This is a genomic window from Paenibacillus sp. SEL1 (assembly GCF_054602535.1).
In genome coordinates this window covers 4,102,501-4,160,171 of the sequence record NZ_CM137723.1, presented here as the reverse complement: position 1 = coordinate 4,160,171, position 57,671 = coordinate 4,102,501, and the positions used below count along the sequence as shown (strand labels likewise).

The following is a 57,671-nucleotide window of genomic DNA, read 5'->3' as shown; positions in this document are numbered from 1 at the left end:
TGCAAAAATAGCATAGAGCCAGCGTCCTTTTTCAGCAAGCACTTGCTTCACATTTCCCACAAATTCTCGAAACATAATCGGTTGGTTCTTACGCTTGGGCACATGAATCAGCCAAAGTACTAAAATGAGCGAAATCAGACAGAGGCCCGGAATCACCGCCAATGGCAAAAACCATAGAACAGCTCCCAACGCAGCACCGAGTATCGGACTTAGCACTTTACCAAATGTGTTGTAGGTCTCAACTACCCCTAGGTTTTTGCTGGCCTCATCCTCATTTTCGTACAGATCGCCCACAAGCGGAATGACTATAGGAAAAGCCCCTGCCGCTCCCGCACCTTGGAGTAGACGGCCTGCAATAATGGTCCAGTAAGCTGCCAAGTCGTGAAGCAGCCATGCCCCCACCGCAGAAATCCCCCCTCCAATCACAGTCAGAATCAGACAGGGAACAATCACCGCCTTACGGCCAAATCGGTCGGAGAGATAGCCCGCAATCGGTATCAGTAAAATGGCCACCACCGCATATACTGTAATCAACATGCTAATCTGAAAAGAGCTTACATGTAGCTTACGTCCGATTTCCGGTAAAACTGGAATCAGCATGGAATTACCCAGCGTCATCATCAGCGGGATGGAACCTAACGCAAGCAGATTCCCTTTATTTTGTTGCATCCCGTTACCACCTTTGCAAAAGTAATAACACAGCTGTTCTGATTCGTTCAACAGATGTTATTGTGTTTACATTGGTGGGAATTTATGCGGCTACACTTTAAATCCACCGACCCTTGCATTCAGAAGTTGCGACATATCCGCCAGTGTATGAATGGAAGACGCAATTTCCTCCATGGAAGCCAGTTGCTCTTCAGCCGCCGCACTGACACTCTGGGTTCCCCCTGCCGACTGCTCTGCTACTTCACGAATACGTTCTACTGCTTCCACCATTCGCTCGGATCCGCCGGACATTTGTTCTACGGACCGATTTACACTGTGAATCTGTTCGCTGACCTGTTGAATGGAACTCCCAATCTGACGAAATGCGGTTTCTGCGGATTGCATGACCTTTACGCCAGACTGTACTTCAACCGTACCTGTCTGCATACTGGAAGCGACATTTCCAACATGCTCCTGAATATTTTGCACAAATTGTGTAATTTCTGCTGCTGAAACTGATACCTGCTCGGCCAATCTTCTTACCTCAGAGGCTACAACAGCAAATCCTTTCCCCTGCTCTCCGGCTCTTGCCGCTTCAATCGACGCGTTGAGCGCTAGCATTCCTGTCTGTTTGGCTATTCCGGTAATGACAGCTCCAATCATGCCAATCTGTTCGGCCTGTTCACTAAGTGAACGCACAGCACGTGCAGAGCTGTCTACACTTTCGCTTACCTTTTCCATCTGACGCATAGCCTGACCTATAGATTGTTCTCCTGCATCTGCATCTTTAGCGGCTGTATCAGATAACTCGTACACCTGCTGGCTCGTAGCTGCAATATGCTCCAGTTCGTAGGCTAGCTCTTTCACGGTATCTGTAGTTTGTGTAATATCATCGACCTGATGCTCCATACCAGCTGCTAGCTCTTCCATTACACCGGAAGTATGACGATTGGCCTGATTCATTTCCTCTGTACTTACGCTAACCCGCTCTGCGGTTACGGTTAATGTACGCGCCGTATCCTGCGCATCCACTATAATACTGCGGAATCCCTCAATAAGCTTGTTGTAGGAGCTTGCAATCATACCGATTTCGTCTTTGGACGTAATATCCAGTCGGCTACGCAAATCTCCCCCACCTTCAGACATTTCCAACAGCTGCTCATTCATATGGTGTAATGGACGAATGGAACGAATCAGCACGATGGATTGAAAAATACTGTAAATGATAACTAGAAGTCCTACAACACTCGTAATCAAGGATGTATTCGTCATCGTTTGGTGCGCTTGCTGTACTTTCACCGTCACCATATCTTCTTGAGCTTTGACAAAGGCTACTACCTTAGTATCAAGTTGCTTGCGCAACATCCGTTCGTTTTCAAAATCATCGAGCAAATCAGAAAATGGCGGGAAAGCATCATCTCTTGTACTCTGATACCCCGCTGTAGTCAGTAAACGATGAACTTGATTCATATAGGTATTAATTCCCGTCTTGAGATCAGTCATCTTTTTCTTAGAATCCTCATTACCTGCACTAAGCAGAGCTTCTGTCTCCTGTAGCAACTTTGCAACTTCACTCTGCTTGTTTCCGATCTCTCGCCCGTACTGTTCGTCACGAGTTAGCAAATATGCCCGCTCATCATTAGATATACCGTTTAACAAAAATTGAAGAGACTTCGAGTTATACGCAATAGCCTCTTCACGATTCATAATATCCTTGTACTCATTCTCACTATGTACGCTTAAAATGTAATTGGTCAGCAGCATGGCTGCAATCACACTCGGGATCAGTATCGCGCTAAGAATCATTTTGGCCTTAATGGTTAAATTCATGAATCGGTCCCCCAGTTATTTCTGAATAAAATGTCCAACTTACTATATATCGTTTTATTCGACTGTTTTTTTGAATGAAACAGAAAAAGTGTATAGATTTTTAAATATATTTATGTCTATTCAGTGAACATATATATCTTTTTTAATATCAAAGAACAAAAAAATTCAAAATTAGGTAAATGAACTCTTTTCAGTTTGTACCCTTCGAATTTCAGACTATTAAAATGATATACTATGTATTGGTATGCCATAAGCCTCAAGGAGGATCTGCATGAAAAGTCTGGAACTGAAACCACTTATTCACGTGCTTAACGAGTTGGAAACTCGCAGCTGCCTTATTGAGCTGCAGGGTAATATGATCATGAATTATTATCGTGAACCTCAAATTGCTAACGAACTCTATAAAATAAATTCCTGTACCAAAAGCGTGATTTCTGCATTAGTTTGTATCGCTATGGACCAGCAACGAGGACCGAAACCGGAGACGCTAATCCTCGAATTCTTTCCCCAGTTGGCCACAGATAGTGATTCTCGAAAGCGTGATATTACGATTGAACATCTGCTGACGATGTCTGCAGGCTTTAACTGGACGGAATTTGGCGGGCAAAATTCTTTTCCTACCATGAGCAAAACGTCAGACTGGGTGCAATTTGTGCTTTCACAGCCATTATCGGATGCGCCAGGGACGCGAATGGAATACAGTTCTGGCTGTTCTCAACTTTTGGCCACCATACTACGTAATGTTTCTGGACAAACAGTTGCTGAATTTGCCGAGCAGCAATTATTCCAACCGCTCGGTATCGAAAGCTACCGTTGGGAGACCGATCCTCAGGGCACGCATACAGGTGGATTCGGACTGCATCTCAGGCCGATGGACATGCTCAAATTCGGGCGGCTTTATCTGAACGAAGGAGGCTGGGAAGGACGGCAGATCATCCAAACAGAGACAGTCCGATATTCAACCCGTCCGTTTCTTCCTGCTGCCAAACCACAAAAAGCATTTTACGGCTGGCACTGGTGGACTTCTTCCTTTTCAGATGAAACAGAGACAGGAACTGAAAGGGACTATTTTTACGCTCTCGGCTTCGGTGGGCAATACATTGTTGTCGTCCCGTCGTATGACATGGTTGTTGTCGTTACCGCTGATAAATTCAAAAAGAAACGGGCTCCTGTGGATATTTTCCGGCAGTATATTGTACCGCTGCTACTCCAGCAGAATAGATAGGAATAGATACCGAAGCTAAAAGTTGCAACTGGTCTCTAGCAAAAATCTGCATCAAAAAGGGCTTGCCTGTTGGATCAGGCAAGCCCTTTTTTTGCATATAATCGCTACATTATGACATACTTCATCCACTATCTAGAGCCTTACTTAGTCCAAGTGAATCGTAAGCTCTTGCTGTCCGCTGGAAGCTGGTGTAATGATTACACCCTGTTCTCCCGACTGGCTGCTGCCTTCCTCCACTTGAACAGCCTCATGGATACCGCGCAGGACTATCGACCATGGTTTAACAGCACCTTCAGCCTTCACCGTAATAACAGAATCCTTGCGGCTGGCAGTAACCGTTAGCTCTTCTTCACCTGACGTATTCACGATTACCGTTCGAGCTTGTTGCCCCTCTCCAAGCTCAAACAAATGAAGCGCCACTTGATCTGCATAATCATAGTCCGGACGACTGTCCTCATGACCAATTGCCAACAGTGTGTTCGGCTTCACGAGCACAGGCAAGGTTGTAAAATCATGATACTCGTTGACCCAACGACCACCAGACATGCTCTTGTTTGTTAACAAATTCGTCCACTGACCCTCTGGTACATAATACTGTACACTGCCTTCTTTATTAAAGATCGGGGCTACCAAAATGGAATCTCCTAGCATGTATTGTCGATCGAGCGTTGCACAGGTTGGGTCCTGCGGGAATTCCAACACCATAGCCCGCATCATCGGCAGTCCCTTCACCGAGGATTCCACAGCAGAAGCATACAGGTGTGGCATCAGCGAGCATTTGAGTTTGGTAAAGCTGCGTACCACGTCGACTGACTCTTCGTCAAACAGCCAAGGAACACGGTACGACACGTTTCCGTGTAGTCGGCTATGGGAGGATAAAAGTCCAAACTGCACCCACCGTTTGTATAAGTCCGGCGCAGCCGTTAGTTCAAAGCCGCTAATATCATGGCTCCAAAAGCCAAACCCACTCAAGCCAAGTGATAATCCGCCCCGCAATGATTCTGCCATCGACTCATACGTCGACGAGCAGTCTCCGCCCCAGTGAACCGGGAACTGTTGCCCCCCAGCCGTAGCAGAACGTGCAAATAACGCTGCTTCATTTTTACCCAGCTTTTCCTCCAGCACTTCAAACACTGCCTTGTTATACAAATGCGTATAATAATTATGCATTTTCATTGGGTCAGAGCCATCATGATAAACTACATGTGTTGGAATACGCTCACCAAAGTCGGTTTTGAAACAGTCCACGCCCTGATCGATCAGCACCTTCAGCTTATCCTGATACCATGCGACAGCAGCCGGATTCGTGAAGTCAACCAGCCCCATTCCTGCCTGCCACAGGTCCCATTGCCAAACGCTGCCATCAGCTGTTTTGACCAGGTAGCCATTCTCCATGCCTTCATCGAACAAAATGGACTTTTCTGCAATATACGGGTTGATCCATGCGCAGATTTTGAGGCCCTTAGCCTTCAATCTCCGCAGCATGCCTTCTGGATCTGGGAACATATCTTGATCCCACTGGAAATCACACCATTGGTATTCCTTCATCCAGAAGCAGTCAAAATGGAATACCGAGAGTGGTAGATCCCGCTCAGCCATCCCGTCCACAAAATGGTTCACGGTCGCTTCATCATAATCTGTTGTGAACGAAGTGGTCAGCCACAAACCAAAGGTCCAGGCTGGTGGTAATGCAGGCTTACCCGTCAGCTTGGTGTAATTGTCCAGTACCTCTTTAGGGTTAGCTCCACCAATAATAAAATACTCTAACGATTCGCCGGAGACGCTAAACTGAACCTTTGATACATTTTCCGATGCAATCTCATAGGATACCTTTTCCGGATGGTTGACGAACACACCATACCCTTTATTCGATAGATAAAATGGAATGTTTTTATAGGCCTGCTCACTGCTAGTCCCGCCATCTTCATTCCAGATATCGACCACTTGGCCATTTTTTACGAACGGGGTGAAACGCTCTCCGAGTCCATATACGTACTCACCGATGCCCAGCTCCAGCTGTTCTCGGAAAAAAGGCTGATCCTGCGGGTCTGTAATATAGCCTGGTCCCCGATGTCCGCTGCCTGTGACTTTACGATCCTCGACATAAAAGCCTACATCCCAGCTCTTCCCACGACCGACTCGCACACTCAGATCGCCGCTTTTCAGTACCGCTGCGTCCTCATCCACTGTTATATCTACCTCTGTTGGCAAGGTGTGAATCTCAAAATTCGGCCCCTGATGCACCCGTCCCTTATGGTGGTTCAGACGCACCTGAATGACATTCGGCATAGGCGAGCTGTAGGTCGCTTTCAGCAACGCTCCGTTCAGTGTATCTCCTTTGTGCTCGATCCGGTGGGTCGCTGCATATACCGTCATGGAAGCATCGTCCGTCACAATATCACGGATATCAGCAGGATTTTGTATTTCATAGCCCTTGCGAACCATCCAATAGCCATCAGTAAATTTCATCTGTTACTTCCTCCGCTTCAATCTTTATTTCTTGATCCCAAATCGCTTGTTGGATTTTTGCGAAATCCTTACTATAATAATATTGATTTATGTAAGGGTTTACTTCGTTTATTTTGACGTATTGTATCAATATTTTGATGTTTTCTATATAAATCAGTTTGCAGAAGAGGAGTCGTTGAAATGCAAAGGGAAATGTTGCGGGAAAACCGCATTCACGGCAATCCCATGTACCCAGTCAGCGTATATCCGAGCGTAGAGCAGTTGAACGGAAATAGTATACTGGAATCTCATTGGCATGAAGAGATGGAGTTTATCGTAGTGGAGCAGGGAAGCGCCATTTTTCAGACGGATATGGTCTATACGGAGGTTAACAAAGGTGAAGCCCTTTTTGTCAACAGCGGCGAGCTTCACGCCGGTTATTTACAAAAAAGCCCTCGCTGCATATTTTCTGCGGTGGTGTTTCATCCAGACATGCTGTACAGCCGCACGCAGGATACGGTGCAGACGCAGTTTATTGACCCATTTATCAGTAAAAAGCTTGTCCCTCCCCCTCACATTCGAGGCGTGCAGCCCTGGGAGCAAGAGGTGCTGGCTGCATTGCGACACATTATCACCAGCCATGAGCAGAATACGCCTGCCCGTGAATTGGCGACCAAGGCGCAGCTCTATAGCATGATTGCCTGCCTGTATCCACACATGACCCCTGCTAACGGAGAGGATGTGATTATGGCGGGGCAACGCAACAAAGTTGAACGGATCAAAAAAGCGCTGGCGTATATCAACAGTCATGCTCATGAACCTATACGTTTACGGGAGATCGCAGATGAGATTGGAATGAGTGAGGGGCATTTTTGCCGTTTTTTTAAGCAGATGGTTCAGAAAAGCCCGGTAGAATATATCAACTATCATCGGATTCAGAAGGCTTGCAGGTTGCTGGAGCAAAGTGATCGCAAAGTGGTTGATATTGCGCTGGATGTTGGTTTTGACAATTTAAGCTATTTTATTGCGACCTTTAAAAAATGGAACGGCCTGACCCCTTCGCAGTACCGTAAGCAGCACGAAGCAGATCAGGCGCTTGCTGTCCCTTATATAACAGACTAATATGCCATAGGATAAATCATTTATTTTTTTTGGGCTTCATAAGTACTAAAATTATTTTTCTTCCTCTTAACTTAGTAAATATGTAGCCAGCTACACCTCCTAAAACAGAGGGAATTAACCACCCTAACCCTACATTATATAATGGAAGAAGATGATTGAAAAAGTCATTAATTACATTAATTTTTATTCCAGCAGCATTCAAGCCATCAAATAAACTAACGATAAAGGTTAATATCAAACTGCCTTGATATACTTCTGACTTTCCTTTAAATACGGGATGTAAAAAAGTTAAAAATATAAGAGAAATAGCAATAGGATATATTGCCATTAATACTGGCGTTGAAACCTTAATAAGCTGTGTTAAACCTATGTTGGCTACAAGAGCACTAAATATAGATAGCATGAGAGCAACTCTTTTGTATGAGACTTTCGGAAATAATCCATGAAAAAAAGAAGAGCAGGAAGTAATAAGCCCTACACTTGTCGTTAAACACGCTACTGTAATCATTAAGCCTAATAGAATAGAACCATAAGATCCAAAATAATAGGAGGAAACCTTAGCTAGCACCTCAGCGCCATTTCCCAAAACACCCAATTTTTCAACGCTAGAAGCTCCCATGTATGAAAGAGACGTATAGATAAAAGCTAAGAGTATAACCGCAATGGCTATCGCTTTGGCACAAATGATCATCAACTCTTTTTTTGTAGTAACCCCTCTATCCTTAATTGCATTCACAATGATAATTCCAAAAATAAAGGCTACAAGAGCGTCTAATGTTAAATAACCCTCTTGAAAGCCTTTGAAAAAGACATTCGATGTATAACCTTCCGCAGGTTCTTGGAATTTTCCTATGGGGTGAATAATAGCTACAATCACAAGTAATCCAATGAATGTCAATTTAATGGGTGTTAGGAACTTTCCGATAACATCAATAATTTTTGTAGGATTAAGTGATAACAAGCATGCAACTGCAAAAAAAAGAATAGTAAATACAACAAGTGCGACAGGATGATCTGCATTGTTAGAAAAAAAAGGCTTTACTCCAATTTCAAATGACACACTACCGGTTCTAGGAATTGCATATAAAGGTCCGATGGCTAGATAAAGGATTGTTGTAAAGACAAGGCCGAATACAGGATGTACACGACTCGCTAAAGTTTGCAAATTGCTTTTGCCCGAAAAAACAAAGGCTGTGACGGCTAGTAATGGTAAGCCAACTCCGGTAACCAAGAAACCCGCATTGGCTACCCATACATTCTTTCCAGCCATTTGCCCAAGCATAGGTGGAAAGATTAGATTCCCTGCACCAAAAAATAAGGCAAATAGCATTGAGCCTATAATGATAATAAAGGACGAAGAAACACTTTTCGACATAATAAATCCTCCAACTACGAACTCACAACATTTTGTTTTATTCGTTTTCTTTTTAATTTATAAAATATATGTTAATAGAGCCTAGTGATAACCCGTGCCTTTAGGATGAGCGGGTTTCGTCTTAACTCATCGTTACACAATACTCTATATACGATCAGTATTTCAAGTAACTTTGTACTTGCAGAATGAACTTAGTGAGCTTAATGAACTATAAGAGAATTTTACACTTAGGACTTATTTCTTACAAGATGTAGATATAGTACTATTCTTCTTCAACATATTTAAAATAGTTTGAGCCCCCATTTAATCCATATCAGGATCTGCTGTTTTATTCAAATCCTCAACTGATTGAAATAAGCACAGGAAATCTTGGGAAAATGCCCTATGGAAGCGAGTGAATAATCCTTACAATTAATAGTACAGACAATACATATTGACGTTGGCAACACATTGAGCGGCTACAATTTGAAGGGGTGCTTAAACATGATGAATTTGGCAAAACGCAACTATTGGTCTCTGAGTATTTTTAACTTCGCTTATCTGTTTACATGGTCTGCCGCCATGTCTTTTTTTGTCATTTGGCTGGGACAAAGCCTGGGAATTTCAGAAACCTACACGGGATTTCTATATGCGGCTAACTCAATCGTGGCCTTGATTATGCAACCCCTGTTCGGTTACTTATCCGACAAGCTGGGTCTGAGAAAACATCTGCTGTACATACTCTTTACAATTCTTTTACTCGTCGGACCCTTTTTTATCTATGTGTACGGTCCATTACTTCAAACGCAGTTCGTCATTGGTGCCATTGTTGGTGCGCTATTTATCGGCCTGGTATTTAATGCAGGTAATGGTGTCGTCGATTCGTATATGGACAAAGTTTCGCGTAAATACGGCTTTGAATACGGACGGGTTCGTATGTGGGGTTCACTTGGGTGGGCGGCGGCTACTTTTGTTGCAGGACGGGTCATCAATATCAATGTAAACCTGACCTTCTGGATTGCCTCGGTATCTGCCGTTGTTGCCATGATCTGCATCTTTCTGACCAAAGTCGAAATTTCCGGACAGGAGCAGCAGAAAACAGAATCGTTGAAGCTACTCGATGTGCTGCATCTCGTGCGTACCAAAAAGTTCTGGTTTCTTATGCTATTCATGGTTGGCGTGACCCAAATCTATGAGGTATATGACCAGCAGTTTGCCACATACTTCGTATCGCAGTTCAGTTCCAAAGCGGAAGGAAATCAATTCCTCGGTGATTTAAGCGCTGTGCAGGTTTTCCTGGAATTTGTGTTCCTTTTCGTTACCCCTTGGTTTGTGAACAAAACGACCGCCAAATGGGCATTAATTATTGCCGGGTTGATTATGTCTCTGCGTATTATCGGCTCTTCGTTGCCATTCGGTTCCATATGGGTAGCTGCAATGAAGATGATTCACTCCCTGGAGAAACCGCTTATTCTGGTAGCCATCTTCAAATACATTACCGTTAACTTTGACCAGCGCTTGTCCTCCACCATGTACCTGCTGTATTTGTTTATGGGCTCCCTGGTGGTTTCCATTTTCTCGCCCATTGTGGGGCATATGTATGAAGTATTAAATTTCCCGATAACTTATGTAATTCTGGGTTGCATTGCAGGCCTGTTCACCATCATATCCTGCTTTACACTGACGGCAGACAAGAAGAATGGGGAGCGGTATCTGGAGGAACGTCGTAAACAGGATCTGAAAAGAGCAGCCAAAAAAGCTGAAGCCGTTCATTCGTAATCTAATGGTTTGAGCTTAACAAAACAGCGGCAGTCTAAGACTTTTTTTTCTCGTCCAAGGCTGCCGCTCTTAACTCCACTTGATTTGAAGCTTATTTTAAATCTTGAATACCGACACCGTTTGATTCATCTCTTCCGCTCTCTTGGCAAGCATGTTAGCACCTGCTGACACTTCCTGCATGGATGCGGTAGTTTCCTCAACTACGCTTGCGACTGTTTGAGTAGAATCTGCAGTACGTTCGGAGATTTCAGCAATTTTCTTCATCGATTCAACCATAGAAACGGTTCCTTCATTTACGGATCTTGCTTCTAAAGCCGCCGTGTCCACCTCACTACCCACTTCTTCAACGGCACCCACAATCTCAGAAAAAACGTTACCTACACCTTCGACAAGCATCATGCCTTCATTCAGAGATTGAACACCTTCATTCATTGAAACCACAACTTCATCTGTTCTTAATGTGATTTCGTTGACCAGCGAAGAAATCTTGCCCGTTGCTTCACTTGCTTGTGCCGATAAATTGCGTACTTCATAAGCGACAACCGCAAATCCTTTTCCCTGCTCTCCCGCTCTTGCAGCTTCTATACTCGCATTTAGTGAAAGCAAATTGGTTCGGGCTGCTATATCACTGATCATAGCTGTGATCTGTTTAATCTCCGCCGACTTTTCGCCTAGAATATTTACCACTTCAGCGGATTGAGTTACCTTGGTATGCACATCTCTTATTTGGAAGACAGTCGAAGACATTTGGGTTTTCCCGTTGTTTGCTTTTTCTTGTGCTTGGGTTGTGAGATTAGCCACATGAACAAAGCGATTGGTTATGTTGTCTACACTTTTAGAAACGTCTACCGTGTAATTCAGCGTTTCAGCTATATCTGCAAGCTGTGTCTGAGATCCCTCTGCGACTTGAGTGGCACTTATAGCTATCTGCTCGGTAGCGATGCTCGTCTGTTCCGCACTGGCCGTTAACTGTTCAGCCGTAGAGGCAACCAGTAAGGAATTATCCACAACTTCCTTTAAAAGGTTGCGCAGTGAATCGCACATTTCATTAAAATCGGATGCCAGTTCCCCGACCTCATCTTTTGACCGGACTCTAAGGGGCTCCACTTGCAGGTCCCCCCTCGTTACCAGCTTTATCTGTTCCGCAATCTTTAATATGGGCTTAGTGAACGATTGAGCCAGTAAAAAAGAACCGATAATTCCTAGGATCGTACATATGATAGTCAGAGAAATCATCAAAATTCTACCTGAATGGTAAGATTGACTCGATTGATTAGCGGCATCAGTAGCGTACTGCTCATTAAGTAACTTCAGTTTATTTACATTGTCTAATGCTGCCTTATAAATAGAAGAATTTCCATGAATGATCATGTAGGCCATCACTTTGTCGTTTTCTTCCATGGCAGCGGAAACCACCTTTAGATGGCGAAGATACATTGCCCACTGACCATAAAAATTGGTGAACAGTTCTTTTTCCTCTGCCGTAGAGGCTAAACTTTGATATTCATTTACACTCTTATCCATTGAAGCTGTAGCTTTGGTTAATTCTTCTTGATAAGTGCTGCGAACAGCCGCATCCTCTTCAAGTATCAATCGAACGGTGAGTCTATCGATTTCTGTAATCTGCTTATCCATACCCTGAAGAAGAATAACCGCAGGCAAAGACCTGTTATTTACCTTATCAGAAGCCTCACCCATTTCCGACATCTTAATGACGCCTATAACACTTGAAAGGGACAGTACGATAACCAGTATGAGCGCTGCACTAATTATTTTTTTCTTTAACGTTAATTTAAACATCTTTATCTTCCTCCCGTAACTGGTCTCGTATCATCACTGCTGAGCTTTCCAGTATATGCGTATTTGGCGCAACAGCTCAGCCTTATCTATCTTTCCACTAATGTAGCTTTGGATAGATGCTCCTGTGATGGCCCCGTGATCAGGTGGAAGTGTTGCCATAAACGGCAGCGTCTTTCCGTTCGACATATATGACTTGATCGATCGTCCCAAAGGATCGGCAGGCTCTAAATTAATATTTTTAAACGCGGGTATCGTATTAGCCTTGTTTACCAGAAATTCTTGTCCGGACTTGTCGTATACCAGCCAGTTCAGAAACTTCTTTGCTTCCTCTTGCTCCTGAGGTGTTGTAGTTGTAGAATCAATGAAAATATACTTTGTTACACCGACTGTGATTTTAGCATTGTTAGGGTCATCTGCATTATCGCTTAACGGAAGAGGCAAAAAACCGTATTCCTCATTTGCTGTATCATTGCTCTTAATCCCAGCCCAAGCCCAGTTGCCCATAAACCAAAGCCCCACTTTTCCCTCTCCTAATGCTTTGACTCCATCGTCATACGTGCTGTCCAAAGGTGAATTCTTATTGATGCTGTTATTCTTGAGCAGATCTAAAGTTTGTACCCATCCAGACATTACATTATTTTGGGACATGTCTATGGAGTTATCCTGCATACCCTTAACAAACTCTGGAAAACCCACAGGTTGAACAGAATAAGACAGAGCTAAAAGATGAGAGCCGAGAGACCAGTCCATTGGTGAAAGCATGACCGGTGCTACTCCCGTCTTCTGAATCTTAGCCATTAATGAGTTCAGGTTGCTTCTACTTTTCACCGAAGAAGGATCAAAAGAACCCCCTGTTGCCTTGTCCAATACTTTCTTGTTATAGATTAATCCGTAGCCTTCTACTGCAAATGGGAATCCCAGCACAGCATCGTTTTTCTTAACTGTATCAAGTCCATTTTCTATCGTATCGGCTACCCACTTCTCTTTACTTAAATCAACGGCTTTATCCAGGAATGTCTGCGTGTCGCCCGGGTCAAGCATCGACATCGTTGCTGGACTTCCTGAGCCGTACATCGACATCAGCTTTTGATATGCAGACGTCCCCTCAGGAGCGGTTATAATCTCCAAAGATACTTCAGGGTGCTCTTGATTGTATTGTTTTGCTACTTCTTCTAATTGGGTTTTTATTTCAGATTTGGAATTCAAAAGTGTAATCTTGGTCATCTGCTGTGATACTGGTGAAGCTGAACAACCTATAAACATCATTAAACATACTAGAGAAATCGCAACTTTTAGCTGTTTTCTCATTAACTTTCCCCCTAAGGATTTACTTTGATAAATTTTATGAATAATATTCAATGTTATCGACATAATTCTCCAGGAAGATTAGCAATTTTTAGTTGGTAAATATCGGAAGGTAATTAAATAGTACAAACTGGTTGTTACGTTAAGTTAACGGACAGGACAGCGCAACGTTTTTTTATCCAGTTGCGTCTTCATATGGGGGAAGTTACTGCGCAACAAATTTAACCGAAAAAGGAGCCATCATTTATGAAAAAAACATTCTTTGCGGCTTTTCTTGCAATTTTTTTATTTATTTCATCGTCCACTACTTATGCAGCACAAAATCAGATCAAAGTTGACGGTGTGGCTATTACATCCGATGTGAAACCCGAAATGAAGAATAAACGCGCTATGGTACCTCTACGTGTTATAAGCGAAAGTTTGGGGGCTAGTGTCGAATGGTCCAATTCTGAGGTTATTCTCGCTAAAAGCAAAATGAAAGTGAAATTAGCAATAAACAGAAGCACAGCGGAGAAAAATGGTGAACAGATACTGCTCGATGTAAAACCATACACGAAAAATAATCGCATATATGTTCCACTTCGTTTTATTGCAGAGGCGTTTGGCTGCAATGTCAATTACAGCAACTTTGCAGTGACTGTTGATACTAAACCATTGTTCATAAACGGTGTACAAGTAAAAGCACTTCAACAGGAATACCATATGTTTATGGGCGGCGTAGTTCAGCAAGTTCATGGCAATGCATATAATGAAACCATTTATAATATTTTCGCAAAAAACATAGGTAAAAAGGTTGAAGCACCTGCAAACTACTCTTGGAGCTTCACTATTGACACACCTGGATCTTATTATAAAAATGCACAATATGATTTTTTAGGCCAAAAAGGGAAAAGCTTAGCTCGTTTTGATATTTATTCTTTAATTAGTCCTGTTCCATCTGAACTTTCAACAGAATATCCAGAGATTTTGATTCATGACGTATCGAAAAATGAGTGGTATTTGTTTAACGATACCGCAAGAAAATTCATAAATCAGTTAATGGATACCGCTGGGAAGAACGGTTTTTTGATGATTATAAGTAACACAGTTGTATAATGTGATTTTTTCTTATTACACTTTTTCGTCTCCAAAAGATAAAAGGCGAATTCCCAGCTGAACATAAGCAGCACAGGAATTCGCCTTTTTTAACCGTATATAAGATGAACTCTTCATTTTACATAGAAAGCGGAATGACGGTTATTTTTCCATCTGTAACATTTCTGACTCATAGGACTGAAATGCATTTTCCATACCCATCACTACATCTTTAATCTTCATGTATCCTTTGGTATACGGCTCCGAATCGCGAATTTCTTCCCACATATAGTGATATTGCTTCATGTCCTCCGTTTCGCATACGACGAAATCAGTGTAGTCCTTTCCAGGCAGTGCTTCTGCATCAAAAAAACGAACCTGAACATGTTCGCTATATTTTTGAATGGTAGCCTGCAAGGCCCCCGCATATTTTCGACGTTCCTCCCGAGGTAGAGCCAACCAGGAAGGGTAGAACTCCAATAATACAATCATCATATAACGCATATGCCTTATCTCCTTTTTTGGTGAAGCTTGAATGATGTATCGTTATTGTACGCTGATTGTCTACAACGTCGCATTAACATAGGTTAATGCGGATCACTACGCAGCAAACGACTAAGTGATACAGGGGAGACGCCTATGTACGAAGCTATATGATATTGGGCAACTCGTTTGTCCAATCCGGGATATTTGTGAAGAAAAGCATGATAACGCTCCTTAGCGGAAAGATACAATAATTCGCGCTCCCGTTCCTCTTTTCGAATATAAAGTCTTTCTACACTTTTACGGACGAATCTTTCCCACATATGGCTTGTATCCATAAGCTCCTTCAATACGTGATATGGAATTTCAATGACAACCGAATCTTCCATGGCCTCAATCGAAAAAGTGGATAGTTCTCCTTGGATCATAGCCCCATAAGAGGTTACGTAATCATCTTCTGGCGAAAAACCAACATTATATTCTCTGCCATCTGCTAATGTATAAAATAAACGAAATAATCCCTCTGAACAAAAATAGGCATGTTTCACAGGCTCACCCGTTTCAATGAGAACCGTTCCCTGCTGAATATGCTTCACACAGGTTTGCTCTACAAACCTGTTCCAATCCTGCTCTATAATCGAGGCATGATGAGCCATTTTTTCTAATGAACGATAATAGGAATGCATCTGCCCACCGCTCCTTGATTTTTATAAAGGAATCGAAGATATTTTTTTGACTTCGTGTATGAAAAACAGGGGTTATCCCTCAGGTCTGGGCAGACCTGTAGGACAACCCCTAGCGACGTGTTCTATCAGACTTCCGCAGCATCCTCTTCCACAAAAAGAGATACCTTGCGAATGCCATCCGCTCCGATCACGACAAGCCCCTGATCCGACAGACGGATTTCAGGGATAACGACCAGTGCGAGCAGTGACAGTGTCATCAGCGCGTTGTTCAGCATGCAGCCGGACTGCTGAAGCGCCCGACTGATACTTTCGGACTGCGCAGCTACCTCTGCAAACGGAGCTGGGGACATCAGCCCGGCGATAGGTAGCGGGAAGCGCGTCTCACCCGAGGCGGATACGACCACCACGCCGCCACGCAGGGCAACAGCCTGCTTCGCCGCCTGGGTCATGAGCTCGTCATCATTACCAATGACGAGCAGGTTGTGGCTATCATGCGCGACGGTCATGGCAATCGCAGCCGGCTCGGTGAAGCCGACACCTGTCACAAGTGCAACCGCGTGACTGCCACTGGCATGATGGCGCTCGAAAACGGCTATTTTGCACAAATCCTGTGCAGGATCTGCCGTGATTTCTCCATTACGGATCGGAACGATCATTCGCACTTCCTTCGTGTCCACGTGGTTTTCCGTAACACGAATCACCCGTACAGGTACATTCCCCTCCTGTACTGGAGCCGCAATGCGAAAATCTGCAGCACTCAGTTCTCGTCCCAGATGGACCGTGTCCATCACTTCCGCAGGATAAACGAAGCCGTCCCAATCGGCGACCATTTGACCGTGCTCGGCCACCAGCTGGCCCGCTGCGATGGTAGCCGTCACATTCACTTCGGCCAATCGGCCATCAAGCAAAATTATGTCGGCAATCGCACCCGGAATGATCGATCCGATGTCCCGTGCCACGCCGAAGCGCTCTGCCGTATTCAGCGTGGCCATCTGAAACGCGGTTACGGGCTTGACGCCCTGTGCAATGGCATGACGCACGACGAAATCCATCTGCCCTTCATGGAGCAAGGATTCAGCGCTGCGGTCATCCGTTACCAGCATCATGCGGCGCGTGTCGAGACCCATTTCCGTGCTGGCTCGGATCGTCTCGGCTACATCATGCCATGCGGAGCCTTGCCGCATCTTGGCATACATGCCGAGCCGGATACGCTCGGCTACATCCTCGGGCGTGACACACTCGTGGTCGCCCGTAATTCCCGCGGCTGCATAGACCGGCAGCCGCCAATCATCGGAGGCCCATGTAAAATGGCCATCCGCCACCTTGCCCGCGCGCAGCGTGGCCTGAATTTCACCGATCATCACATCGTCTCCATAGACGACACCAGGGAAATTCATGACTTCGCCCAGCCCGATCATATCCGGGCCCCAGCTTAACGCCTCTGCGACTTCCGCCGGGCCGAAGGAGGTACCCGTCGTTTCCAGCTCCGGACCTGTGGACGGGACGCAAGAAGCCACCTGCATGTAAGCAGCCAGCGGTGTCGTACGTGCTTCGTCCAGCATTAGACGAAGCCCTTTTAGACCCAGTACATTGGAAATTTCATGCGGGTCAAAAAAACCACCCGTCACTCCCAGTGGCAGTACAGCCTTAGCGAACTCCGTTACGGTCAGCTGCGTGCTTTCGATGTGACAATGTCCGTCCAGTAACCCCGGTGCCATATAGCGGCCTTCCGCTTCAATGATTATGGTGTCTTCTCCAATCGTATGACTGACGTCCCTACCGACGTAAGCGATACGAGCACCTTGCACAGCAATAGACATGCCCGGCAGCAACTCGCCCGATACCACATTGACCAGTGTTCCTCCGCGGATCACCAGCGATGCCTTGCGCTCTCCTCTAGCTGTAGCTACCAACTCGGGTACACAGTCCGCTAGCGGCGGGCGTTGAAATACACTCTTCATGTCCATTACGTTTGTAACCTCCGTTTATGCTTCTTACCTGTTTTGCTTATTTGCTTATGTTACTGGAATACGCTCCATAATGCCAGCCAACTCTACATCTATTCAGGCATCGCAAGGGTTTCTAAGGCATTTGTCCCCGGCTGATTGCCAATGTCCTCTCTATAGAACACGATCACTTTCTTCCACTTTGAGGGTATACGTATCCGAATCCCGTAAACTCACGAATGGCGTAATCTCCCCTATGCTATAAATATGCAGCAGATGCATCGCTCGCGTACAGGCGGTGTAGAACAGCTTACGCTCACTCTCACGCTGGTATTGTTTCGCTGATCCGTCATAAATCAGAACCGCATCGAATTCCACGCCTTTTGCCAGGTAGGCCGGAATGATATGAATCCCCTTTTCAAAAGCAGGAGTTGTTTTCTTAATTAGTTTTGGCTTCACTGACAGCTGTCCTTCCAGCGCTTCGTAGGCTGCCGCGCTTTCGTCAGCATTTTTACAGATCACCGCGATGGATTCATAGCCTTCTGCCAACAATTCTGTGACATTCCCAACTATCAATTGATGCAACTTTTCAAGCGAACGCACCTCAGTAACAAGAGGCTTCTCACCTTTACGGTTAAACGGTACAATGTGCTCTCCCCCAGCGACCATCCCCCGGGTAAATTCCACAATCTCCTGTGTTGAGCGATAGCTGCGTGTCAGGGAAATCATCTCGGTCTGATCTGCACCATACAAGTCATACAATGGTTCTGCATCCTGAAGCACCGAGGCATGGGCATAGATCGCCTGATTAAAATCACCCAGTGCCGTCATTTTAGCCTGTGGAAATAAACGCTTGAAGAACGCCAGCTGGAATGGGGAATAGTCCTGTGCCTCATCAATAAACACGTGACGGATGTTGCTATTGGAACGAAAGCCCAGCATCAGCTCACGCAAATATAAAAAGGGTGTCACATCCTCATACGCTAACTCCCCAGCCCGAATTCGTTCCAGAGTTTGTCGACTAATTTCACCCCAGCTGACGGGCAGCTCTGCATGATTCGCCAGTTGGCTCAACAATGCCTCATTCATAAACAGCTCGCTGTAGAGCCGGGTCGTATCTACGAAGCGAAGCGCCTTAATCCATTTGCGCAGGGGCTTTAAGCGGCCACTGACCACCATACGTGCCAATATTTCTCTTTCACGCGTAAAATCGTCGAAGGTATCGCCCTTATTCTTGGATTTACGGCGCATGCGGTTATAGGCACGCTGATAATCCTCCGGCTCCATCAGATCCATCTGTTGATCCACCCATGGGGCGGAGCATTCTTCCTTACCAAAGCGGGCCAGCTCTTTGAGCATCCAATCCCGTAGCAGTTCCAATCGATTCGCCAGCCGAACCGTAGAGTCGAATTCATAAAACTTGCGTGCCATTTGCTCTACTGAAACCACCTCACGTCCCTGAAAACGGATGGGTTTAAAACGCATTCCCTCCTGTTCCAAATACGTCTTGTAGCTTGTAATCACATGTAAGAACGTCTTGGACGGCTTAAAGCGGATACCCTCCATCCTAGCTTCATACCCAGGCTGTAACGATGCTGAAAGCACATATTCCAGCTGTTCAAATGGATCTTCTAACTGAAACTCCCGGCCCAAACGCCGCTCCAAATATTCCTGAAACGTGGCCTGAAGCATATTTTCCTCACCTAATTCAGGCAATACTGTCGATACATAACTGTTAAACATCGGGTTAGGCGAAAATAACACGACCTGATCCGCTCGTAAGCGATCCCGATACTTATACAGCAAATACGCTACTCTCTGAAGCGCAGCAGAGGTTTTGCCGCTTCCTGCCGCCCCCTGAACAATGAGCATCCGGCTTCGATCATCACGGATGATGCGATTTTGCTCCCTTTGGATAGTAGCGACTATACTTTTCATTTGAGCATCCGAGCTGCGGCTCAATACTGCTTGAAGAAGTTCGTCTCCAATCGTCACTCCTGTATCGAACATAAACCGGATCTGTCCATCACGGATCGAGAATTGGCGCTTAAGCGTGAGTTCCCCTTTCATCTCCCCGGCCGGGGTCTTATATGAGGCGGGCCCCGGCATGTTATCGTAATAAAGATTGGAAATAGGCGCACGCCAGTCGTAGATCAAAAATTCCTCATCTTGATTATCCAGCAGGGAGGCAATCCCCAGATAAACACGTTCCGCAGTCTGCCCTTCCTCAGCAAAATCAATGCGTGCAAAATACGGTGAATCAAGCAACTTTTTCAAACGACCTAACGCCTCTGTGGAATGCTTGTGTCTTCGTTCCCGCTCAGACAAAATCTCAGACTGCTGACGCAAACTGGTGGACGTCTCGCCCACATCGTCCGCCTCACTGAAATTGATCGTTACCTCATCCCAGAAGTCTTTACGCATATCGACGACATCTCCGCGCACAGAACCAACCTCTGTCTCTAGCTTCCGAATACGCCCGCTAATCACTGCGGTCACATCTTCTACTCTTCGTTGTTCTTCATTCCATTGCTGTTCAGTAGTCACTGGCATCGCTCCTGTTCCGTTTCCTCCTGCTCCATGCAGGGCTCCCTTGCGTACAAACTATGCTCTATTATGGACCCGGGCATACTCGCGGCATCCCCCTGATCCGGGAAAATTGACTAATTCTTTGAAGCATGCTATAATGTAACAAGAAGTGTAGTTCACAACTTACGCTTATGGTTTCACCATAAAACAGAGCATCCTCTATTGTAGCAAGTTCAGTCCCTGTTCGCAACCAGCGGGCTTTTTTTGTGTGTTCTGGCAACCATCTATTAACCTGTTCTTACATACTTGAATTCATTACATAAAAAAGCGACCGTCCATCTGATTGATGAATGCGGTCGCTTTTCTTTAGGAAATTCGCCTATCTGCTCTCTTCTACAGGATGAATATGATCGGCCAGTCTGCTCAACCTCTCCAGCTGATGACCATAATCGTACATCGCCGCAGCCACAATGGACAGCCGCAGCATTCCTTCCTGACAATGGTCAAAACGTGTAATCGCATGCTTCATAAATTCGCCGTTGGCTTGCTGAAACAATTCACTTTCGTCCTCATTCGGCTTTAGCTTATCTTCGAATTTCAGTAGAGCATGCTCGTGAAAACGAATCAGCAGCTCCAGATGACTGTCAAAAAAAGCATCCGTTCCCTTTGGCCGTAAAGACTGGAAGTAGTGTCTTTCCACCGCATCCAGTACCTCATATCCTTTGTGCAAACTTCCGAGCATTTGTTTGTATACTACCATTTGTCTCGTTTGACTAAACTTGGAGCGCTTGAGCTTCTTCTGCTCTTCCTCGAACAAATGATATTTGTCCGACAGCGATTTAATGGCTCCCTCCAGATTTCCTTTTTCCTCTTTGAAGACAGACTCCTTAATCTCATCGGAAATGGCAGTACGCAGCAGCAAGGACATGCTGTTAAATACATTTTGAATCTGATTAATAAACTGCCTTTTCGGTTTCGGGGGAAAAACACTAACATTGATGACAAAAGCAGACACAATCCCAATCAAAGTGAGCGCAAAGCGGGTCACCGCAAATTTCCAGTCCCCTGAGGCTTCCATTACAGAAACAACGGTCACGAGTGTCAATCCAACCGTATCAGCCATATTTATTTTCAGACATATCATAAGTACCAATACACATACCAGTCCAACTGCAATCGGCTCATTCGAAAATACCATTCCGCCCAGCAACGCCATGATTGCACCGAGTGTGCTTGTTTGGAGTTGATCCAGAAAATAACGCCACGACCTATATATCGACGGTTGCATGGCAAAAATAGCGGCTATCGCTGCCCCCACAGGCGAATGGGTGTTCAAAAGCGTGCTCAGAAAAAGGGCGAGCGTCACTGCGATTCCCGTTTTTAACACCCGTGCTCCAAAAGCCAAAGCCATCCCTCCTGCTTACCTTTCAAATTTATTCATACCGAATTACTATAATGAAAATTCAATGTAAAGTCCATGCTTTATTATTACCCAAAACAATCGGAGATCAGGAATATTTATGAAATGTACAGTTCCTGATAGAATACATATCAACAGTATTAACTTATTTGCAACAACGTCACAGGAGGAACTCATCGTGTCATGGATTAGCAAAATGTTAGAAGAGCCCCGAAAGTGGCCGCGTAATATCCGATTGTTTTTTATGGCCAATCTGCTGTACCAGATGGGTACAGGAATGTTTTCTGTACTGTATAACCTGTATATCCAAGGGCTTGGCTTTGATGATGATATGAACGGCCGGGTGGTCAGCATGCAGGCGCTAGCGACGGCGTTGCTGTTCATTCCGGTCGGATTTTTGGGGGATCGGACGAGCCGCAAAAATATGCTGGTCATCGGCGCGTTATTCAGCGGCCTGGCCTTTCTCGCCCGTACCCTTACAGATACCAGCGGAAGCATGTTGGTATTTGCCGTAATCTCAGGTGTATTCGCCGCCTTTATTCAGGTGCTGGCTGTGCCTTTTTTAGCGGAAAGCATTAGTAAATCCCAGCGCTTAAAAATATTCAGCTATTACTCAGCTCTTGTACTGGCAGCTCAAGTCCTGGGCAGCTTCGGGGGTGGCGTACTCGCAGATGGGCTACAGACGTGGGGAATCACACCGCTATCCAGTCTGCGGGTTGCTCTGTTCCTTGGAGGAATGGCAACATTGACTGCTTTTATTCCTCTATTGTTCATCACAAAAACTACGGCAACCTTAGAAGCACCAGCTCCTGCCGAATCTTCACCTCATACAGAAACAGAACAAGTACATACACCGCACAGTACATCCGATATCCCTGCCTTGGAGACGCCTGCTGCTGCTTCTGATCGCCGGGTTATTGGACAATTTGTTCTTGCCCAGTTTTTTCTTGGGTTAGGTTCAGGTCTGGTCATCCCGTATCTTAATTTGTATTTTACGAACCGCTTCTCCGTATCGCTCAGCGCAATGAGTTTACTGATTGCACTCGGCCAGCTTATGACCATCCTCTCCATGTTGATCGGGCCTACCCTCGGCAGCCGGATTGGACTGGTCAGAGCTGTAGTTGGCTTCCAACTGCTTTCGCTACCCTTCCTTCTCATTACAGGCTTTACGAATGTGCTATGGATCGCTTCCATCAGCTTTCTATTCAGGCAAGCGCTAATGAATGCAGCCAATCCGCTGCAAACCGCCATTCTCGTCGAACGTGTGTCAGATAAAAATCGCGGCATTGCCAACTCCATTCTCCAGACGACCTGGATGCTAGGCACCGCAGGTATGGGACCTGTACAAGCCTATTTGGTTACAACATATGGCAACTACTGGGGCTATGCCATCACATTTAGCATGACAGGTGTTTTCTATATTTTGTCCTCCCTCGTCTATTACAGAATGTTCCGAGAAAAGCGCCCGTCCGCGGGCCAGCTTTTACAAAACCCGGCAAGCCCGTAAACAAAATCATGACACAATAAAAGCCGGAGCCTCCAAGCGGACTCCCCTGGAACGTCATAGGATAAATGAGAATGGCGGAGGAGGAATGAAGGCATGCTTCGAGTTGCATTATTTACGGACACGTATACGCCTGACGTGAATGGCGCTGCTCTGACCCTGGAACGATGGATTGGCTATCTGGAGACACATGGAGTATCTACGCTCGTCTTCGCACCGGAGGCAGACCATCATCTGCCTTCTGGGCCGGGTGTAGAGCGATTTCGGAGTATTCCCTTTTTGTTGTACCGGGAATGCAGACTTGCGATCCCCAACGCCAAACAGATCAACGAGCGTCTGTCAGCCTTTTCCCCGCATCTGATTCATGTCGCTACTCCATTTAACCTTGGCCTGTATGGAACAAGCTACGCAGCCAAACACCATATTCCACTCGTCGCCTCATATCACACCCATTTTGATAAATACCTCGAATATTACAAGCTTCGCTGGCTTGAACCTGCGTTATGGAAATACATGCTCTGGTTTCACAGACATTGCGAAAGGGTATATGTCCCTTCTCAATCAACCATGGAATTGTTGCGCCATAAAGGAATGGGACAACTGGATATCTGGAGTAGAGGCATTGATACTGACCGATTCCAACCAAAGGTGGACCGTAATGCAGTTTGGAAGAAATGGGGCGTTCATGCAGATGCATTTGTTATTTTGTATGTAGGCAGGCTTGCACCGGAAAAGGGGATAGACACATTACTGGATTCCTATCTCCAGTTACCCGATGACGTCCGCGCAGCCTCTGTGCTGGTCATTGCAGGAGATGGTCCATTGTATAAGGTCAAAACTGCAGCGGATCTAGGGGTGCCGGAGCATGCAGTCCACTGGCTTGGTTTTGTGAAAGGGCCGGAATTAGCTGAACTCTACGCCGCAGCCGACGTATTTCTCTTCCCTTCCACCACGGAAACCTTCGGCAATGTTGTACTGGAGGCTATGGCGAGCGGTACACCTGTGGTCGGTGCCAATGAAGGCGGGGTAAAAGATAATCTAATCCATGGAAATACAGGGCTATTGTGTCCTGCTGGGGACGCCGCTGCCTTTGCCAAAGCTGTACACCTGTTGTACGAGGATGCCTCACTTCGTGATGCTATGTCCAGAGCTGGTAGAGCCTACAGCCTGGACCAGACATGGGACCGTATTTTTGAACGGTTACTGGACAGCTACATGGACGCAGCAACCCTACACCTCGACAGCCGTCCCATGACGCGAATGTAGCCTTCAAAAACAGGCAATTTCAGATAGCATGATAGTGGCGGGTTAAATAAATTCTGCTAATACCTTAATTGCTTCAGCAGCTTGTTATGTACCCCACTCAACAAAATCACTGCGGTCAAGGCGCCGATGAACGCAAGAAGCATATCCCATTGGGTATCCCATACATCTCCCTGTGTGCCCAAAAAGGCTTCTGCTGCCGTTCCGGTTGCCTTGGCTACAGCAAACTCAATCAGCTCGTACACAGCGCTGATCGCAAGACACACACTAACCGTGAGGAAAGTGAGCCAGCTCCCGCTTCCCAAGGCCGTTTTACGCAACAGCACTTCCCTGGTAATGAGTGCAGGTACAAAACCTTGTACAAAATGCCCAAGTCGATCATAATAATTGCGCTCCAGTCCGAACGTATCCCGAATCCAGTTGAACAGTGGCATTTCGGCATAGGTATAATGTCCACCGACAATCAAGATCAATGCGTGCAGCCAGATTAGGGTGTATACCAGATTGGTAAAGCGAAATCTACGGTACAAAGCCGCCAGCAGCACAGCTCCCAAAACTGCCGGGAGAACTTCCAGTACCCATGTAAAGTAATCCGCCGGGCGAATTAAAGACCAAATGAGGGCAAGCGCCAGCAATACAAGTAAAACAAGCGGGTATCGATCATTTTTAGACCATGCCGTTGCCTGATTCATCTTCATTCCTCCTCACCCAAAGCTCTATCCTTCGTTCGTTACGATATGTTTGACACGCCCAACCTGTCCGTCTGCCAAACGCACTTTGATTCCATGCGGATGACGCGGGGAATTGGTCAAAATATCTTTCACCGTTCCTCGCGTCAACTTACCAGTAGACTGATCCTTTTTAAGCACAATATCCACCTGAAGACCAGCGCGGATATCGGATCGATTCTGTCCGTTCATTGTAGCTACTCCTCCTTTGATTTTACATTTTTTGATGATATTCAGCCACTCAGCTGCAATCAAATCACCAGCGACGCCATTCGTCCTGGCGGTTGTTCCCCATCCAGACTACGCACATCGTGGATACATAGCTGACGAGCAAAATGACGAATAGCATCCCACTAAACTCCACAAAATGAGTACGTTGCAAGGAGTCTGCCCATATGGAAGATACCTGTGCATACAGTTGAGAGGGCGCAGAAACAATATCCCATGTGTTCCCTCGAAAGAAACGTCCAATGTAAATACCCAGGCTGCTCAACAAGAGTACCGCCAGCATAAACAGCCAACTAACAAGCCCACCACGTGCACGTTGTACCAACTGTCGTACGGATTCGAGCGATACAAAACCCATTGTCAGGCCAAGTACGGCTACCAGCAGCATTCCCAGTACATGATTCCAAAAGTACGGATTGCCCCAGAAACGTTGCTCCCCGAGAAATGGATATCTGGCGAATACATGCAGCAAATCTGTGATCAAATAGGGTGTATTGGGATAAAAGAAAAGCCATGCCGCCCCCGTAACCCAGAGTAAAAATGTCCTCGTTCCCCGCCTCCACGAGCTGTACATTACATCAAGCAGTAACGTCAACAGCATAGGAATCCAGGCCAACATCATATTCCACCAAATAAAAAGATAAGGGCGGCCCCCTGAGGGCAGTCGCACGTTAATGATCCACAATGTACTGATTACGGAGCATAAGGCCAGTGCTAAAAAAACATAGAGTTTTAGTGGATAATTTAACGATCTTAAACGGGCATACATATGTGTCTTTCCCTCCTTGTAACCGTCCTGCCTTCCTGACGTTCCAATTTACACCTGTTCTGGACAGTGTACACCACAATGGCTTCAAGCTCAATGGAAGCGCTCTACCTCTGCATCAATGAACACAAAAAAACATCCGTTCTCCGGGAATGGACTTCATCCCCGAAAAATAGATGCTTACTGTGTTTTAGACTTCACTCACAGGTAAAGGCGTAGCTCCGGTAGTTTTAATATTCGGGCAGTATGAATTAGCGCAATATCGCTAACGGCATTATAAATTTCGTCACTAACCCCGTCCATTCGCCATCCGGCGTCCGGGATGCACAATTACCGCTTTTGCCCATAATGATGCGCATATTCCACAGATTGCACCAGTAGCTCTATTACACGTTGTCGCTTGCTTTCATCGTCAAACCCGAGCAGAACGGAATTCGTGCCGTAATCCGGATCTGGTGTATGAGGAAATGTATTGTGCACACTCGATATGCCATTGTTCCCCGCTCAATCATAGGTTCAATCGTCGTTAGCATTTCCCGGGTAATGTTATAGTTCAGCTCCACCCTGCTAAAGCCCAACTGACGGATTTCCTCTACAAGTTCTCGGCCGACCGTATGCTTTTTTTATATTCCAACAGTTAGAGGCTAAATAAATAGATTTCTTACAAATGATCTGTTATCACTTAACTCCCAAGTTCTCTTTTGTTATGTATATTAACATTATGAAGACGCTCTACATATCATAAAACAAATTTATATTATAAAAGAAGCTTATCCATCATCTACTTAAAGACGGATAAGCTTTTACTGTTGTCTAACCTTGTATCCAATTGACCAACGAATGTACTGTCAATGTACCCGGCGCAGCTGTCACAAATGCTGATGAACCGTTGCGCATGACCAAGAATTCCACTGTCTTCGGAATACCAGGAGCTAGATCCAGATGGTTGTCGCTGAAAATACCTTCCTGCTCTGCCGATAGCCACACGTGCCTAGCAAGTACATCCGAACACAGCATGAATCTGCTGCCCCCGCTTCCCTGAATCTCTGTCACTTCAATTTTTGCCTGCGGTAAATCCATCTCTTTCGTGTCTGCAAAATAAATTTCACCAGAGGCCATCTGTTCACCATTCTGCGTTAGACGCGCGACCAGCATATGCTCCGCACGGTTCAGGCCACTCAGCCATTTGTCGATAGGCAGTATATGTACAATTCCTGCACCGCCTGCTGGTTGCTTTACCTTAACGTTCTCTTCATGAATTGCCTGGCTGCTACGGATATGCAAAAGAGTCAGCCGCAGCGTACCTGATATCGGCTCTAGTGTATCGTTGACTAGATGCAGGGCCTTATTCCCCTGTTCTGTATCGGTTGCACTCAACAGCACATCAGCAAAGCTGCGCTTAGCCGTATATTGGAGCGCCTTCCAACGACCAAAATAGTCCATACTCGACCAGGAGGCAACGGGCCAGCAGTCATTCATTTGCCAGTATAATGTTCCCATGCAATAGGGCTTGTGACGACGATGCGCCTCTATAGCTGCTTTCATTGCTTCTGCCTGTAAAATTTGGCTCATGTGAAGAAAACATGTAAAATCCTTTGGCTCTCGCATGTATCGCTCCATATATTCTTTAATCAGACGATTGCCCGCATCGTTCTTCTGATGTGCCAGCATCACATCAGATTCCAGCTCCAAATCCTTCTCTTCCGCATAAGTACGAACAGACTTGTATTCAGGAAAGGACTGAAAACCATATTCACTCATAAAACGACCCACATGTACATGATAATTCTCAAACGGCTCAGACGCGTGCCATACACCCCAATAATGAATATCACCTGCAGTTGAAGACCGATGGGCATGCTGGTTCCGATCTCTGGTCAGGTCAATCAGCGGGGAGGAGGGCCAATAGGCTGTCTGCGCAGACCAGGTGTGTACCGCCTCCGGTAGAATCCGATGAAAGAGTGTTTCATAATCATTCCATAGGCGTTCCCGTTGCTCAGGTGTGTAGTCCTTTTTCCAGCCCCAGCCTCCATTCTCTTCATAATGCGCCCATGCAGAATCGATCTCATTGTTGCCGCACCATAAGGCAATGCAGGGATGATGACGCAGCCGCTTAATATTGTCCTCGGCTTCCTGTGCCACATTGTCCATAAAATCCTCATCCCCCGGGTACATACTGCAGGCGAACATAAAATCTTGCCACACGAGCAAACCGTATTCATCACAAAGCTCATAAAATATGTCTTGTTCATAAATACCGCCACCCCACACCCGCAGCATATTCATATTCGAGGCGGCTGCACTGGCAATTTCATACCGATATCGTTCCATCGTAACTTCAGTGACAAAGCTGTCATTCGGAATATGGTTAGCCCCTTTTGCAAACACAGGAATTCCGTTCAGCTCAAAATAAAAGCTCTCTCCTGCTGCATCCCGTTCACGTACAAGACGGATGGAACGCAGTCCCGTTTTTACTGATTTTTCCGCGATTACAGTTCCTTGTCCTTGCTCCACCAATTCGGCCACAAACGTATATAAATGCGGCTCCCCCAGTCCACGGCACCACCACAGCTTCGGCTTCTTCATCTCCAGCTCCAGCTCGACCGTCTGCTTCCCCTTCAGCAGCCGTACCGGCTTGGACCACACCTTCCCGTCAGCGGAAATACGCAACTCGGCATCTCTAATCTCATCTGCATTTTCGATCTCTACCACTGCCATGAGTTTAGCCCCTACCGAATTCACCTCGTCCTGTCGAATAAACAAGTCTCTCACGATTAGACCGGACCACGCCTCGATCCGGACCTCTCTCCAGATACCGCTCGTCACAAGCCTCGGTCCCCAGTCCCAACCATAGTGGTAGGGAGCCTTACGTGCGAAAACGCTTACCTTTTTGTCGGACAAACCACCGATCTCGGACTGATCATTGGGGGCAGGGAGTCCATAACCTAAGTTTTCCAGCTTGGGTACATCTTCAGCAATCGGAGAACGAAAACTGATTTCCAGCCGATTTTCCCCTTGCTGAACAATTGCCTTCACATCCTGTCTCCATACCCGAAACATATTATTGGCTGACAAGACATATTGGCCATTCACTTTTACATTCGCGTATGTGTCCAGACCTTCCAACACCAACTCTACACATTGACATTGAAGCTGATCTGCATTTATCTCAAAATGGGCTTCATATATCCAATCCTGCTTATCAATCCACTGTACCTCCATCTCGTTCATACCAATAAACGGATCAGGAATTTTGCCATGTCGTAAAAGATCAGTATGCACACAACCCGGCACTTTCGCGCTGAGCCACTCATCACTTTGTGCTTCCCTAAACCTCCAGCCATCCAACCCTATCACATTAACCATCGTTACAAGCCTCCTATAAGCACGATTGGGAACATCTGGATTCGTCAGTAACATAACAAAAATAACATTAAGCTAACAAAATAGTCAATTGTTTTTTAGAACAAATGACAAAATACAAAATAAAAGTCGCCCTCTGCCCCTAAACAGGCTAAAAGCGACCTCCTTCGTCTTAACGGTGTATGGTGTCATAACACGTATCTGGACATTAACTATATGTGATTGTGCTGATGGGACGCTCACGGTCATCATTTTCCCGACTGATCCGGGGTGCATGAACCTCCCGTACGAATAGCTCAGCATGTAGCAACTTTTTCTCGACAGGCGAGTTCGGGTTCGTTATGCGCCATAACAACTGGTCCACTGCACGCATTCCCAGCAATTCCTTATCCACTCTCACCGTGGCATAAATCGGCATTTGTTCATTCGTATCGTCAAACCCGGTCACTCCGCAACGCCTCGGAACGTCAATCCCCTTTTCTTTCAGCACATCCACGACTTGCGCAGCAGTCACATCATTAGCACATACAAAAACCTCAGGCAGTTCGTCCTCGGACAACTTTTCCATTTCCTCAGCAAGCGCTTGCGCTCCCCTGTGAAGAAGAGCTTTAATCTGCCGCAATTCTACTCCGCTCATTTCCAGTGTGGAACGACATGCTTCCCAGCGTTCGTAGAAACTGTGAGCGTCATCAATATGACCCACAAACTGAAAGCGGGTATAGCCCCTACACAGCAAGTCCTTCATTAATTCACTCATGCATGTGCGATTATCTGTAAACACCGTATCACTTAAAAATGCAGAATCCCAATGATCTACCATGACGACCGGAATACCCATCCGATAAATGTTCAGCAACAATGAAGTTGAAATCGTCCCTACCGTGATAATTCCTTTAATCGACTCTGGATTCAGTAAAGAAAACATGTCTTCAGTCGAGGGCTCCGTTAACGTGATCATATCCATACCCTTACGGTTCAGACGCTCGGAAATCCCTTCAAATACAGGCCCCCAGTATCTGGATTCCCTGTTCTGGTACCTAATATTCGGAAATAACACTAGCACGGTACCCGACCATTCTCTGGTATCTGTGTCCCGAGGCTCTACCCCTGTGATTTTGGGATGACTGCGAAAATAGCCCATCTGGGCGGCAAGCTTGACCAGAACCGCCCTTGTCTCTTCACTTACACCGGGTTTGCCTGACAGTGCACGCGAAACAGCGAACTTTGAAACGCCCGCCGCATCCGCAATTTCTTGCAACGTTACTTTTCCACGCATCTTCTCACCCAACCCTATTCGGAATCTTTTTCTACCTTAATCTTTCTAATACACGGGTGTACCTATAAACTGGTACCATCGTAGCATACTTTGTTTTAGATCATCAAATGATTGATTTGTACAAATCCACACCCTGCACCAAAATATGTTTGCTTAATAAAAAAACAAACCGCATAACAAGCAATTATAAATTACTTGACGTGAGGTTCTTTATTTCCTACAATTTACTATTGAAAGCACTTACATTGTGTAAATCATACTTATTAAGGGGGATTTGCAAATGTTCATGAACAGGTCGGTACGACAGAGCTCCATTCTACTCCTGTCTTTGCTGCTGCTCGTTACAACGGGCTGCGCGAATGGAACAGGCGGTAAGGCAGAAAAGGAAGATCCTAATGACACCAGTCCCATTACATTTACTTTCTTTGGCGGTGATTCCAGCTCTAACTGGAACAACATGAAGGATGCTGTCGGGCAGGAAATTATCAAGAAAACGGGTGTTACGCTAAATGCCGAACATGCTGTCAATGGCCGAGGCGAGGAAAAGTTTGCTTTAATGGCAGCGAGCGGAGAGTATCCAGATCTCGTGTACCCCAAATCAGACATTGGCAAGTTGGTCGATGCCGGAGCACTCATTGACTTAACAGATCTCATTGATAAATACGGCCCTAACATTAAGAAAGTGTATGGAGACTATTTTAATCGTATTAAATATAGTAGTGAAGATCCAGCCATTTACACGATCCCGACCAATTTGGGTGTGGATCACATCGCGTTTGATGCACAAGCCGGCTTCGAAATTCAGCATCAGGCACTTAAGAAGCTCGGATACCCTAAAATCCGCACCGTTCAAGATTTTGAAAAAGCACTTAAAGATTATGTCGCCAAATACCCTACCACCAATGGCCAGCGAACCATCCCCCTATCACTTGATGCCGAAGACTGGAAAATTCAAATTACAGTGACAAACCCGGCTGTTACTGCTACAGGTGGACCCGACGATGGCGAATATTATATTGATCCTAAAACACATAAAGCCATTCTTCACTACAAGCGCCCAGAAGAACGCGAATATTTCCGTTGGTTGAACCATATGTACAATGAAGGACTGTTGGATAAGGATACTTTTGTGCAAAAAAGTGATCAGTACAAGTCCAAAATCGCCGCAGGCCGTGTCATCGGACTCATTGATCAGGAATGGAACTACCAAGATGCCGAAAATGCGCTCAAGGCAGCAGGTAAGGATGAATTCACTTACGCCCATTTTCCAGTCACTTTAAATGAAAAATACGAGGACCATTCCCTCCAGCCCATTGGCTTCGATACTGCATCCGGGATCGGAATTACAACCTCATGCGAAAATCCGGTGCGAGCTATCAAGTTTCTGGATTTTCTGGCCTCCGACGAAGGACAAATTTTACGCAATTGGGGAATTGAAGGCCAGCATTACAACGTAGAGAACGGCAAACGAGTCATTCCGGCGGATGTGCAACAACGTAAAAACACCGATAACGCTTCTTTTAGCAGAGAGTCAGGAATCGGTTTGTACTGGATATGGGGGCCACATTATGGCGATAGCGTGAAGGACCCTTCTGGCAACTATTACACAACCAATTATCCGGAGATGATTACCGAAAATTATAGTCAAGCCGAAAAAGAGTCCCTTCAGGCATACAAAGCCCAGACGTGGAAAGACCTGTTTCCGAACGAAAAGGATTTTCCGGTAAAAGAGTGGGGTGCTGCCTACAACATGCCTGTTCCGACCGATACGAATTACAATGTTATTTATCAAAAGTCGCAGGACATTGTACGCAAACGGATTCCTGAGGCTGTACTCGCCAAGCCAGATCAGTTCGACGCTGTGTATGACCGCATGCTCCAAGAGCTGGATCAGGCAGGTGTGCCAAAGGCTGAAGAAATCTATACTGGCCTAATCCAAAATCGGCTGAAACTGTGGTACGGCGAAAAATAAGGTTTGCTTGCTTTTTAATGAAATAATAGGGCTGACAGACCATGTTGTTCAGCCCTTCTACATTAACTTTTACATTAAATATTCTGTTTGGTTTCTTTTTCTTTCCAAGAATTACTTTTCCCTGAAACACGATGGACGTAAAACAATAAAATGATTGGAATCAACGCAATCCCGCCACACACCACCCAAGATATTTGAATAGGTGTTTGATCGGAAGACAAATCCGTAAAATTTCGACTGATGATCCCTGTCACGATTAAACCTACGCACATGCCTAATTGTGAAATCGCAGAATCCAGAGATAGTAGTGTAGAACGATACTCATTAGAGATTCTTTTGTTCAGAAAAATTTGTTTGGCAACCGGGTACATGCCGCGCCCAATCTCATAGATTAAAAAGGTAAGCAGTACAGGATAAAATGTGTTGAACGCACCAGCTAAAATGAGCCAGACCCCTATCATGCCGCAAGCATACACGAGTATATGTACATCACTGTATAGTGCGCCTAGCTTTCGAACTAGATAACTTCCCAAAGTCATACATAGTGAATAGCCTGCCTTGATAAACCCCATAATCCAAATCCCTTGTTCGGAAAGGCCAACCAGACGTGGCTGTTGAAATGTATTCCCCGCCGAGTTCGAAAAGCTGATAAATAAACCAATCATAAACACAATCCAGATGGACTTATTTTCAAAACCGATACGGACGCTTTCTCCGATAATCGTTTTAATGCGAGTAGTAGACGTCTTTCGATGAGCAACATTCTCCTCATCCATATAAAAGGAACATAGAAAAATGCATACAATAATAGATAAAATACTGACTGCCCATGGAAGTGAATAGTTATAGGTTGCGAGAAAGGCCCCCAACAGACCACAAATAAATCCCGAAATGTACTGTATACTGTTAGAGGTTGTAAAAAGAACTTCCATGGGCTTATCACTGTTTTCCACAACCCAGGATTCTAACGAACCTGATTGTAAACATATAGCCAGCCCCCCAAAGACTTGCGCAAACACAAGTACCCCGATATGATCTGTCCAAACGAACAACACACTGTAGACTAGAAAACAACAAAGTCCCAAAATAACGGAGATTTTTCTTCCATACTTATCTGCAATCGCCCCTGTGGGTATCTCAAACAAAAAAATACTTACAAAAAATACAACCAGTAAGAAGTTCGCACTTTGCAGAGAAAGTCCTTTAGCTAATAGAAATAGGATGAGCGTAGTCCCCGTGATTTCACTCATAAAAAATTGAAGAGAGCTGACGGAGTAAAATAGCTTATGAGGTTGCACTTTCAGGATTCCGTCGCTTGCTCTGCAGCCTCATATTCACTTCGCAAAATCCCCATCTGAATAATGTCATAGTATTGCCCTTCCCTGAATAGCTTTTCCCGCAGCCGACCTTCTTCCTTGAAGCCGCAGGCCAGATAGCAACGGTGTGCACGTTCATTGAACGCATAGACCTCCAACTCCAGCCGATGCAGGTTCAGTGTATGAAATGCGAATTTTTGTAATAGCCGGATCGCTTCCCGTCCGTATCCTTTGCCCAGATCACCGTCACGCCCGATCACAACACCAAGGGTGGCGTGCCGATTCACCCAGTTGATTTTGAATAAGTCCAGTTGTCCGATATAGTCCAGTGTGTCTTTATGCGCAATGACAAAACCTTTGATCTCGGAGTTGCCGTCAATCATCATCTGTACAAAGGATTCGCTATTCACCTGTGAATGCGGGTAGATAAACACGTCGCTTAAACCACGTGTGATTTCCGGGTCATTGACCCATTTTCGGATATCTGGTATATCTTCTTGACGGTATTCTCTCAATACAATTCGTTTTCCAATGATATGCGGCATCGTAATCTTCCCTCCAAATTATGTATTTGTTTTGGCAATACTAACTCCCCGCCAACACCTTTACGCTTCCATTACTCTTACAAACTCCAGAAAACGTGTACCTTTATAATGAAGCTCCCCACGATCTCCGATCACAATCATACCAAAGTCCGTATCCTTCACCTCCAGCTCCACACGTTCACCCCCATCAAACTCAAAGGTGATATAATAATATGTCGAAGCTGAAAAATCGCCTGATCCCCCACGCACTCTCGTCCGTTTATCCACAACCTTACATGAACGTTGTACCTGTTCGGCTGCTTGATTGGACAGGCCCGCTCCTATCGTTTTGACAATTCCCATAATCATTACAAAAGCTATGAGTCCAAATACGATAAAAAAGATCATATTAAACGATTGAAATTCCATAAAATCACTTCCCATTCGCTTCATCCTTTCTACAGTAAAATGTAAATTTTCCATTCTATTGCCCATTGACAAATCGTACATCTTCACCCTCAAAAACTCCAATACTTTTTTAACATACTTACGAAAAAAAAGTTCTTTCGCTCTTTTCCGCACCCCGCTTGGACTTATACCCGATCTGGGTCCTCTGATCCCCTCTAGACCGATTGACAAAACTATATATAGATATAAAATAGAGAATGTACTCTAAATATAGTGTAAAAAACGTATTTATGCCCGATATCTTGAAGATACAGGTATGAAAATACATGTAAATATAGAGTCAAAATCTTAAATGGCGCAGCCAGCAAGGGATTCCATCTATAATAGATCCCAGGCAATGCGTTTTCTTTTTTCGTTAATTGTTTAAGGAGGTTGCATACCATGCTGATTGCATATGATTCGAAGACCGGCAATGTAAAAAGATTTATAAACAAGCTCAAGCTTCCAGCGGTTCAGATTGAGGAGCAAATGACTATAGAAGAACCTTACGTACTTATTACATATACAACTGGGTTTGGGCAGATACCTGAGAGGGTGTCTTCCTTTTTGAAAAAGAATGCTCAAAACCTTGTTGGTGTAGCTGCAAGCGGCAACCGTAACTGGGGTGAGAAATTTGCCAAAAGTGCGGATTTGATTGCCGATCATTATAATGTCCCCGTGATTAGTAAATTTGAATTATCTGGAACGTTCGGAGATGTAGAGCGTTTTAAACAGGAGGTGAGCCGAGTTGCGGCATATTGAATTGAACAACATGTTGATGAAACGCGATACAGACGGCTTTTTCCAATTGGAAAAAGACCAAGAGGCTGTAGCAGAGTTTATGAAGGAAGTTCAGGAACGGAGTTTGAAGTTTGCTGACACAGCCGCTCAAGTGCTGTATATGATTGAGAATGATTATTACGAAAATTTCTATAACAGCTACACGGCTGACGAAATTAATGATATTTTCCATATCACTCATAGCTATAATTTTAAATTTCCTTCCTATATGGCAGCATCCAAGTTTTATACCGACTATGCAATGAAGAGTAACGACCGGAAAGTCTATCTGGAACATTACCCTGACCGGGTTGCTGCTGTCGCGCTGCATTTAGGACGCGGTAATGCCGATACGGCACGCCTGTTGTCCCGCTCGATGATGGAGCAACGCCTCCAGCCAGCAACACCAACCTTCCTGAATGCAGGCAAAAGTCGCCGTGGGGAATTGGTATCCTGCTTCCTGCTCGAAATGGACGACTCCCTGAACTCAATTAACTATGTGCTGAACACCTGCATGCAGTTGTCCAAAATCGGGGGCGGTGTTGCGGTCAACCTGTCGAAACTGCGGGCACGCGGCGAAGCGATTAAAGGCGTAGAAGGCGCAGCAAAAGGCATTATGCCTGTGCTGAAGCTGATGGAAGACGGTTTCTCCTATGCGGATCAAATGGGGCAACGTAAAGGCTCTGGGGCAGCCTATTACAACATTTTCGGATGGGACGTGCTTGAGTTCCTGGATAGCAAAAAGATCAATGCTGACGAAAGAGTACGTCTCAAGACACTTTCTATTGGATTGCTGGTGCCAAACCGCTTTTACAAGCTGGCTCAAGATAATGAACCGCTGCATGTATTTGCTCCTTACAGTGTGTTCAAAGCCTATGGAACGCATCTGGACGACATGGATTTGGATGAAATGTACGACACGCTGCTCGCTGACGATCGGGTGAAGAAAAAAATAGCGATGAGCGCACGTGACATGCTGACGAAAATTGCCATGATTCAGTTGGAGTCTGGTTATCCATATATCATGAACAAAAGTAACGCGAACCAGGCACATGCTCTTAAAAACGTGGGTCAAGTCAAGATGTCGAACCTATGCACGGAAATCTTCCAGTTGCAGGAAACTTCCGAAATTACAGATTACGGACAACAGGATACTATCCGCCGGGACGTGAGCTGTAATCTGGCTTCCCTGAACATTGTAAATGTGATGGAACATGGTAAAATTCGCGAATCCGTTCATGAGGGTATGATCGCGCTTACCTCAGTCAGCGATATGACCCAAGTAGCTAATGCACCAGGTGTTGCAAAAGCGAACCGTGAAATGCACTCCGTCGGTCTGGGTGTTATGAATCTGCACGGCTACTTTGCCAAAAACAAAATTGCGTATGAAAGCAATGAAGCGAGGGACTTTGTCCGTACCTTCTTCATGACGATGAACTATCATTCCATCGAAAAAAGTATGGAAATCGCGAAAGCAGCTGGACAAAGCTTTTATGGATTTGAGGAATCGGATTATGCGACAGGCGTATATTTTGACCGATACCTGAACACAGATTATCGTCCAACAACTGCACGTGTACAAGAGTTGTTCAAAGACATCTATGTTCCGACTTCAGCGGACTGGGACAAATTAAAAGCAGATGTGATGAAAAATGGTCTGTACCACGCCTATCGTATGGCGATTGCGCCGACTGCTAGCATTTCGTACATTCAAAATGCAACATCCAGCGTCATGCCAATTGTTGAGCAGATTGAAACCCGTACCTATGCCAATTCGACGACCTACTATCCAATGCCTTATTTGCAAAAGGATAACGTGTTCTTCTATAAATCTGCTTATCAAATGGACCAGTTCAAAGTGCTTGATCTGATTGCAGAAATCCAGCCGCACGTGGACCAAGGAATTTCGACCGTGCTTCATGTGAACAGTGACGTGACTACGCGTCAGTTAGCACGTTGCTATCTGTACGCTGCACACAAAGGACTTAAATCGTTATACTACACTCGCACCAAAAAGCTGTCTGTGGAAGAGTGCCTCACCTGCTCCATCTAAAGTATAAGGTAACAAGCTGTAGTATAAAAATTAGATTTTGAATAGATATAGATGCTTTGCATTAGAAGCTGTATCCAGCGTGTGGTTCAGACCTTTACGGGACTGGACAGACCCTCGCGGATACAGCTTCCGTATGTCAAGCATACGATGATTCGCCTGCACTATTTCAATGTGTGTTTCCAGGGAATCTCGCAAGCTGAAGGGAGAATGCTAACAATGACAGGTATACAAGCTGTAAACTGGAATCGCTCGGACGATGATTTCACACTGATGTTCTGGAACCAGAACATTATGCAATTTTGGACGGATGATGAAATCCCGTTGTCTGACGATAAAATGTCCTGGGTAACCCTCAGTGATATCGAAAAAGAAGCCTACATGAAGGTGCTAGGCGGCTTGACGCTACTGGATACCATTCAAGGCGGCGTGGGTATGCCGCAAATTATGGAGCATGTGGACGGACTACAGCGCAAAGCTGTACTAAGCTTTATGGCGATGATGGAACAAATTCATGCCAAGTCGTACAGTAGCATCTTTACAACGCTAGCTTCCACGGAAGAAATTGACGGCGTATTCCGCTGGGTGGAAGAAAATCCACATCTCCAAACCAAGGCAGAAACCATTCGTCAGTATTATATGAATATCCACACACCGAAAGACCTGTATCTCGCGATGGCAGCGTCGGTGCTGTTAGAAAGCTATTTATTTTATAGCGGCTTCTTCTACCCTCTTTATCTGGCGGGCCAGGGCAAGTTGACATGCAGTGGAGAAATTATCGATTTGATCCTACGGGACGAAAGTATTCACGGTGTGTACGTAGGTGTACTGGCACAGGAGATTTATGCAGAATTGGATGAGGAAGAACAACGTGATCTTTACCAGACACTGGTAGGCTTGTTGCGCTACTTGCACAATAACGAGGAACAATACACCGAGCAAATTTACACTCCTATTGGACTCGTAGACGATGTGAAAGTCTTTTTGCGCTACAACGCCAACAAGGCCATGATGAACTTGGGCTTTGATCCACTGTTTGAAGAAGAGGAAGTTAATCCCATTGTATTCAACGGCATCAGCACTCATACTAAGCAGCATGATTTCTTTTCTAAAAAAGGAAACGGCTATGTGCGGGCGATGAATGTAGAGCCGCTGACAGATGATGATTTTAATTTTGGCGTCTAAGTACAAATACGTGAAATTAATTTAGCAAGGTGATACTATGAAGAGCCGTCCGCATGCGGATGGCTCAGACTGTAAACAAAGTAGATAGTTTATATATTTTAGGATTTTGCAAAATTCGATTCCAGTCGCTCCGAAGTGCAAGATATAGACGAACTAAACCATTTCGATCTATATCTTGTTCATTGGAAGTCGCTTATGGGATTTTTGCAAAATCCTCATTTACTTGCGTTCGCTTATATAAAACTGGTATTGCCGCTGCTATAAGGATTATACCCATAAAAGCGGGTGCGGCATGACCAAGTGATACATAGATTTGACCTCCAATGATAGGCCCCATCATTCTTGCTAAAGCCTGAATAGATTGACTACCTCCTTGAATCCTTCCTTGTTCACTAGAATCAACAGACTTGGAGAGCATCCCATTGAATGAAGGCCCAAAGACTGAATCACCAAAACCAAATATAAACATTCCAGCGATAAAAAGAGGATAGAATGAGAACAAAGCAGATAGCGCAATAAGACTATAGCCTATAATCTCCGAAACCATTCCAAGAATGGCTATCTGTTTATCACTAAGTTTTCTCAAAAGCTTTGGCATGATGAAACCTTGTGAGATAATGTCTTGGACACCCATAATTGAGAACATAAGTCCGATTAGTGCAGGCTTCCAACTAAAAGTATCCATTGTAAATTGTGAAAAAACGGCCTGTAAAGATCCGTTGGGTATCCAAAGTAAGAACGCCGAGATAAGTAGCCTGTTTAAGTTTTTCATGGAAAGCAGGTTTGCAAGCTGTATGAATGGATTAAGTCTTACAAAAGTAATTTCTTTCAGTCTATGTTTCTTGTCAAGGCTCTCAGGCATAAAAAAGAATCCATATATAACATTCACTAAGGTTATAATTGCTCCAAAATACATGGGTACAGAATAACCAAACTTGGCAAGTAATCCGCCTACAGTTGGGCCAATGATGGTACCTACACCTACAACCGCACTCACCCATCCAAAGTATTTGGTTCTCTGTTTTGTAGGAATGATGTCTGCAAAATAGACGAAGATCGTGCTTATGCTCCCACCTGTTATACCCTCTATTATGCGTCCCGCAAATAGTACCCATAGAGCTCCTCCTATGCCAAAAACCAAGTACCCGATTGCGGAACCCAAAAGGCATACTAAGAGCAATGGACGACGGCCATATTTGTCACTCAGAGCTCCAAGCACGGGGGCCGCAAAAAACACGCAGAAGGCATAAACAGAAGTCAGCAGCGTGACAACGATAGCTTGTTCTCCCGGATTGCTTATATAAGGCTGTACTAAGAAAGGGACGACAGGTGCTATGATACTGAAGCCTATTCCGCAAAGAAACACAGAGATAAGACCGAATATTAAAGCGTGTTTATCTACGGTTTGTTCTGTGTTCTGTTCATTGTGTGATCTAAATTTGAACATTAAATTCTCCCCTCAAAAGCTATGTTTTTATTTCCTTGGAAGCAAAAACATCGTATCACAATTTTGCTTCCTCGGCAACAAAATAATAGCAAAAAAAGGCAGCCTGTTCTCAATAGAGCCCGGCTGCCTGTGATTTGATTTTCATTATTCAGATTTATTCCGACTTAATATCTATACCCTGTTTCTTTATTTCCGCATCCAAATGCCTATTATACTTCTCCACGAAGCTAAGCATACTATCAAATTGTTCCTCGGTTACCTGTTCAAACACGGCTTTATCTCGCTCTTGAAACTCTTTATGCAGGTCCTCATGGATTTTATAGATTACTTTCCCTTGCTCCGTAAGCCGAAAATAGATTTCTTTCTTGTTATCCGGCTTCTGGTAGCTTTCGATAATGCCTTTTTTTATGAGCTTCTTAGTTATTTTACTTATGGCACCGCTAGTCATATAAAGGGACTCCGCAAGTTTTGTCACGTTGGAATCTATATTTCTTTCAATGTATTCGATGCAATGGACTTCAGAAGACTTATAACCCTTAAGACTGTCTTCCATCTTATCCTTATTAAGCCAAACCATCTTGTTATATAAGTCCCTGAAACCCATTATGACCTGTTCTTCTTTGCTCATGGCCTGTCCTCCCACCCGTTGGTGCATTAACAACATAATATAATATATTTTTGTTTCTATTTCAACAAGTGTCTAAGCAATTCAGTAAATAAACCTAATCTACTAAACGGCAAGCAGGGTAAAAAAGATATCACTCCCCATGCTGTATGTATATTTACTCTTCAGACGAGGACATACACGCAAAAAAACGGCCAGATCGCTAAAGTAGCGGAATCGAGCCGTTTTCCATTTCTTAAGACCGAGCCTCTGTGAACATTTGAAAGGTGACACCAAACTTGTCTGTTACATTCCCATAAGCTGGACTAAAATGGGTTTCCTGTAAAGACATTCCCACCTGTCCTCCTTGCTGTAGAGCATCAAACATTTTTTGAGCTTGCTCCACACTATCGGTTGTAATACAGATGCTCACCTGATTCCCACTGCTAAACGGTGATCCGGGAAAGGTATCAGAAAACATGAGCTCTGTCTCACCCACTTTAAGGGTAGCATGTTCCACACGTTCCTTGACCTCTGCGGGAATGGGAAAATCGGGGTTTTCCGGCATTTCTCCAAAGGTTTGAATAAAAAGCAGTTGAGCATCCAATGCCTCTTTATAAAATTCGATTGCTTCTTTTGCATTTCCATCCATCGTGATGTAAGGAATCAAACGTTTGGACATCTTCAACACAGCTCCTTTAATTCGAGGTGATTAACCCAGCATTTCTCCTGTATTATATACAAAACTTGTCAAGAAAAACAAATCTGTATTCTTAGCTTTCATGCACTTGAACGCCAAGCTGCTTTAGCTCCTTTATCGCTTCCGTAACGTTACGCTGTGGATGAAGCGCAGAGATCATCTGGGCAGTGATCGGAACGCCGTTGAAAATCTGGCTTACCACCCCTAGAGAAATCGGCAACTCATAGTAACTTTCAGCCCAATCCTGATATTCCTCCGCTGTAACTATAATTTTCCCCAGCAAAAAAGATGAGCCATCGTCATATCCCTCAGGAAAGTTCGCGTTGCCCATACGCCACTCCTCATCTCCCGCTTCCCTCCACATACAAAAGGTAACGTCCTCTTTCTCCAACGCTTCATCTTCCAAAAGCTCCATCATATCATCAGGCACACCGTCGTACATGCCCGGCCAGACCTCATATTCGTCTCTCGCATGAGGACTTACAGGGGATTCGTGGTCAAAACCCTTCAATAGCACACCTCCACGCGTCCATAGCATATGAATCGTATCTCCAGCGCCGTTGTTCACCTCACCCAGACACACATCACCAGACCATTCAGACTGCATACGATACGTGCGTAACCAATCTTCTGGAGACAATATAATATCCAGCGCTGACAGCAGCATCATTCTCTCTTTTAAACCATTCGGCGTTACCTGTGCATCAAGCATCATATTCTTCATCATACCTCCACCTTGTCCATGCGTACTAAAATTCCATTTGTCTCTGCTTTTGTCCAAGCTTTGCTTGTTCAACTATCTGCCGAATGAAAGGTCCTTTTGCTTCGGTATACGCTGCACGGTCATGTTTGAATTGATGCGCCAAATCTTTTTTTAAAGTATCATACGCTCGCAGGCTATCAGGATGCGCTTTCAAGTAATCTCTGAACAATAAATGGTTTTTCCAATGTTCTCCTTTATACTTGTAAATATGCAAATGATGGGTCCCAGCTCCCCATTCTCCACGGCGAAAGAAAGCTCGCTCTGGAAAATCAAGCTTATGTACATATTCATATTCAATACCTAGTAAACGCTGTCGCTGTTCGGATTGAATAATAGCCAAATCTTCTACTCCAACCATAATATCGATAATAGCCTTGGCTCCCAGACCAGGAACGGATGTACTGCCAATATGCTCTACGCCGACACATACGTCTCCGAGGGCCTCTATCATTTTTTCTCGTTCTCGTGTATACTCAACTACCCACTGCGAATTATATTCGGATATCACTACCTGCTTGGACATGGACGCACCTCCATTCGTTTTCTAAAAGAATGCCTTCCCAGTGCGCTTGGCACACCTCAGAAGGCATTCTCTTGTTCAAATTAAAAATCATTTAGTTGCTTCATCCCTATGATTTGGCTTCTCAATCACGATCAGACAGGTACTGTCTGGCAAAGGAACCGGCTGTCCCTGCTCATCCATGAACTCAACACGACTGGACAGCGCTTCGGCATAGCCCTCCTGTAAATAGTGGCGACTCACCCGGATGATCGCTTGTGTACCAAGTGTGTTACGAATACATTCTTCATACTGTGACGGAGTAAAATAACCAAACTGCTCCTGCACTTCATGCACATAGGCTTCCGCTCCCCATGTATAGGTATATAGGAATTCCATTGCATCATTTACCGGCAAAACAGCCTCATGCTCACCTATACGCTCTATTTCTATGGGACGACCCGCAAAATCCTGCGCATACCGCATCAGCCATTCCATTCCGTCCGGCTCCAAAAATCGAATGCGTCTACGCTGCTCTACGGGTTCGGTCATAATACCGTCTCGAATGATAATGCGTCCGCCGGGTGCAAGTACACGATAAGCGCTTTGCAAAGCAGCTTCCACTGTTTGTGAGTTGAACCTTTTTCCATCTCGTTCGATGTAGGAATACAGCTCGTGAAGAATCGAAGAGAAGATAACCGTGTCCATACTCCCCGTTTCCACATATTCCTCCAACCGAAGCGCATCTCCTTTGATGACATCCCAACGATGGCGCTCCAATTGCTTTTTACGTTTAAGTGCCTCAATGACATTCACAGAAATATCAAGACCTAATGGCTTCGCATCTGGTCTTTCCTGTTCGATCAGATCCAGCAGCACGCCCCCGCCGGGTCCAATATCCAGTATGCGGGTTCCAGTCACATAATCCAAAATGACCCTTTTGTAATCTACGGTCTGGTTCATATCTGTAAGATACGTTTCCTCATTGTGAAAGCGATCATAAGCATCGCGCCGTAAGCCGAACAGATCAAACAGCAGCAAAACTGCTTTGTCATACAGAGGCGTCTTTTCTGCCTCAATACAAAAGTCGATCAGTTTTTCAGCAGCTGATGAAAATACAAAATTGAAAAATACGGTACTTGGCAGCTCCTCTTTATGCTCTACAGTTACACTCAAATGAGGATTATGCTTCCGTTTTCCCTTTGAAATGTCCTGCCAGGACAGTGAGCTTAAGTATTTTTCTATCATTCGTTTTTTGTATACGTTAATTTTCTTAACACCACGATAGTCATAATACATCGTATTCATAAGCGATTCAAAACTGATATGCCGTACCGTTGCCGGCTGTTCCTGTCCTGTACCATCCCTCAGTGTGAGTAAGAATACCTTGACCAGTTCTTGAAGTGAAAAATCCTGCAAAGCGGATTCTACATACCAAAGTGTCCGATTCTCTAGCGGAGCCAGCGCCTTCTCTACATTCAGCTCCCGCTCCAGCTCGGCGTAAGCCTGCTCAAACGGCTCCCCTGCATGTATCGAAACCGACCGCAATCTCTTCAATCGTTCCTTTACACTCCAGACTACAGGTGCGTTGTCCCATGCAATCCAACCGATTAGCTCCTCCACTTCCCCGCGTACTTGGTCCCATAATGCAGGTTCTACCCCGGCGATAATACATTCGTTCAGAGCCCGTAAAACAAGCTCCAGTTCCTCAGGGCTCAGCCAGCCCTTACGAGTAATTTCAAGCAGCAGTCGATTTTCCGCAAAAGGAATTTCTCCCCGTATATATTGCCCAATCAATCCATGCGTCTCAATCAGAATTCGGGTCATGCTATTGCGCGGGTAAGCAGGGGACTCCGCTTGGGCCTGTCTGACATACAGTTGGGAGGAGCCGATATTATGTACAAATAAATTTATACCCTCATGCTGCCAGCGTAGCCGCTCGCGGACTGTGCCTCCTTTGGCTGTCTCAGACCATACCAAAACATCCTCCAGTAGCTCTTTAACCCAGAATGACAATGGAAGTCCGTCCAAAATAAGCAACGTACGCTCCACGTAATCCAGTACAGGATTGGCATCCTTTAACTCACCTATGGATCGAATGCGTTCCAGATTAACAATACGCTCCTCAGCCGAAACAAGCAGCTTTAGCCAAGTCGGTGTATCCCAGGCCAGATCATTTTCTTTCCTGTAATTAGCAATGGCTTTTAACGATTGCAGCATTTTTCTCACCTCGTGTAATTCGGATTCGGTATGCACAGGAGACTTTGGATAGGATATTTGGATAAAACCTTGTATATATTACACTTTACCATACATTTGTAGCTTCCATCTCGTGGAAAATATTAAACATTTGTATCAATCAACCGCTTGACATACTTTCCAAACGCATACATAACCCCCAAATGTACTTTGGCCTGTGTATATTTATAAATAAACCAAGGCAGCGATGGCACATAATCATGAATGGCTACCACGCAAATATTAGTACCGGGAATTTGCAGGAACTCAAGCCTGCCGTGATGGTCTCCCCTTACAGTAGCAAAAGTACCTCCTGTGATTCGATAGAGTGCAAACTCAGAGGTGCTCTGCACACGGTCATAAATCATTTCTAACAATGGCTTTCGACTACCCAAAAGATACAACTGATAGGTATCCGGGCCCCCTGTTTCGACACGTACCCAAGGTTTTGCAAAGACCGGAAGCCAGGCCAAATAGCGCTCCCCGGCCCATGTTGCATCCTTACCAGGCGGGAGTTTGATCCGTTGCACCGAGCGTACATCAGATTTTAATGATCGAATTGCTGACTTTAACAGCTTTTTGGACTTGCTATGGGAATTCTTCTTATGCCGATATTCTTCTTCCTGTTCGAGTGAGGTTCGAGCTGCCTTGTCAAAGGAAATCTTCCCATCGCTGATGCCTTGAACCTTATGTTTTCGTTGCGGATACCGCTCAAGTATACAATCTGCTTCACCCCGTTATTACGCGCTGCCCGGCCAAAATGCTCTGCCAAAATTACATCCATATCCTCAAACGTTCCTTGTGTCAGCTTCGCCGAGGGCAGCATGGAATGAATGAGATATACGGCATAATCCGCTCCTTGTAATCCTTGATTTGCATCCTCCATGGAAAAAAAATCACACGAGCGCCATTCCACATGCTCTGTATTTTTACGCTGATCTCCATTGCGGGATAAGGCAATGACATCTGCATGCTCAGTCAGCCTCTGCAGCAGATTATGCCCGATATAACCACTGGCGCCTGTCAGTGCAATTCGGGACCTGCCTTTTGGATACAATACTCCAAGCTCTCGCTCTACTTGTCTTATCTCAGGTTCCGGTCGATACTGCTCACCTACACGCCCTTGCCTGTCATTAAGTTGCTGCTCATTCACTACACACCGCTCCCCACTCGTTATCACGCTCTGTGTTTCACATACCCTGATTTATAGTACCCGTAACAAGCCTCATGACAAGACATGGAAACGCAAACTAGACAGTGCCACCTTTGACAAAACAAATGACCGTAACTTCCATATAAGGAATTACGGTCAGCCTGTTTATTTCCATATACAGTTTAACGGGACGACTCCCACTACCTCCATCTTCCGAACTTATTATTCTGCACTTCGTTAACCTGTCCAAAAAATACCCGCTGGATCTATTTCTACCTGTTCGAGCTGTTCTTCAAAGCACGGATTAGGCGCAATCTCTTTTACGCGCTGCCAGCTTTCAGCCTCTTGTCGGGCATATACATGCCAATGATTTTCCTCCCAGCGAAATTGGACAATGTCCGTGCGATCCCACGACTCAATTTCATTAGAAGGCCTTTCTTCCGTCAAGATCAAACAGTTACCCTCTATTTGATAAATGAGCCGCACGTCAGAACGCACATAGCCTGGTACCTTTAGAGCAATATAGCCATTCAGCAGGTATTCAACCTTTTTAACGGTAAACGGATCAATCCGTTCGTTCACGAGATTTCCACCCCTTGATCAATTCGTAAATATTACGATTTAAATATAGCAGAAATCGAAGTTTTTGAAAAGTGTCCTCCTTGTCGTCCCAAAAGCAAAAAGATATCCTCCAGCCTGAAGGCTCAGAAGATATCTTATTACTCTTGTTATACGCATCCGAATCATAATTACCTATGATTTCCAGAAAGTTACAGTGCCGCTGTGCAACACGTCAACCATCTATAATAGATTTCGCTTATTTATCAACAGGAACGCCATCGGGTACTGGAATACCAAAATCAGGTGTTCCATCTTCCTTCCAGTTGAACGGCTGAACACGTGTATGACGATTCGGGTCATACAACGGGTCGCCTGTAATTTCCTTGTAATTCCGGGCGTGATATACGATTACATCGCTACCGTCAGCAGCAACCGTAAAACTGTTATGACCTGGCCCGAATTGTCCTGTTTCCTCATTGGTGCAGAATACCGGCTCAGGTGATTTCGTCCATGATTTCGGATCAAGTAAATCCGCATTCTCATCTGCTGTCAACAGGCCCATGCAATAATTGTGGTCTGTGGCGCTAGCTGAATAACTGATAAAGATCCGCCCGTTCCGTTTCAGAACCGCTGCTCCTTCATTCACCTTAAAACCGATGACTTCCCAGTCATATTCTGGTGTAGAGATCATAACCTGCTCACCGCGCAGCGTCCACGGATTGCTCATTTCAGAAATATACAGATTGGAATTACCGACGATGTCAGGGTCCTTCTGAGCCCACACATAATACAAAACCCCATTATGCTGGAAGGTTGTCGCATCGAGAGCGAACGTCTCCCAACGGGTTTTGATCTGTCCTTTTTCCACCCATTCCCCTTCCAGAGGATTAGCTGAATCATTTTCCAGCACGAACATCCGGTGGTCGAACAGGCCTTCCTTCGTTTCCGTTGTACGAGCTGCTGCAAAATAAATGTACCATTTGTCGTTAATATAATGAATTTCCGGTGCCCAAATGTTCGCACTTAACGGGCCCGTTTCATATTTGTGCCACACTGCGACAGGCTCTGCTGTACTCAAGCCTTGAATAGTACTTGCTCGTCGAACCTCAATGCGGTCATACTCTGGCACAGATCCGGTGAAATAATAGTATCCGTCACTATGCTTGTAAATCCAAGGGTCTGCCCGTTGCTCAATGACCGGATTATTAATGGGTACAGATTGATTCATGGTTATTCTCTCCTCTATGTGTAGTATGTAGTTCAAACAAATTAATCGCTGATACGTTTTCCCCAAATGGAAATTCCTTTTTCATTCATACCCGTGAAAATTAAAGTATGGCGACCAAGCTCCCAGTCCCATGAAGGAAGCAATAACAATTCTTCCTTTGTTCCTGCGGATGTATTGCTCCAATCCATTGTTAGAGTACGCTTGCCATCAAAACTCCAGTGACCTTCAAGAGAACCGCTGGTTGCCCGTCCTCCATCTTCCAGACGGAGCGGTTCAGCTTCCACATGGCCGTCTACTTCCTGCCTGATCACGATGCGCTCCCAGTTGCCGGATAATAGCCTTTTGGGTATATCCTGCTCCTTTTCGCCCGCATAGCGCTCCGGAGAGACGACCGGCCAGCCCTCTGCCGTCCACAATATTTTGCGTACATGCAGGTACGGCCAGCTCTTGTCCGTTTCTCCCCGCGCATGATGTACAATATAATAATCCGCACCGTCCTTCAGGACAGAATTGTGACCTGGCGCAACCCAGCCTTCTCCTTCGCTGAACCGATAACCGCCCAATACCTTGTTTCCAATCTCGTATTGAGGCAAATAGCTGGTATCTGCCATATCATGTCCATTCATGTCCACATAAGGGCCTGTGATCGAATCTGAACGGGCAACACGAACATTGTAGTCCTCAAACAAAGAATCATACGAGACGAACAAGTAGTATTTACGGAACATTGGATTGTACACAATGTAAGGCCCTTCTACAGCACCGTCCTCAGTTGCCCGATCTCTGGCAGCGATATTTTTACCATAGCCAGATTCTTTGAGCTTTCCAGTCTGGGGATCAAGCGGTGTAATATAGATACCGCCGAAAAAAGAGCCGTATACCATCCATGGATTTCCCTCTGCATCCAGCACCGGATTGGCATCAATCGCATTCAGCTTGTCATGCTCTCCTGTTTTAAGGACCAGCCCCTCATCCTTCCAAGGGCCTTCCGGGGAGCTGGATGTCTGCAATCCAATCGCAGACCGTGTGCTGCCAAAGGTAGAAGCGGAGTAATACATCCGATAGGTATCACCCATCTTGATGATGTCCGGTGCCCACAGATTGGTTGCTGATGACCACGCCTCTGCTTCCTTTGGAATGCCGGGGAGTGCATACTGAACCCAGTTCCAGTGAATCAGATCAGTCGATTTGCGTACCATGACACCAGGTCTCAATTCTCCACCTGTCTTTACATCCGTTGAGTAGACATAATAGCCTTGATCTGTTTTTATAATCGCCGGGTCATGTGCATTGTTAATGGTCCAGCGCTGTTCATCATTAATCGTACTCTGATCATACAAGTGATCGGGAGGCGGAGCCTGCGGATACACAGGGTCCGGAGTGTTATCCCCACAGCCGGATAGACCCAGCATGAGCAGCATAACCATAACTGTTATTCTCCTCCTTCCTTTACCCATTACATATTGCGACTGCCTTACATCATTCATCCGTCCCCTCCAAGTGTCAATTAACCTTTGACACCCGAAATGGCAACCGATTCAATAATTTGTTTCTGGAAGATCAAGAATATAATCAGTACAGGTAACAAGGCTATAATCGATGCTGCCATAATAAGCGGATAGTCCGTCTGAATGGCGTAAGTCGCATTAAAATTCGCGATAACCAGCTGCAATGTCTGCGTTTCTGGTGAGTTCAAGTAAATAATCGGTGCCAAATAATCGTTCCAAATCCCCATGAACCATAAAATAAGCTGTGCCGCAACTGCCGGCTTAATGAGCGGGAACGTAATCGACGAATAGAGTCGGAAATAAGAACTTCCGTCAATTTTCGCAGCTTCGATAATGGCATCCGGTACGCTAAGCAAGTACTGCCGCAGGAAAAAGATCATAACTACATTTCCGAACAAACCTGGAACGATCAGAGGCAAAAGTGTATCGACCCAGCCAAGTTTGGAAAACATCATAAACTGTGGAATCATAACCGTTGGGTATGGAATCATCATAGATGCGATGAGTGCCAAAAACAGTTTGTTTTTATGAGGGAATCTCAGCTTTGCAAATGCAAAAGCGGCCACACTGGATGTGAAGGTACCTATAACGGTAACACTTACAGCCACAATCACGCTGTTCTTGATCCCGCTTAACAAAGGTCCTGCTTCCCAAATTTCCTTATACTTGCCAAACTGGAACACCTCTGGTATCCATACTGGTGGAAGAGCAAAGACATCCTGCTTTTCTTTCACCGAAGTGGACAGCATCCAAAGCAGCGGCGCGATCATCACAATCGCTCCAATCGCTAGTACAATAAAGATAATGATATTGGTAACTTTCGTTTTTTGACTATGGGACATAATCAGACTCACTCCTTTCCGCGAAAATCAATCCCCATCAAAGGACGATTTTTCATTCATTTTAAATTGAATCAAAGTTACGATAAAAATGAAGATGCCGAGAATCATAGCCATCGCGGAGGCATATCCCATTTGCAGGTTTTTAAATGCCTTATCCCAAATATAAAAGACGATTGAGGCGGATGAGTATTCCGGACCCCCTGTAGGTGTCATAATGTTCATTTCAGTAAAGATTTGCGAACCACCAATGATATTAGTTACGACCAGGAAGAAGGTTACTGGTTTCACCATTGGCCATGTAATATTGCGGAACATCTGGAATCCGCTAGCTCCATCTAGCTCTGCTGCTTCATAATAAGAGCGAGATACGCTTTGCAGGGCTGCCAAATATAGCAGCATCGTATATCCGAGACCCTTCCAGACAGTCATGAGAATCAAGGCCGGTTTGACCGTATCTTTATCCATCAGCCAGTTAGGACCCTTAATACCGAATATTTCGAGGAATTGGTTTACCAAACCATAGTCTCCGTTGTATGCCCAGTTCCACATAATAGAAACGGCAGCCAACGAAGAAATAACCGGGATATAGTAAATCACACGAAATGTTGTCGTACCTGGAATCTTGCGATTCAAACCTAGTGCCAGCAGTAAAGCTAGTACAAGACCGATCGGAATACCCAGCATTAAGAAAAGAGTATTGTACATCGATTTATAAAAGAGCTCATCGCTAAATAAATCTTTAAAATTGTCGAGGCCAATAAAGTTCATTTGTCCCAATCCGTCCCAGTCTGTAAAAGAGCCGTATAACGAATAGACAAACGGGAATAACGTAAAGATTAGCAGACCGAGAATAGGTGGAAGAATAAATAAGTATCCATATACCTTCTCTTTGCGGTAGAGATTAGATTTGGTTATCACAGGGCTCACCTCTGTTTCTAATTTGGAATGAAGATGATGTTAGCAGCATGATATTTAGCCACTAACATCATCCCTTTTTCCTCTATTTACGCATTATTTCTGTGATTTTTTCTCTTGCTCCACCGCTTTATCCAGCAGTTTCTGCATCTTCGGTTGTTCTTGTTTCACATAATCTGCCGCCGTAATTTTACCATCCAGTACAGGTTGAATATCTGTGAAGAAAATATCGTACCATTCTGCATTATACGTATAGTTGCCTGGTAATGAGCGTCCATAGTCATTCACGATATCAATAAACTCTTGTTTATTGTTAGGCTTGGTTTTCGTATCTTTGGACCATTCATCAGCCATATCCAACAGATTCGGAATTTGTACCTTGGCATCTACGAGCTGCTTCATTCCTTCTTTAGAAGTTGTCAGATAGTTAACCAGTTCAACAGCTTCATCCGGGTATTTTGTTTTAGAGGAAACGCCGATACCCAGAGAACCAATCCATGTTGCCGATTTGCCAGTCGATCCGGCTGGGAACGGCAGCAAATCATATTCAAATGGCAGTTTTTCAAATGTACTCATATCCCAAGGACCTACCGGGAAGAATGCCATTTCGCCCTTCATCCAACGTTGGTATGTGTCCAATGTTTGTGATTGTTCAATACCAGGTGTGATTTTATATTTGTTTTGCATATCAGCAAAGTACTGAAGCGCTTCCGCAAATTTCGGATCATCAATCGTTACTTTAGTTTTGCTCTCATCCAGCCAATCAGCCCCATTACTCCATACAAAGGCTTGCAATGCCCACTGAACGTTAAAGCCTGTACCGTATTGATCTGGCTTGCCGTCACCATTGGTATCCTTGGTCAACTCTTGGTTGACCTTGATGAACTCATCCCATGTATACGGTTTGTCTTTATCAGGCAAAGGCACGCCCGCTTTTTCGAACATCGTTTTGTTGTAGCCAAGTGCGAATGGACCTAAGTCCTTCGGCATACCGTAAATATCTCCTTGACCGGCCATTTTGCCGTCATAGCGATACAAATCTATACCGTATTTCCAGATGTTATCCAGTTTAATATCCTTGTTCTTCTCAATGTAAGGAGTGAGATTCTTCAACACCCCACTGTTTACATAAGCTTTCACATCTCCAGGGGCAAAATAAAAGATATCTGGGAGGTTGTTTCCTGTAATCGCAGCTCTAAGCTTTGTAGCATATTGATCTGCTGCCGTCACGACCATTTTAACCTTTACGCCAGGATGTTCCTCTTCAAATTTCTTGATTACTTCCTTATAAGCCTTTTGTTCATCTGTTCCACCACGGAACATGAATGTCAGTTCCTTACTTCCATCACTACTGGAACTTCCCCCACTACAACCAGCCAGTGCAGCCACCATTAACAACAGAACAACCATTGTTATTGCAAAACCTTTTTTCTTTATCAACGCGACCCCTCCTAAATTTAAATGAAACCGCATACAATCGGTGCTAAAATAATTTCATACCACTCGGCCTAATCTTTAACTGTGCGGTACACAACCCGTTGTTGATTGCCGCTGTGATTATCATCCCTCTCATGTACCGTATAATTAACATTTTTCTTTATCAATAATGAATTCGTTTACAAACAAAATATAGCATGCCTTTCCTCGGTTCGTCAATGTATTTTTCAATCTTTTTAAATAGTTATAAAACATAGGTTAGAGTAACATGGAAAGCAAAATTAAATCGTATTTAAGTTTATTCACATCAAAAAAACTAGAAATAAATCTTAAATACGATTTATTTATAAAGTAATCCCTAATTTGGAGTTCAATTCGCTCCTCTTTTGGTTTAGTAAAAAAAATTTACAAAAAAGAAGTTTACTTCTTTTTGATTTTATTTTAACATAAATCAAAGTAAATATATAAGCGCTTACATTACAATTTTTATAGATAAGGATGGTCTATAGCTATGATTTATATTAAGGACTTAATGTCAGGGTTAGATATTTTTAAAGCACTGGGTTCAGAAATCCGCATTCAAATTCTCGAGTTACTTGCTTACCAGGGACAAAGTATGAATGACATTGCCAACAAACTTAATTTGAGTAACGGTACCATTACAATGCATATTCGAAAATTGGAAGAATGCGGTCTTGTGGAGATCAATACCGTGAGCGGCAAGCACGGTACCCGAAAAATGTGTTATTTGAACAAGGATAAGCTGATGGTAGATTTGCGCAGCAGAGAACAAAAAAATGTGTATGAGGTTGAGATTCGCGTAGGTCATTACAGTAACTATCAAGCGTCCCCCACTTGTGGATTGGTGACCCGAGACAGCATTATCGGCGATTTTGATGATCCACGCTATTTTGCAGATCCCGGGCGGCTGGAGTCGGAAATGATCTGGATGGCCGAAGGCTTTTTGGAATACCGCATCCCCAACTATCTGAAAGCGAATCAATCCTTTAAAGAAATTCAATTCTCCGCAGAACTAGGCTCAGAAGCACCCTGCTATTGTGAGGAATATCCCTCCGACATTTGTTTTCACATTAACGGTATCCCTATTGGGCACTGGACCAGCGCCGGAGATTTTGGAGAAGTGCCGGGGGTTCTCAATCCAGATTGGTGGCCACCGCATTTAAATCAATATGGTATGCTCAAATTAATTCGCATCAATCAGCAAGGCAGCTTCATTGACGGGTGCCGCATTTCCGAAGTCACAATAGACGATATTAACCTTAACTATAAAAGCGACATTACACTCCGCTTATCCGTAACCGATCAATCGGAAAACAAAGGTGGGCTCACTATTTTCGGCAAAAGATTTGGGAATTTCAGTCAGGATCTGCTTGTGCGGGTGCTTTATGATGTGCACGGGGAGGACAACGCCAACTCCTGACACGCCACATGTAAAAATAGGCCGAAGCCTGTATTCATTGAATACATGTCCTCGGCCTAAATATCCTGATCCTCACTTAAAGAGATATAGATCAATAAATAAAAAATGACTGCTATCCCAAACACCAACCAGCAAAAGGACAGTAAATGAAGCCTTGGTACTGCATGTACTCCCCATCTCCAAATATCCGTAAGGAGCACCAGTGGCTGCAATAATATGTCCCAGCTATTCCAGCGGGCAAATCTACCAATATATACCCCTATGCTGGCCAGCCACAACAACACAAAAACTACAGCCCATGCGAGCCCACCTGAACAAATCCTCCTCAGCATATGGTGGATCACCAATACACAAAGGGATGTAAGAAAAAGGCCAAGCCCTGCTGCTGAAAAAGACGTAAATAAGATTAACCAAAATTGTGTGTTCAACCAAAAACGTGTATCAGGATTCACATCGTAAAAACGAAACGCATGAAGTAACTCAGTCACCAAATAAAGAGCATTCGGCAGAAAAAACAACCATACAATTGAGGAGAAAAATAAAAGAATACTTCTCACTTTTGTACTTCGCAGTCGGGATAAAGCCATCATTCCCAGAGTGATAAAGACCGGAACCCAGGCCAGGAATATATCCCAATACAGAAATTGATACATCCTCGTTCCACTTGTGGACTGTAAATACATAATGAGTCCGAAACAGCCCAACGTAGCTACAAGCAGCACTCCCAACAAACTGGGCAGCTTGTAACCCTTCCTTCTTAACAGCAAGTTTCCATCTACCTCCTGCCTGAGCATGCGTATATACGTCTTTTTAAGTCCTATTTTATAACGCTTTCATATTTAGAGAGGGCCTTTGTCTATTTACTCCACCTTTCGTATGTCCTCGGATACATGGGTTGTTATCGTCAAGGCATCAAAGGTAACAGCACAGCCCTCCCCCACCGGAGATTGAGCAACAACTCCGACTTTGAGCTGGTTAGGAACATTCATACCAAAATATCTCGCCAGCCTCCAATGCTGACCGTCTGATGAATAATGAAATGCAAAGCAATTTCCAGCTCGTGCCACTCGTAAATACGGATTGGACACGTCCATCGCCCCAGAGACACAATCATCGGATGTATCCCGAGTGACCACACTAAGAATAGATGGAGTGCTTTCAAAATATTCAAAACACAGCTTAGCCCAGTGGGTATCATCCGCCATCATCATCAAGCATCCTGAATCATAAGGCTGCTTCATATCAACACAAACCCTCGTCCATATTGTAAAATCACCTTGAAGCGTTGTATGCAAAAAGGGTGCGGACGATTTTACCGTTGCGCCAGACGGATCTCTAAAGAAATCCGCCTGCGAAGGTGCAGAAATTTGCAAAGACTTGGAATCATCGAATCTCCATTCAGCCGGCTCATTGATCCAACTCCAATCCGCCGGCAATACTTTACCGCTAAAGCGTTCAAATACGTTCATATGGATACCATTCCTCTCTGGCAATATAGTCATATAACACATTGAAATCTGGGGCACAATCCCCTTGATACCACTATATACGTTATTTTCCAGTCGTCAATAATGATAATGTGTCTTTAAAGTTTATAAAAAAAAGACTTGCCATCCTGAAATGTTGTGCTTATAATTACACCTAACTTGATACGGTAACAAATTTCAATGACGAGAACGAGTAAGCTATACAGCGGATTTGCAGAGAGTTGGGGCAGGTGAAAGCCAACATTCCGAGGGTAGCCGAACGCCATCTCTGAGAAGCGGGCTGAACCTGAAGTAAGCTCTGCCGCCTTTCCAGCGTTAACCGGAACACGTATTGATGGATACGTGAACAGAGTGTCATTTCGTATGGAATGAAACTAGGGTGGTAACACGGGTATAAACTCGTCCCTTTACAGGGGCGGGTTTTTTTGTTTTTCAAAAAGGAGGAAATCATCATGACAAATGTATCGACAGCAGTATCTATAACCGATTTTTTGACTCCAGCTGTACGGGAAATGCCACCTTCAGGCATCCGTAAGTTTTTTGAATATAGTACAGGCCGAAAAGATATTGTATCGCTTGGTGTCGGTGAACCTGACTTTGTAACCCCTCAACATGTCAGAAAGGCCTGTATCACAGCACTGGAAAATGGTAAAACATCATACACACCGAATGCTGGACTTCCCGAGCTTCGTGAGGAGATTGCCGGGTATCTGGAGAGCAGCTTCAGCACATCCTACAACCCGACAGATGAAATCATGGTTACCATTGGAAGCAGTGAAGCGCTGGATTTGGCACTACGCGCCCTGATCACCACACACGATGAAATACTCATTCCGGCTCCATGTTATATTTCGTATTCGCCCATCACGTTTCTGAACGGAGGACATACCGTAACCGTTGAAACCTCTGCGGATCAGCAGTTCAAGCTAACAGCTGAGGCACTCCAAGCCAAGCTGACTCCACGATCCAAAGTGCTTATTCTCTGTTATCCGAATAATCCGACGGGTGGGGTGATGACCTATGAGGATTGGTTGCCGATTGCCCGCCTGGTTGAGGAGCATAATCTTGTCGTTATATCAGACGAAATATATGCTGAACTGACCTATGGACAGAAGCATGTAAGCTTCGCTTCTCTGCCGGGAATGAAAGAGCGTACCCTGCTCATCAGCGGCTTTTCCAAAGCATTTGCGATGACAGGCTGGAGGGTCGGCTATGTGTGCGGCCCAAGAGAGTTGATTTCAGCTATGCTGAAGATTCATCAATATACCGCCATGTGCGCTCCTATTATCGGGCAAATTGCCGCTATTGAATCCCTGCGTAACGGGCTGGAGGAAAAAGATCGTATGATGGAATCTTACAATCTGCGTAGAAAATGGTTCGTTGAAGGCCTATGTCAGACAGGGCTGCCATGTCACGAACCAAATGGTGCCTTCTATGCTTTTCCCTCCATTATGCACACAGGGTTAAGCTCAGAGCAGTTTGCCAAGCGGTTGCTGGAAGAAGAAGGAGTCATTACTGTACCTGGTTCCGCATTTGGCCCAGGCGGCGAGGGCTTTATCCGCTGCTCATATGCGTCATCGCGAGAACAGTTGGAAATGGCTTTGGAACGCATTAGCGCATTCTTGAGACGTCTATAAATGCGATTTTTCCTATCATAAAATGAATATGAACACTGGATAAACACTACCGTAGCAGCTTCTGAATAAGCTTTTTCTGGTGTGCTGGCAAGCCTTTTGGCCATTCCCCTACACGGCAATAACAAATGTTGGAGATTTCGACGCTTGGTCGGAAAGCACC

Annotated in this window: 47 protein-coding genes, 1 pseudogene and 1 other annotated feature (1 of these 49 running past the window's edge); of the genes and pseudogenes, 12 read left to right on the top strand and 36 right to left on the bottom strand. The window is 44.8% G+C overall.

All coding sequences use genetic code 11. The annotated features are described in order from the left end of the window. Both ACYCSE_RS19465 and ACYCSE_RS19460 read right to left on the bottom strand, forming a co-directional pair. Nucleotides 1–669, bottom strand: partial view of an MFS transporter gene (locus ACYCSE_RS19465; protein WP_459699441.1) — the 5' portion only. It extends 642 nt beyond the left edge of the window; the window shows 669 of its 1,311 coding nt (coding positions 1–669); it begins with the start codon at nucleotides 667–669; its stop codon lies beyond the left edge, outside the window. A gap of 90 nt (nucleotides 670–759) precedes the next feature. Then, nucleotides 760–2,478, bottom strand: coding sequence for a methyl-accepting chemotaxis protein (locus ACYCSE_RS19460; RefSeq protein ID WP_459699439.1), 1,719 nt, complete (start codon nucleotides 2,476–2,478; stop codon nucleotides 760–762). Between the two features lie 271 nt (nucleotides 2,479–2,749). Between ACYCSE_RS19460 and ACYCSE_RS19455 the strand changes: the two genes are divergently transcribed. Beyond that, nucleotides 2,750–3,703, top strand: coding sequence for a serine hydrolase domain-containing protein (locus tag ACYCSE_RS19455; protein WP_459699437.1), 954 nt, complete (start codon nucleotides 2,750–2,752; stop codon nucleotides 3,701–3,703). A gap of 144 nt (nucleotides 3,704–3,847) precedes the next feature. Here the strand turns inward: ACYCSE_RS19455 and yicI are convergent, their stop codons facing one another. Next, complete coding sequence (gene yicI, locus ACYCSE_RS19450) at nucleotides 3,848–6,172, bottom strand: alpha-xylosidase (RefSeq protein ID WP_165175749.1); 2,325 nt, start codon at nucleotides 6,170–6,172, stop codon at nucleotides 3,848–3,850. A gap of 180 nt (nucleotides 6,173–6,352) precedes the next feature. Here yicI and ACYCSE_RS19445 point away from each other — a divergent pair, with 180 nt between their 5' ends. Then, nucleotides 6,353–7,273 carry an AraC family transcriptional regulator gene (locus tag ACYCSE_RS19445; RefSeq protein WP_069291669.1) on the top strand — a complete coding sequence of 307 codons (921 nt, stop codon included), beginning with the start codon at nucleotides 6,353–6,355 and terminating at the stop codon, nucleotides 7,271–7,273. Nucleotides 7,274–7,289: 16 nt separating this feature from the next. Here the strand turns inward: ACYCSE_RS19445 and brnQ are convergent, their stop codons facing one another. Next, nucleotides 7,290–8,648, bottom strand: a complete 1,359-nt coding sequence (gene brnQ, locus ACYCSE_RS19440) for a branched-chain amino acid transport system II carrier protein (RefSeq protein ID WP_459699434.1) — start codon at nucleotides 8,646–8,648, stop codon at nucleotides 7,290–7,292. Between the two features lie 483 nt (nucleotides 8,649–9,131). Between brnQ and ACYCSE_RS19435 the strand changes: the two genes are divergently transcribed. Further along, a complete protein-coding gene (locus ACYCSE_RS19435) occupies nucleotides 9,132–10,406 on the top strand; it encodes an oligosaccharide MFS transporter (protein WP_459699432.1) in 1,275 nt (424 codons plus the stop codon). A gap of 96 nt (nucleotides 10,407–10,502) precedes the next feature. Here ACYCSE_RS19435 and ACYCSE_RS19430 read toward each other — a convergent pair whose 3' ends face one another. Both ACYCSE_RS19430 and ACYCSE_RS19425 read right to left on the bottom strand, forming a co-directional pair. Further along, entirely contained in the window at nucleotides 10,503–12,206 is a 1,704-nt protein-coding gene (locus ACYCSE_RS19430) for a methyl-accepting chemotaxis protein (protein WP_459699430.1), read from the bottom strand. 33 nt (nucleotides 12,207–12,239) lie between these two features. Continuing rightward, on the bottom strand, nucleotides 12,240–13,514 hold the full coding sequence (locus tag ACYCSE_RS19425; protein WP_459699428.1) for an ABC transporter substrate-binding protein: 1,275 nt from the start codon (nucleotides 13,512–13,514) through the stop codon (nucleotides 12,240–12,242). 243 nt (nucleotides 13,515–13,757) lie between these two features. Here ACYCSE_RS19425 and ACYCSE_RS19420 point away from each other — a divergent pair, with 243 nt between their 5' ends. Next, entirely contained in the window at nucleotides 13,758–14,606 is an 849-nt protein-coding gene (locus ACYCSE_RS19420) for a copper amine oxidase N-terminal domain-containing protein (protein ID WP_459699426.1), read from the top strand. Nucleotides 14,607–14,747: 141 nt separating this feature from the next. Here the strand turns inward: ACYCSE_RS19420 and ACYCSE_RS19415 are convergent, their stop codons facing one another. The 5 genes from ACYCSE_RS19415 to ACYCSE_RS19395 all read right to left on the bottom strand — a co-directional run bounded on the left by ACYCSE_RS19415 (nucleotide 14,748) and on the right by ACYCSE_RS19395 (nucleotide 21,640). Further along, on the bottom strand, nucleotides 14,748–15,089 hold the full coding sequence (locus tag ACYCSE_RS19415) for a darcynin family protein (RefSeq protein ID WP_069291665.1): 342 nt from the start codon (nucleotides 15,087–15,089) through the stop codon (nucleotides 14,748–14,750). A gap of 83 nt (nucleotides 15,090–15,172) precedes the next feature. Further along, complete coding sequence (locus tag ACYCSE_RS19410; protein WP_459699424.1) at nucleotides 15,173–15,754, bottom strand: Crp/Fnr family transcriptional regulator; 582 nt, start codon at nucleotides 15,752–15,754, stop codon at nucleotides 15,173–15,175. Nucleotides 15,755–15,879: 125 nt separating this feature from the next. Continuing rightward, nucleotides 15,880–17,721, bottom strand: coding sequence for an adenine deaminase C-terminal domain-containing protein (locus tag ACYCSE_RS19405; RefSeq protein ID WP_235308070.1), 1,842 nt, complete (start codon nucleotides 17,719–17,721; stop codon nucleotides 15,880–15,882). A gap of 153 nt (nucleotides 17,722–17,874) precedes the next feature. Beyond that, nucleotides 17,875–20,253 (bottom strand): RNA polymerase recycling motor HelD, encoded by a 2,379-nt coding sequence (gene helD, locus ACYCSE_RS19400; RefSeq protein ID WP_459699422.1) that lies wholly within the window; start codon nucleotides 20,251–20,253, stop codon nucleotides 17,875–17,877. Between the two features lie 355 nt (nucleotides 20,254–20,608). After that, entirely contained in the window at nucleotides 20,609–21,640 is a 1,032-nt protein-coding gene (locus ACYCSE_RS19395) for an FUSC family protein (protein ID WP_172828310.1), read from the bottom strand. A gap of 187 nt (nucleotides 21,641–21,827) precedes the next feature. Between ACYCSE_RS19395 and ACYCSE_RS19390 the strand changes: the two genes are divergently transcribed. Together ACYCSE_RS19390 and ACYCSE_RS19385 are read left to right on the top strand one after the other, a co-directional pair. After that, a complete protein-coding gene (locus ACYCSE_RS19390; RefSeq protein ID WP_459699420.1) occupies nucleotides 21,828–23,156 on the top strand; it encodes an MFS transporter in 1,329 nt (442 codons plus the stop codon). Nucleotides 23,157–23,249: 93 nt separating this feature from the next. Beyond that, nucleotides 23,250–24,419, top strand: coding sequence for a glycosyltransferase family 4 protein (locus ACYCSE_RS19385; RefSeq protein ID WP_459699418.1), 1,170 nt, complete (start codon nucleotides 23,250–23,252; stop codon nucleotides 24,417–24,419). Nucleotides 24,420–24,475: 56 nt separating this feature from the next. Here ACYCSE_RS19385 and ACYCSE_RS19380 read toward each other — a convergent pair whose 3' ends face one another. The 6 genes and pseudogenes from ACYCSE_RS19380 to ACYCSE_RS19355 all read right to left on the bottom strand — a co-directional run bounded on the left by ACYCSE_RS19380 (nucleotide 24,476) and on the right by ACYCSE_RS19355 (nucleotide 30,777). Continuing rightward, entirely contained in the window at nucleotides 24,476–25,108 is a 633-nt protein-coding gene (locus tag ACYCSE_RS19380; RefSeq protein ID WP_452566628.1) for a DUF2238 domain-containing protein, read from the bottom strand. Between the two features lie 24 nt (nucleotides 25,109–25,132). Beyond that, the gene (locus ACYCSE_RS19375) at nucleotides 25,133–25,336 is read right to left on the bottom strand and encodes a YwbE family protein (protein ID WP_039270088.1); all 204 of its coding nucleotides are present in this window, start codon (nucleotides 25,334–25,336) and stop codon (nucleotides 25,133–25,135) included. 64 nt (nucleotides 25,337–25,400) lie between these two features. Next, complete coding sequence (locus ACYCSE_RS19370) at nucleotides 25,401–26,141, bottom strand: DUF1361 domain-containing protein (protein ID WP_039270086.1); 741 nt, start codon at nucleotides 26,139–26,141, stop codon at nucleotides 25,401–25,403. Between the two features lie 313 nt (nucleotides 26,142–26,454). Next, nucleotides 26,455–26,810 (bottom strand): annotated as a pseudogene (locus ACYCSE_RS19365) (sugar phosphate isomerase/epimerase); the annotation flags it as partial. Between the two features lie 141 nt (nucleotides 26,811–26,951). Continuing rightward, on the bottom strand, nucleotides 26,952–29,504 hold the full coding sequence (locus ACYCSE_RS19360) for a beta-mannosidase (RefSeq protein WP_459699415.1): 2,553 nt from the start codon (nucleotides 29,502–29,504) through the stop codon (nucleotides 26,952–26,954). Between the two features lie 205 nt (nucleotides 29,505–29,709). Further along, nucleotides 29,710–30,777 (bottom strand): LacI family DNA-binding transcriptional regulator, encoded by a 1,068-nt coding sequence (locus ACYCSE_RS19355; protein WP_250261767.1) that lies wholly within the window; start codon nucleotides 30,775–30,777, stop codon nucleotides 29,710–29,712. A gap of 280 nt (nucleotides 30,778–31,057) precedes the next feature. Between ACYCSE_RS19355 and ACYCSE_RS19350 the strand changes: the two genes are divergently transcribed. Next, nucleotides 31,058–32,749 carry an ABC transporter substrate-binding protein gene (locus ACYCSE_RS19350; RefSeq protein WP_069291660.1) on the top strand — a complete coding sequence of 564 codons (1,692 nt, stop codon included), beginning with the start codon at nucleotides 31,058–31,060 and terminating at the stop codon, nucleotides 32,747–32,749. A gap of 74 nt (nucleotides 32,750–32,823) precedes the next feature. Here ACYCSE_RS19350 and ACYCSE_RS19345 read toward each other — a convergent pair whose 3' ends face one another. Genes ACYCSE_RS19345 through ACYCSE_RS19335 form a run of 3 tightly spaced genes read right to left on the bottom strand, consistent with a single transcriptional unit; the run spans nucleotide 32,824 to nucleotide 35,033 of the window. Next, nucleotides 32,824–34,047 (bottom strand): MFS transporter, encoded by a 1,224-nt coding sequence (locus ACYCSE_RS19345; RefSeq protein WP_459699412.1) that lies wholly within the window; start codon nucleotides 34,045–34,047, stop codon nucleotides 32,824–32,826. A 2-nt stretch (nucleotides 34,048–34,049) separates the two neighbouring features. Then, nucleotides 34,050–34,610, bottom strand: coding sequence for a GNAT family N-acetyltransferase (locus tag ACYCSE_RS19340; protein ID WP_322172134.1), 561 nt, complete (start codon nucleotides 34,608–34,610; stop codon nucleotides 34,050–34,052). Nucleotides 34,611–34,670: 60 nt separating this feature from the next. Further along, nucleotides 34,671–35,033, bottom strand: a complete 363-nt coding sequence (locus tag ACYCSE_RS19335) for a DUF2500 domain-containing protein (protein WP_322172133.1) — start codon at nucleotides 35,031–35,033, stop codon at nucleotides 34,671–34,673. A 405-nt stretch (nucleotides 35,034–35,438) separates the two neighbouring features. Between ACYCSE_RS19335 and nrdI the strand changes: the two genes are divergently transcribed. From nrdI to nrdF, 3 genes are all read left to right on the top strand, one after another. Further along, on the top strand, nucleotides 35,439–35,798 hold the full coding sequence (gene nrdI / locus ACYCSE_RS19330) for a class Ib ribonucleoside-diphosphate reductase assembly flavoprotein NrdI (RefSeq protein ID WP_016819181.1): 360 nt from the start codon (nucleotides 35,439–35,441) through the stop codon (nucleotides 35,796–35,798). Next, a complete protein-coding gene (gene nrdE / locus ACYCSE_RS19325; RefSeq protein ID WP_459699409.1) occupies nucleotides 35,785–37,869 on the top strand; it encodes a class 1b ribonucleoside-diphosphate reductase subunit alpha in 2,085 nt (694 codons plus the stop codon). Before nrdI ends, nrdE begins: the two co-directional genes overlap by 14 nt. 216 nt (nucleotides 37,870–38,085) lie before the next feature. After that, a complete protein-coding gene (gene nrdF, locus ACYCSE_RS19320) occupies nucleotides 38,086–39,051 on the top strand; it encodes a class 1b ribonucleoside-diphosphate reductase subunit beta (protein ID WP_029516760.1) in 966 nt (321 codons plus the stop codon). 193 nt (nucleotides 39,052–39,244) lie between these two features. Here the strand turns inward: nrdF and ACYCSE_RS19315 are convergent, their stop codons facing one another. The 14 genes from ACYCSE_RS19315 to ACYCSE_RS19250 all read right to left on the bottom strand — a co-directional run bounded on the left by ACYCSE_RS19315 (nucleotide 39,245) and on the right by ACYCSE_RS19250 (nucleotide 52,949). Beyond that, nucleotides 39,245–40,498, bottom strand: coding sequence for an MFS transporter (locus ACYCSE_RS19315; protein ID WP_459699406.1), 1,254 nt, complete (start codon nucleotides 40,496–40,498; stop codon nucleotides 39,245–39,247). A gap of 154 nt (nucleotides 40,499–40,652) precedes the next feature. Continuing rightward, nucleotides 40,653–41,126, bottom strand: coding sequence for a MarR family transcriptional regulator (locus ACYCSE_RS19310; protein WP_322159274.1), 474 nt, complete (start codon nucleotides 41,124–41,126; stop codon nucleotides 40,653–40,655). A 232-nt stretch (nucleotides 41,127–41,358) separates the two neighbouring features. Then, nucleotides 41,359–41,784 (bottom strand): VOC family protein, encoded by a 426-nt coding sequence (locus ACYCSE_RS19305; protein WP_459699404.1) that lies wholly within the window; start codon nucleotides 41,782–41,784, stop codon nucleotides 41,359–41,361. Nucleotides 41,785–41,875: 91 nt separating this feature from the next. Beyond that, the gene (locus ACYCSE_RS19300; RefSeq protein WP_459699402.1) at nucleotides 41,876–42,529 is read right to left on the bottom strand and encodes a hypothetical protein; all 654 of its coding nucleotides are present in this window, start codon (nucleotides 42,527–42,529) and stop codon (nucleotides 41,876–41,878) included. Nucleotides 42,530–42,551: 22 nt separating this feature from the next. Further along, nucleotides 42,552–43,088 carry a GrpB family protein gene (locus ACYCSE_RS19295; RefSeq protein ID WP_459699400.1) on the bottom strand — a complete coding sequence of 179 codons (537 nt, stop codon included), beginning with the start codon at nucleotides 43,086–43,088 and terminating at the stop codon, nucleotides 42,552–42,554. Between the two features lie 87 nt (nucleotides 43,089–43,175). Beyond that, nucleotides 43,176–45,284 (bottom strand): class I SAM-dependent methyltransferase, encoded by a 2,109-nt coding sequence (locus tag ACYCSE_RS19290; protein WP_459699398.1) that lies wholly within the window; start codon nucleotides 45,282–45,284, stop codon nucleotides 43,176–43,178. 122 nt (nucleotides 45,285–45,406) lie between these two features. Beyond that, the gene (locus ACYCSE_RS19285; RefSeq protein WP_459699396.1) at nucleotides 45,407–45,832 is read right to left on the bottom strand and encodes a hypothetical protein; all 426 of its coding nucleotides are present in this window, start codon (nucleotides 45,830–45,832) and stop codon (nucleotides 45,407–45,409) included. A gap of 38 nt (nucleotides 45,833–45,870) precedes the next feature. Further along, entirely contained in the window at nucleotides 45,871–46,455 is a 585-nt protein-coding gene (locus tag ACYCSE_RS19280; RefSeq protein ID WP_459699394.1) for an NAD(P)H-binding protein, read from the bottom strand. A gap of 237 nt (nucleotides 46,456–46,692) precedes the next feature. Beyond that, nucleotides 46,693–47,037, bottom strand: a complete 345-nt coding sequence (locus ACYCSE_RS19275) for a DUF3024 domain-containing protein (RefSeq protein ID WP_459699392.1) — start codon at nucleotides 47,035–47,037, stop codon at nucleotides 46,693–46,695. A gap of 235 nt (nucleotides 47,038–47,272) precedes the next feature. Further along, nucleotides 47,273–48,244, bottom strand: a complete 972-nt coding sequence (locus ACYCSE_RS19270) for a glycoside hydrolase family 43 protein (protein ID WP_322159267.1) — start codon at nucleotides 48,242–48,244, stop codon at nucleotides 47,273–47,275. 41 nt (nucleotides 48,245–48,285) lie between these two features. Continuing rightward, nucleotides 48,286–49,671, bottom strand: a complete 1,386-nt coding sequence (locus ACYCSE_RS19265) for an arabinan endo-1,5-alpha-L-arabinosidase (RefSeq protein ID WP_322159364.1) — start codon at nucleotides 49,669–49,671, stop codon at nucleotides 48,286–48,288. An 80-nt stretch (nucleotides 49,672–49,751) separates the two neighbouring features. After that, entirely contained in the window at nucleotides 49,752–50,594 is an 843-nt protein-coding gene (locus tag ACYCSE_RS19260) for a carbohydrate ABC transporter permease (protein ID WP_254349443.1), read from the bottom strand. A gap of 27 nt (nucleotides 50,595–50,621) precedes the next feature. Next, entirely contained in the window at nucleotides 50,622–51,512 is an 891-nt protein-coding gene (locus ACYCSE_RS19255; protein WP_013309768.1) for a carbohydrate ABC transporter permease, read from the bottom strand. A gap of 93 nt (nucleotides 51,513–51,605) precedes the next feature. After that, complete coding sequence (locus tag ACYCSE_RS19250; RefSeq protein WP_069291652.1) at nucleotides 51,606–52,949, bottom strand: ABC transporter substrate-binding protein; 1,344 nt, start codon at nucleotides 52,947–52,949, stop codon at nucleotides 51,606–51,608. Nucleotides 52,950–53,457: 508 nt separating this feature from the next. On the opposite strand from ACYCSE_RS19250, the gene ACYCSE_RS19245 reads away from it, so the two are divergent. Next, the gene (locus ACYCSE_RS19245) at nucleotides 53,458–54,387 is read left to right on the top strand and encodes an ArsR/SmtB family transcription factor (RefSeq protein WP_061828569.1); all 930 of its coding nucleotides are present in this window, start codon (nucleotides 53,458–53,460) and stop codon (nucleotides 54,385–54,387) included. A 56-nt stretch (nucleotides 54,388–54,443) separates the two neighbouring features. Here the strand turns inward: ACYCSE_RS19245 and ACYCSE_RS19240 are convergent, their stop codons facing one another. Further along, nucleotides 54,444–55,154 carry a DUF1361 domain-containing protein gene (locus ACYCSE_RS19240; protein WP_069291650.1) on the bottom strand — a complete coding sequence of 237 codons (711 nt, stop codon included), beginning with the start codon at nucleotides 55,152–55,154 and terminating at the stop codon, nucleotides 54,444–54,446. Between the two features lie 93 nt (nucleotides 55,155–55,247). After that, a complete protein-coding gene (locus tag ACYCSE_RS19235) occupies nucleotides 55,248–55,856 on the bottom strand; it encodes a DUF1349 domain-containing protein (protein WP_250268031.1) in 609 nt (202 codons plus the stop codon). A 189-nt stretch (nucleotides 55,857–56,045) separates the two neighbouring features. Beyond that, nucleotides 56,046–56,284: a binding site (T-box leader), on the top strand. A 42-nt stretch (nucleotides 56,285–56,326) separates the two neighbouring features. On the opposite strand from ACYCSE_RS19235, the gene ACYCSE_RS19230 reads away from it, so the two are divergent. Continuing rightward, nucleotides 56,327–57,511, top strand: a complete 1,185-nt coding sequence (locus ACYCSE_RS19230; protein ID WP_250268030.1) for an aminotransferase class I/II-fold pyridoxal phosphate-dependent enzyme — start codon at nucleotides 56,327–56,329, stop codon at nucleotides 57,509–57,511. The last annotated feature ends 160 nt before the right edge of the window (nucleotides 57,512–57,671 follow it).

What these genes read in the sequence shown, in the direction of transcription:
- ACYCSE_RS19230 (WP_250268030.1), top strand. Translation starts at nt 56,327, where the DNA reads ATGACAAATGTATCGACAGCAGTATCTATAACCGATTTTTTGACTCCA.
- ACYCSE_RS19260 (WP_254349443.1), bottom strand. Translation starts at nt 50,594, where the DNA reads ATGTCCCATAGTCAAAAAACGAAAGTTACCAATATCATTATCTTTATT.
- ACYCSE_RS19375 (WP_039270088.1), bottom strand. Translation starts at nt 25,336, where the DNA reads ATGAACGGACAGAATCGATCCGATATCCGCGCTGGTCTTCAGGTGGAT.
- ACYCSE_RS19305 (WP_459699404.1), bottom strand. Translation starts at nt 41,784, where the DNA reads ATGTCCAAACGTTTGATTCCTTACATCACGATGGATGGAAATGCAAAA.
- ACYCSE_RS19410 (WP_459699424.1), bottom strand. Translation starts at nt 15,754, where the DNA reads ATGCATTCCTATTATCGTTCATTAGAAAAAATGGCTCATCATGCCTCG.
- ACYCSE_RS19235 (WP_250268031.1), bottom strand. Translation starts at nt 55,856, where the DNA reads ATGAACGTATTTGAACGCTTTAGCGGTAAAGTATTGCCGGCGGATTGG.
- ACYCSE_RS19370 (WP_039270086.1), bottom strand. Translation starts at nt 26,141, where the DNA reads ATGTATGCCCGTTTAAGATCGTTAAATTATCCACTAAAACTCTATGTT.
- ACYCSE_RS19430 (WP_459699430.1), bottom strand. Translation starts at nt 12,206, where the DNA reads ATGTTTAAATTAACGTTAAAGAAAAAAATAATTAGTGCAGCGCTCATA.
- ACYCSE_RS19425 (WP_459699428.1), bottom strand. Translation starts at nt 13,514, where the DNA reads ATGAGAAAACAGCTAAAAGTTGCGATTTCTCTAGTATGTTTAATGATG.
- ACYCSE_RS19460 (WP_459699439.1), bottom strand. Translation starts at nt 2,478, where the DNA reads ATGAATTTAACCATTAAGGCCAAAATGATTCTTAGCGCGATACTGATC.
- ACYCSE_RS19435 (WP_459699432.1), top strand. Translation starts at nt 9,132, where the DNA reads ATGATGAATTTGGCAAAACGCAACTATTGGTCTCTGAGTATTTTTAAC.
- ACYCSE_RS19405 (WP_235308070.1), bottom strand. Translation starts at nt 17,721, where the DNA reads ATGGACATGAAGAGTGTATTTCAACGCCCGCCGCTAGCGGACTGTGTA.
- ACYCSE_RS19270 (WP_322159267.1), bottom strand. Translation starts at nt 48,244, where the DNA reads ATGAATCAATCTGTACCCATTAATAATCCGGTCATTGAGCAACGGGCA.
- ACYCSE_RS19420 (WP_459699426.1), top strand. Translation starts at nt 13,758, where the DNA reads ATGAAAAAAACATTCTTTGCGGCTTTTCTTGCAATTTTTTTATTTATT.
- ACYCSE_RS19315 (WP_459699406.1), bottom strand. Translation starts at nt 40,498, where the DNA reads ATGTTCAAATTTAGATCACACAATGAACAGAACACAGAACAAACCGTA.
- ACYCSE_RS19455 (WP_459699437.1), top strand. Translation starts at nt 2,750, where the DNA reads ATGAAAAGTCTGGAACTGAAACCACTTATTCACGTGCTTAACGAGTTG.
- ACYCSE_RS19415 (WP_069291665.1), bottom strand. Translation starts at nt 15,089, where the DNA reads ATGCGTTATATGATGATTGTATTATTGGAGTTCTACCCTTCCTGGTTG.
- brnQ (WP_459699434.1), bottom strand. Translation starts at nt 8,648, where the DNA reads ATGTCGAAAAGTGTTTCTTCGTCCTTTATTATCATTATAGGCTCAATG.
- nrdI (WP_016819181.1), top strand. Translation starts at nt 35,439, where the DNA reads ATGCTGATTGCATATGATTCGAAGACCGGCAATGTAAAAAGATTTATA.
- nrdF (WP_029516760.1), top strand. Translation starts at nt 38,086, where the DNA reads ATGACAGGTATACAAGCTGTAAACTGGAATCGCTCGGACGATGATTTC.
- ACYCSE_RS19360 (WP_459699415.1), bottom strand. Translation starts at nt 29,504, where the DNA reads ATGGTTAATGTGATAGGGTTGGATGGCTGGAGGTTTAGGGAAGCACAA.
- ACYCSE_RS19300 (WP_459699402.1), bottom strand. Translation starts at nt 42,529, where the DNA reads ATGATGAAGAATATGATGCTTGATGCACAGGTAACGCCGAATGGTTTA.
- ACYCSE_RS19245 (WP_061828569.1), top strand. Translation starts at nt 53,458, where the DNA reads ATGATTTATATTAAGGACTTAATGTCAGGGTTAGATATTTTTAAAGCA.
- ACYCSE_RS19265 (WP_322159364.1), bottom strand. Translation starts at nt 49,671, where the DNA reads ATGGTTATGCTGCTCATGCTGGGTCTATCCGGCTGTGGGGATAACACT.
- ACYCSE_RS19350 (WP_069291660.1), top strand. Translation starts at nt 31,058, where the DNA reads ATGTTCATGAACAGGTCGGTACGACAGAGCTCCATTCTACTCCTGTCT.
- helD (WP_459699422.1), bottom strand. Translation starts at nt 20,253, where the DNA reads ATGCCAGTGACTACTGAACAGCAATGGAATGAAGAACAACGAAGAGTA.
- ACYCSE_RS19340 (WP_322172134.1), bottom strand. Translation starts at nt 34,610, where the DNA reads ATGCCGCATATCATTGGAAAACGAATTGTATTGAGAGAATACCGTCAA.
- ACYCSE_RS19355 (WP_250261767.1), bottom strand. Translation starts at nt 30,777, where the DNA reads ATGCGTGGAAAAGTAACGTTGCAAGAAATTGCGGATGCGGCGGGCGTT.
- ACYCSE_RS19445 (WP_069291669.1), top strand. Translation starts at nt 6,353, where the DNA reads ATGCAAAGGGAAATGTTGCGGGAAAACCGCATTCACGGCAATCCCATG.
- ACYCSE_RS19395 (WP_172828310.1), bottom strand. Translation starts at nt 21,640, where the DNA reads ATGGCTTTGGCTTTTGGAGCACGGGTGTTAAAAACGGGAATCGCAGTG.
- ACYCSE_RS19310 (WP_322159274.1), bottom strand. Translation starts at nt 41,126, where the DNA reads ATGAGCAAAGAAGAACAGGTCATAATGGGTTTCAGGGACTTATATAAC.
- ACYCSE_RS19380 (WP_452566628.1), bottom strand. Translation starts at nt 25,108, where the DNA reads ATGAATCAGGCAACGGCATGGTCTAAAAATGATCGATACCCGCTTGTT.
- ACYCSE_RS19290 (WP_459699398.1), bottom strand. Translation starts at nt 45,284, where the DNA reads ATGCTGCAATCGTTAAAAGCCATTGCTAATTACAGGAAAGAAAATGAT.
- ACYCSE_RS19295 (WP_459699400.1), bottom strand. Translation starts at nt 43,088, where the DNA reads ATGTCCAAGCAGGTAGTGATATCCGAATATAATTCGCAGTGGGTAGTT.
- ACYCSE_RS19385 (WP_459699418.1), top strand. Translation starts at nt 23,250, where the DNA reads ATGCTTCGAGTTGCATTATTTACGGACACGTATACGCCTGACGTGAAT.
- ACYCSE_RS19335 (WP_322172133.1), bottom strand. Translation starts at nt 35,033, where the DNA reads ATGGGAAGTGATTTTATGGAATTTCAATCGTTTAATATGATCTTTTTT.
- yicI (WP_165175749.1), bottom strand. Translation starts at nt 6,172, where the DNA reads ATGAAATTTACTGATGGCTATTGGATGGTTCGCAAGGGCTATGAAATA.